Genomic DNA, 57,671 nt, shown 5'->3' with positions numbered 1-57,671 from the left:
CAACAGTCCGGCTCGGCGACGGCCTGATGGTCAGTCCCCTGGGGTTCGGCGGTATGGCCCTGACCCCTGTCTACGGCGAGGTGGACCCGGCCGAGGCCCTGCGGACCCTGCATCACGCGGTGGACGCCGGCGTCAGCTTCATCGACACGGCGGACATTTACGGCGGCGGCAGCAACGAGGAGCTGATCGCGCGGCTGCTCAAGGAACGCCGCGGCGAAGTCCAGCTGGCCACCAAGTTCGGCCTCGTGGGCACACCGTCGGCCAGCTACACGGACATCCGCGGCGACGCCGCCTACGTGCGGCAGGCCGTGGACCGCAGCCTGCAACGGCTGGGCACCGACACCATTGACCTGTACTACCTGCACCGCCGTGACCTCCGCGTTCCGATAGTGGAAACCGTGGAGGCCATGGCGGGGCTGGTACAGGCCGGCAAGGTGCGGCATCTGGGCCTGTCAGAGGTGACGGCCGAGGAGCTGCGCGAGGCCAGCCGCATCCACCCGATCGCCGCGGTCCAGAGCGAATGGTCCATCTGGAGCCGCGACGTGGAACGCAACGTGGTGCCTGCCGCCGCCGAACTCGGGGTGGGATTTGTGCCGTATTCGCCGCTGGGCCGGGGATTCCTCACCGGCACCGTGGACGCCTCGACGCTGGGCAGCAACGACTTCCGCCGCAACATCCCGCGTTTCGCGGCGGACGCTGCCAGCGCCAACAAGGGCGTGGTGGCGGCCGTGCAGGCGGTCGCTGCGGAACTGAGCGTTGCCGGGCAGGCTGCAACTCCTGCCCAGGTGGCGCTGGCCTGGCTGCTTGCGCGGGGCCGCCAGCTGGGACTGCCCGTGGTCCCCATTCCCGGCACCCGCAAGGCGGACCGGATCGACGAAAACCTGGGCGCCCTGGCCCTCGACTTCACCGCAGCGCAACTGAGGACGCTCGGGTCCGCCGCGGACGCCGTCGTCGGTTCCCGCGCCGCGGACCCCAACTGGGTGTCCCAGGGCCGTGAATAGCGGCTCCGTAGACTGATGCCCATGGACTCGCTCATTCACTCTTTACGTGACATCACCATCCGCCGGATTTCGGTCGGCGAGATGGACAACAATGTTTACCTGCTCACGGCCAAGGCCTCCGGCGCGCAGCTCCTGATCGATGCGGCCGATGATCTGGCCGCCATCCAGGGGCTGCTCGCGGACGCCGCCGCGGATACTTCCGCGACGCCGAAGCTGGCGCTGGTTGCCACCACCCACCAGCACTGGGACCATGTCCGGGCGCTGCCGTCCCTGGTGGAAGCCACCGGTGTGAAAACGGCGGCCGGGACAGAGGATGCCCCGGAGCTGCCGGTGCCGGTGGATGTACTGCTGGATCACGGGGACGTCGGCAACTTCGACGGCTTCGATGTGACGGCTGTACATCTGCGCGGCCACACACCGGGTTCGATCGCCCTTGTGTACCAGGACCCCGAAGGCCCGGCTCACATCTTTTCCGGCGACTCGCTGTTCCCCGGCGGGGTAGGCAACACACAGAAGGATCCGGCGCGCTTTGCCCAGCTGATCACCGATGTGAGCGAGCGGCTGTTCGACGTGTATCCGGATGACACCGTGGTGCACCCGGGACACGGCCAGCCCACCACCCTCGGCGCGGAACGGCCCCACCTGGAAGAGTGGCGCGCCCGCGGCTGGTAGCTTCAGCTTTTCGCGGCGTTCTTGGACAACCGCTGCGCTTTCGGACGGCCGCTACGGGGATTCCCGTAGCGGCCGTCCGTTTGCGCAGCGCCAGCTATTTTGCGTAGCTGAGAACCGGAACCTTAGCGGCCGCGGCGTTCGTTCGAGGCCGGAGCCGACGCGCGGCGGGGGCCCGAGCCGCGGGCCGGACGTCCTTCACCGGAACGGCCGTTGCCGCCGCCGGCGTAGGATCCGCCCGAGGTGCCACCGGTGTTGGAGGACCAGACCGCCGCGCTGCCTCCGGATTTGCTGCTGGCGGACTTGGCGCCGGCAGCCGCACGCTGGCCGGTTGCCGGGCGTCCGCTGCGCTGGCCGCCGGTCGAAGCGCCGGTGCGGGGAGCGCCACCTGTGCGGGGTGCTCCGCTGCGGGGAGCCGAAGCGCCCCGGGCGTCGCTGCGTCCGTCTGCGGCGCGTCCGTCCGAACCGCGGCCGGCTGCGGCACGGCCGCCGGCGGCCGGAACATCGTTGTGGTGCGCGTAGGCGGTGGTGCGGCCGCGGCCACGCGCATTCCGGCGTTCGGCGCGCTCGGCATCTGCGCGGTCCTGGTTCTGCTCGGCGACACGGTCGGCGGCGTTGCGGGCAGCAGCCTTGCCTTCGTAGGCGACGGCGCGGCGCTCGGCGCGCGGCAGGTCGGTCCGCGGTGCCTCGGCGGACACCCGTCCGCGTCCGCCACGGCCACCACGACCACCCGCGGTGGGTGCAGCCTGGGTGGTGCGGCGGGCGCGCTTGCGCTCGGCGTTGGCACCGGTGGAGGTGCCGCCGCCGTGCTGGGCGGCTTTGGCTGCCAGCAGGGCGGCACGGGTGCGGGGATCGATCTTGTCGGCCATTTCGCCGACCAGTTCAGCAACCAGCGGGGAGTTGGCGGTGACGCGCTCGAAGTTGACCTCGACGCCGGCAGCCTTCATCAGCTTCTTGACGTCGGACTGCTGCTCGGGCAGGGTCAGCGTGACCACGGTGCCGTCGGAACCGGCGCGGGCCGTACGGCCTGAGCGGTGCAGGTACGCCTTGTGCTCCGTGGGCGGATCCACGTGGATGACCAGTTCGACGTCGTCGACGTGGACGCCGCGGGCCGCGACGTCGGTGGCCACCAGGACGCGGACATCGCCGGAGGAGAACTCGGCCAGGTTGCGGTCACGGGCGTTCTGCGAGAGGTTGCCGTGCAGATCGACGGCGGGGATGCCGGCGTCGGTCAGGGTCTTGGCCAGCTTGCGGGCGTGGTGCTTGGTGCGCATGAAGAGCACGCGGCGGCCGGCGCCGGAGGCGAGCTCGACGATCAGCTGCTTCTTGACGGTCTGGTCATTGACCACCAGCACGTGGTGTTCCATGGTGGTCACCGCGGCCTGCGGGTCGTCCACGGAGTGGGTCAGCGGGTTGGACAGGTAGCGCTGGACGATCTTGTCCACGCCGTTGTCCAAGGTGGCGGAGAACAGCAGGCGCTGGCCCTGGGTGGGGGTCATGTCCATGAGCTTCTTGACCACCGGGAGGAAGCCAAGGTCGGCCATGTGGTCGGCCTCGTCCAGGACGGTGATCTCGACTGCTTCGAGGGTCAGGATGCGCTGGCGGATCAGGTCCTCCAGGCGGCCCGGGCAGGCGATGACGATGTCGACGCCGGCGCGCAGGGCCTTTTCCTGGCGGGCCTGGGAGATGCCGCCGTAGATCACGGTGGTGGTCAGGCCCATGGCCTTGGCCATCGGCTCGATGGTCGCGTTGATCTGCGTGGCCAGCTCGCGGGTGGGAGCCAGGACCAGGCCCATCGGGCGGCCGGGCTTGCGGAAGTGCTTGGCTTCGCGCTCGGCGAGTCGTGCCACCAGCGGGATGGCGAATGCGATGGTCTTGCCGGAGCCGGTGCGGCCGCGGCCCAGGACGTCGCGTCCGGACAGGGTGTCGGGAAGGGTCTTGACCTGGATCGGGAAGGGCTCCACGATCCCCTGTGCGGTCAGGGTGTCGGCAAGTGCTTTGGGCGTGCCGAGGGCAGCAAATGTAGTCATGTGTTTCAAAGTCTTTCAGGCGGTATCCGTGCGGATATCGGCCCCCGATGCCGGTTGGCTCAAGGGTTCGCCGAAGAAAAGTCAGGTGATCAACCGGGCTGTTGCCAAACTTCAGCAAGCGGCCGCCGGGACCAAATGGAACGCGTTCATCGACGCAGGATGTGCCTCTCACATGAAAAAATCCCACTGCCTGCGTGCGGATTCCCGAAGGAATCCGGCAGGGATCCGGCTGATGGACCGAAGCCGGTCAACCAAATCAAAAGTGGGCATCACTGCACATCAAGTTCCACTAGCCTACCACCCGGCAGGCCCGGGTCCCGTATCCGTGACGGCCGGCCCCTAAGGTGTGTCTCCTAAAGCTGTCAGCCAGATGCCGATTGCCCGGAGAACGACTCCGCCGCGATAGGTGAGTGCGAGCTCCTGGTTGTACCGCTCCCCTGTGTCATTGTGGAACGCGTGGTCCACGCCCGGATAAACCTTCAGTTCGTGCGGCACGGTGGTCTTGGCCAGCGCATCCCGGAGTGCCGGCCTGGCACCGGTAATCCGCTGGTCAAGCTCGGCGTAGACGCCGAAACGGCCGCCATGATGGCCGGCACCTTGTCCAGGTCAGGTGAAGGTCCATAGAACGCCGAAGTGGCCTTCAGCCCCGGGATTGCCGTCGCCGCCTGCCAGGTGATCCCGCCGCCAAAGCAGAAGCCGTTCATGGCGATCCGTCCCTGGTCAACAAAGTCCTGGACGTTCAGGTAATCGAAGGCGGCAGCGAAGTCGGAGACGTGGCGCTGGACGCCCGCCTGGGTCAACGCCCCCGGCACGGCATCCGGGTCCATGCCGGCTGTCCCGCCCTCCCGGCACAGCAGGTCCAGGGCCAGCGCCGCGTACCCGGCCCTGGCGTAACGGCGTGCCACGTCCTGGATGTGCGGCGTCAGGCCGCGGTTCTCGTGGCAGATCAACACCGCGGGGGCGGCAGCGCCGTTCCCGGGCCGGGCAAGGTACCCGCTGATATCGGTGCCGCCCGCAGGGAACCGCACCGTCGCCGTCGTGAGTCCCGCCGCCCCCTCGGGGACGGACAGCGGACTCTTTGCCCCCGGCACCGACCCCGCCGGCGAGGTACCTGCTGCGGGGAACTTCTTCGGGCGTGCAGCCCACGAGCGTCATAGCGGCGGCCGCCGCCGCCATGCTGCCCGTAATGAATGCCACCCAGAGGGTGAACGCGCGGTGGCTCATGGCGCCGGCGCGATAATCGTCGAAGAATTCCTCAATCAGGTACTTCTCAAACTTGCCGAGCTGGGTCATGGCGGACCTCCCGTGGATGTGCCGATCATCCTCCTCTGAAGGCCGTTATCCGGCAAGCAGCAAAGGGCCGCGCGCACCCGATCCACGTGCGCCCTTTGCCATCCGACGATGGCTTCCCCTACCCGGTGACTTTCTTGGCAGCGGCATGCCACGTCAGCCGTCCATGCTGAAAATCCGTTGCCCGGCCGACGGATACCGTGTACGAGTCCCTCGTGGGGTAACCCAGCCGACTCGTCTCCCAGCCGAGCGACGCCCACTTCGAACGGATCGCACCATACACCGAGTGCGCCCCGGTACCGTTCGACCAGTAGATCGATGCCCCACCGGCTCCGGAGAAATGGTTGTACCGCCCCCGCCCGTCGGGCGCGCGCTTCTCATCCGTGATCGGATAACCCAGCGGACCTGTCTCCCAGCCCAGCGCCGCCCACTTGGCTCGTATTGAACCCATGACGGAGTGCGCGCCGGTCATAGGTGACCAGAAGATCGAGCTTCCATCTTGGCCTGAGAAGTGGTTGTACTTCCCTACCTTGTCGGCCGAAGTCGTCGTGTCGGTGGTCGGATAGCCCAGGCCCGTCTCCCAGCCCAGCGACGCCCACTTGGTTCGGACCGCCCCTGTCACCGAGTGCGCCTTCGTAGTTGGCGTCCAGTAGATCGATGCCCCGCCGGCACCGGAAAAGTGGTTGTACCGTCCCCTCCCGTCGGGCGCGCGCTTCTCATCCGTGATTGGATACCCCAGCGGCCCGGTCTCCGCACCCAGTGCCATCCATTTGGACCGGATCGAGCCCAGGACAAAATGCGCTCCGGTGGTCGGGGAGTAGTAAATCGAAGATCCGCCCGAGCCGGCGAAGTCACTGTAGCGACCCACTTTGTCCGGTGAAGCTTTCTGGTCGGAAATAGGGAAGCCCAGGATGCCGGCCGGGCCGCCGGCGGCCCTGTAGCGTTTGCTGATCTCACCGAGCACCGCATGGGCCCCGGTCTTGGCTGACCAGCAGATCATGCCCCCGTTGTAGTCCTGGCACTTCCCTCCCGCCACGGCGTACTCGGAGGTCAGCATCCGGCCCAGGATCGTCCCCGGGCGGCCGGCATTGATCTTCCACCCGTAGGCGGCGATGGGGTCGTCGGTGCCCCTCCCTGTGAGCATGACCTTCTGGGCGGCTTGGCCGTCATCGGCGGTGACCAGGTAAAAGGTCTCAGTCGTCCCGGCTTGCCCAACGGCCGACGGCGCAAAGGTCACTGTCTGGTAGGCAGTCTCACCGGCAGGGATCTTTAAGCCCTCGGAAATGGGAGTTGCCGTGGAGAAGACCCCCTGCGGCGCTTTCGCCTTCGTTATGGTCATCGGGATGTTTCCGGTGTTCTTGATCGGAAAAACCCGGGTAACCGACGTACCGGCGGGGACGTCACCAAAGTCCAGAGTGCGCGGCAACTCCAGGTGCGCTGTTCCGGAGATGGCCGTCGCGGTAATCTTGACGGTCACCCCACCGCGGTCGCTGACGACCGACAGCGAGTCGGTCACCGGCTTAGCCGTGGTGGGGCTGAAGGTCAGGGACACCGGCACTGACCCGAGGGGTTGGATCGTCTGGCCCACGACCGGCGCCGTGCCTGCATCCACTTTCAGCGCCGCGTTGACTGGTGGGGTGACGCGGGTGAGCTTGACGGCGGTTGTGCCGGTGTTGACGATGTTGATCGTCTGCCGGCTAGTTGTCTTCGTTGGCACATCGGTGTACTGGATCAGGGCCGGGGTCGCGCCCAGTCCGTCCTTCGTACCTACGGCGTGGACGCCGAGGAGGACGGTCTCGCCGTCCGTGGTCTTGACGGTCAGCGTTCCGTCAACCTGGCCGGCAGCCGCGGGCGAGAACGTCACGGGGACCGCGAGATTTCCGCCTTTAGACACCTTCCGAGGCAGCGTCAGCGAGGTTCCAATCTTGAACGGTGCACCTGTGGTGATGGAACTAATCGTCACGGTCCGGGATGCGGTGACGGTAATGCTTCCGGCGGCAGCGGTACCCACCTTGGCGTTGCCCAGATCGGTGTTCTTAGCTCCTACTGCCGCCGTTGTTGGGGCGCCGAACCCGAGCACGTGCCCGTCGCGGGTGCCGACGTACACACGGCCTTTATCGGTTGCCACCGAGGAGAACTTGGCGCCGATCCCCAGGGGGGCGCTGAAAACCTCTTTGAGCTGACCAGTGCCGTCCGGAAGTGCCTTGTAGGCCCGCAATTCCGCACCCGCGCCGGTTCCTCCGCTGACATAGACCACCCAGACAAGGGCGGAGGACCCGTCATTGCCGGATGACGTCACCGCAGGCGAACCGGAGCTGAACCCGAATGTTCCGGCGGAGGTCCCGACGGCGGCGAGGCTGACGCCACCCGCAGCGCTAGTCACCAACTTGAACGCGCGAAGGTATCCGTTGCTCTCTACGACGTAGATATAGCCACCGCTACTGCTCCCAAAGAACGCAGGCTTGCCCCACACCCCGTTGTACGGACCGGCTATGTCGAGAACGGCATCGGTTCCGCCAGGCCCCTGCGCCATGCCGCCCAGGTTGTCCCGGTCCAACAGGTAGACCCGGCCGTCTTTCCCGACTTGCGCCATCAGATGGGGGTGCTTCGCTGTGCCGTAGCCGTCGGGAATCGCGAGGGGGGCTCCGGCTCCCAGGTCGGCGTCGTTGCGGTTCAGCCTGGCGTTGTCGGCCGGACTGAAGAAGTCCGTTGGCTTCAGGTTGCCGTCGGTGCCCACCCGGAGCCGGACCACAGCCTCGGCCAGGGTGGTGGGAGGCTTCGAGCCCGGGCCGGGACTCGGGGAGATACCGTTGCCGGTCGCCAGCAGGATCTGGCCGGGGCCGTCGGAGACGAGTCCCCCGCCGGACTGCCAAATGCCGCCCTCCGCGTTGGCGTTCCCTGACTCTGTCGCCCACATCGTCGTCTGCTTGCCGACTGTCGATACGCCGACGACATAGCCGACGAAGGGGGTGTAGTCGCAGTGGCTGGCGAACCCTGCATAAACCACGCCGTCCAGGAGCAGCAACCCCGGGCGCTGCATCGCCGTCATCGGGTTGAACGGATGGCCGGGGTCATTTGTCGGGGAGCCTTGGATTGTGACGGGGAACCCGGGCCTCTCCGCGCCGGTCGCCACATCCAGTTTGTGCATGTACCAGTGCGGGAACTGCTTACTGGCCCCGTCATTCGTCTTCGCCAGCAGGAAGATGCTCTTCGATGCCGGGTCATAGACGGGGGTGGAAGTAACTCCGATATTGGGCGTAAGGTCACCGCAGTTCACGGTCGACGCAGGCCACGCCGGCCCGAGCTTGCGCGTCCACTTGGCCGCACCTGTCTCGCTGTCCAGCCCGTAAACCGCGTTGTTCTCAGTCGCGGCAACCACTGTGCCGCCGACCACCAACGGCTGAGCGTAAACCTGCCCGTCCACGGTGGCGGCGAATAGCCGACCGAAGTTCGAGGATGCCACAGATGACGGCGAGAGACCGGGCTCGTCGCGATCCCAGCCCGTCCGCAGGGAGTCGTTGGCGATCGTGCCCACATCGGCTGCGGCAATCCCGCTGGTGGACAGCCCTGCGAATGCGAGGGACATTGTTATTAAGGCTGCCCAGGCGCACCGCGACTGCAGGCGTTGCGGGGACGAAGTTATGGGGATGTTGGCAGACCGGTGGTGCCGGAGGCGAGCCGCCCCAGCCATACGTAGACGGCGCCGACGGCCCAGAAAATGGGCGTAGAAACCCCGTGGTTTTGTTTGATCACGCATGGCTGAGACCCGTTTCTGATCAGTACATTGATTTGATTAACCCAGTACTCAGGAGCGTAAGAGCGGGGGTCCAGGGGCACCCGAGTGGTGCCTACTCGACTTTGAGGGGGCTGCCTGTGCTTGGTCCGTGGCACCACTTGACCGCTACGTGGGCGCGCGCGAGTGCCTACTTGGTACCGCGGACTCGTGGGCGGTAGGGACGACGTCGCCGCCTCCGACGCTGGCGAGGATCAGGCCTGACTGTGGACCGCCCCGATGGGCGGCGCCCGTCAGGAGGACAGCGGCCAGCTGGCCTTATCCGGCGTCGGGCGCACTCTTCTCCGAACTGTGTGACCTGAGGACATAGGCGACACATGTGCCGGGACGTCGGCGACGCTCTTCGGCGTGTCCCGCGACATCGGCGACAGCCGGGCCGTCAACGATGGGCCATGTCGAAGAACAAGGTCATCGTGCCGCTCCCGCACCAACCCGCAGGCCACGGCCGGGCCCGCGCTGGCCCGCATCCTTGCCCTCCGCACCGAGCTGACTGCAGAAGACCTCGACGCCGGCGTCGAGACCATCGCCGCCCACCTCGAATGGGAAGGCCTCGCCTCGCCGTACCCCGGAATAGGCGGATTAGTTTCTGTTACTCTTTGGCGGTGCACCTTGAACCCAGTGATGTCGACCTTGTGACCGTGACGTTCGAGGGCGATGCGCGGCTTGCTGTCCTTCAGATTCTTTCGGTGGACCGTCTTCTGGACTACGAGAATATTGGCCGGTACATCGTAGTCTTAAACGGCCAGGACAACGCTGCGGTCGAAACGTTCTTAAGATCGAACGTTGAGACCAAGATCTCACCGCAGCTTGCGGCGAAGATCGAGTATGTGGCAGCAGTCAACCTTCTGCCCAATAACGACCCTCAGGGCTGGCGCGGTCAGCAACTCCTGAAGCTGGTAGTGGCGGCCAATCTGGCCTCCCGTTATTACCTTGTGCTGGACGCTAAAAACCACTTCCTACACCGCACCCTAGTCAGTGATTTCTTTACCGAAACCGCGATCAAGACTTTCCGACGCCCCGCTCCCAAGCTTCAACGTGCCTGGATAGAAGGTTCTTTCGCATTGTTCGGGGCAGCGGATCGTGCTTCGGAGCTCTCAGAGGCCGCGATGCCTACCGTCACTCCTTACCTCATGGACACGGGCACCGTTCGGAAGATGATGTCGGACCTCGAGTCCAGGCACGCTGGTAAGGCTTTTGGGGATATTTTTGAGGTTGAGCTGTCTACGGCTACCGAGTTCTTCCTTTACTGGGCCTATTTATTTGCAACGGGCCAGGAGGGGCTGTACGAGCATAGCGACAAGATGGCGGTGACACTGTTCACTAAGTACCCGCGCCGGTCCAGCGATTTTTTGGCGCTGCTTGAGTCTGCGCGGGTCGATAGGGTTGCGATGTTTGGGCTTCACCGTCGGCGTCTTCCGCAGTTGAGTGATGTGCAGCGGGACCTCATCGTTGAGTTGTGGGGAACCGAACTCTTGGCGGCCGATGAGGATGCCGCGTGGTTCATGGAATACGAGAACCCGATGTCGGCGTGACACCTACGACCCAAGAGCCCACCCATGCCTAGAGGACTTGATGGGCTCTTGTGTTGTTCGGCGGTTATTGCCGGTCATCTCCCGGTAAGCCTTCAATATCCGCACTGAAGACGCTGCCGCGGTCCATTGCAGGGCGTCTGGGTGCATGACGGCGCCGAACGGCAGAGTTCCAAGGATCCGTGGATTTAAGCCATGCCCGTTGGAATCCTCTCTGGCAAGTATCCGTTTTAGTCGTGCCTCTGATCACGCGGTTTAGGTTGTCTTGGGCCACCTGATAGACCGGGAGGCACCCGATCCCATCAGAATGGTTCTGGATGCATCCCGACGGCCACGGCAAGGTCACTCTCCGCCACGCCGGACGCCTCAGGCATCTCGGCATCGGCCGCGCCCACGAGCACAAACGCATCGTCCTGCTCATCCGGGACGCCGACGGCGCCGCCGTCGAGTATGGCACCGGCGAAATCCTCGCCTAGGGCGTGTCTCCTAAAGCTGTCAGCCAGATGCTGATTGCCCGGAGAACGGCTCCGCCGCGATAGGTGAGTGCGAGTTTGTCGTACCGGGTTGCCAGGGCCCGCCACTGTTTGAAGATGTTGAAGTTCCGTTCGACGACGTTGCGGCCTTTGTAGTCTTCTTTGTCGAAGGCCGGAGGCCTGCCGCCGGTGGATCCGCGTCGTTTCCGGTGGCCGATCTGGTCGGATGGCTGCGGGATGACAGCGACGATGCCGCGGTCGCGCAGGTGAGTCCGGATCGCCCGGGATGAGTAGGCCTTGTCGCCGCGGACACGGTCCGGGCGGGTGCGAGGGCTGACCGGACCAGGGCGGTTGATCTTCACCCTGAGAGTCCGCGACCGTCAGCAGGCCAGCGAGGATCCTGTCCCAAGTACCGTCACGGCTGTAGCGGCGGTGACGCTTCCGAACGTCTGCTACGGACCGAACTCGGCCGGCACATCCCGCCAGGCGATCCCGCACCGGTACCGGTAAAAGATGCCCTCCACCACGCGCCGGTCATCCCGGAACGGACGACCCCGGCGGCCATCAAAAGCCGGCAGCAACGGCTGAATGCGAGCCCACTAACCATCAGTCAAAACAGAAGTACGAGGCATCCCGAACAACCAGCCCAGTTTTTAGGAGACGGCCCCTAGCCCGCCATGCTGGGGGCTTGGAACAGCGGCATGTGGGACAACTGGGCGGATGCATGAGCGGATGTGTTGACGGCCGCCCGTGACGGCGTTTTGGCCGGTCCCCGGTCGGCTGGCCGCAGGATCACGAGCGCCTCGGCGTCGATGAGGCGGCGGGTCCCCGTCCGGGCATCGAGGATCCAGAACAGGTCCACGCCTGTGACGGTCTGGGTCACCGGGCCCCGGTGGAAGAGCTTCCCGTTGTGCCACGCCTCGATCTCGTCCCCCACGTTCAACTCGGCCGAGCTGCGGATCTGCCGTGCTTCGTCAACGTCCATGGTCATTGCCCTTCCCCAGCGTTCAATGTCTTGTGCCCAGCATTCATGACGCAGGTTTCAGGTTGGTTTCCGGAGCGTGATTTCCACGTGTCCGTCCGCCTGCGCGGCGCCCGGACGGAAGCCCGGACGGCGTATTGACCGCCCTTACGTCCGGGAGGACCATGGTGGGCGGGAAGGGCCGCACGAGGGGCGGCCCGTGAGGGGAGTCGGACGCAATGCCGGGAATAGTCTCCGCTGGCCTGTTTCGGGTCATCCAGCTGGCGTTGTTTCCCTTGAGTGCGGCCGGCTACATCACGTCCGTCCCCGGGATGCTCGCCTACAGCCGGCGCACCGGCACGTCGGCCACGCTGCTCGCATCCCTCTACACGCGCTGGATGCAGCACCGCCTGGGGACACGGCCGGATGTCCCCGCGGCCCGGCTCATGGCCGCTCTGCCGAACGTGTCCGCGACTGGCATCCAGATGGAGACCGCCCCCACGCTCGCCGCCCACCTGATCACGGGCTACGTGCCCAGGCTCTACCGCTATCCGTACCCGGGGCCGGCACCGATGCGCCACCAGCCGACAGCACGGACCAGCCTCTATGACGCGGCCGTTCAACGGCATCGCGGGGGCATCGACCAGCTCGTGATCCTCGGGGCGGGATTCGACACCCGGGCGTTCCGGCTGGCGCCCGGGGACCGCGTGCGTTGCTTTGAACTCGACCTGCCCCGGACCCAGGCTTTCAAACTCGCGATGCTCGAAAAAGCGGGCCTCTCCACGCGCCTGGCCACGTACGTACCCGCCGATTTCGAGACCGAGGACTGGATGGAGAAGCTGCTCGCAGCCGGTTTCGACCCGAACCGGCCCGCACTGTTCCTCTGGGAAGCGGTGACCATGTACCTGGACCGCGCCTCCGTCGAAGCGACGCTGCGCAGGATCGCCGGCACCGCCCCGGGCAGCATCGTGGCCTTCGACTACTTTTCCAGGGAAACGATCACCTCGGGATCGCCCTACATGCGGTATGCGCGGGCTGCCGCGAGATTCGTCGGCGAGCCCCTGACCTTTGGGATCGACAACACTCCCCCGGCCAGGAAGAGCGCCGCGGACTTTGTTGGGTGCTTCGGACTGGTCCTTGAGGAGCACAGGAATTTCGGCAGGGAGACCCGACGGCGGTCCGCGCCGGGAGGGTTCGTCACCGCCGTCGTGCCTGAAAACAAACAGCGAAACCCGGCGAACCGCCATGATGAGGGGAAACCATGACAAAACGCAGCCACAGCCACGGGCATGTCGCCGCCGAACACGCGGCGGTCGAGGATGCGGCGCCCGGTTCCGCAGCCCGGCTGTGGGATGAAAAGTACAGCAGCCGGTCCAGGATGTGGAGCGGGGAGCCGAATCCGCAACTCGTCGCCGAGGTGGCGGACCTTCCTGCCGGCGAGGCCCTGGACCTGGGGTGCGGCGAGGGCGCGGACGCGATATGGCTCGCTGCCCGCGGTTGGAGCGTGACGGGCCTGGACGTTTCCGCCGTCGCCCTGGAGCGTGCGGCCGCCCACGCCCGGGAACGGGGCCAGGACGCCACCATCGAGTGGGTGCAGCAGGATCTTGCCACATGGGTCCCGGACCGGTTGTTCGACCTCGTCACGGCCCAGTTCCTGCATTCCACCCAGATGCCGTGGCAGCAGGCGTTGCAGTTCGCCGCCGCCGCGGTGCGGACCGGCGGAACGCTGCTGATCGTCGGCCATCACCCCGACGGGCTGCCTCCGTGGGGCGCGCACCATACTCCGGAGAAGTTCTTCACGGCCGAGGACCTTGCCCGGGAACTCCGGATCGAGGAGCCGATGTGGCGTGCCGAGGTCCTGGACAGCCGGCGTCGCAGCGCCGTCGGGCCCGACGGCGAGGCAGTGTCCCTTACGGATGCCGTGCTGCGGGCCACGCGCCTGGCCGCCCAGTAGACAGCCCAACGGCCTGTCGGGCCGTTGTCTGGATGGCCCGCGGGGCCGCTGCCTCAGGCGGCCCCGGGATTTCCAGGACCCCATGTGATGCAGCTCACCCCGATTCGACCGTGAGGAATTCCGTTCCCGGCCCGTCTTACCTATGACGGCGCCACAGAGCGTCTTCCTCAACCGATCAGGAGTGATTGCCTTGACCACCCAAACGCAGACCACCCAGACGCACACCCCGGCAGACGTCCAGGGACAGGCCGGCCCGGCAACCGCAGCGAAGGCACCCGCAGCGAAGGCGCCCGCCGCGAAGTCCCCCACGCTGGGCGCGCCCGCACCGGCCCCAGGCATCGACGGCCGCGGCGCGACCACTGTCGCAGACGGCGTCGTGGCAAAGATCGCCGGCATCGCGATCCAGGAAATCGAAGGAGTGCACGCCCTCGGCGGCGGAGCAGCCCGTGCGCTGGGAACCCTGCGTGAAAAGGTCGGCCAAAAGGACCTCACCCAGGGCGTCAGCGTGGAAGTCGGACAAACCCAGGTAGCCGTCGACATCACCCTGGTGGTCGAGTACCCGCACCCGCTCCAGCTTGTCGCGGACAAGGCCCGCGACGCTGTCTATACGGCCATCGAGGACCTCGTCGGCATGGAGGTGACGGAAGTCAACATCACCATCACGGACATCCATGTGCCCTCCGATGACGAGGACACCGAGGACGCACGGACCGAGCCGAGGGTGGCTTGAGCCCCACGCTGGCCGGCCTGGCCATCGGAGCCGTCCTGGCCGCAGCGTCCCTGGCGTTCGGATTCTGGGGTTTCCTGCTCACCGCGCTCTTCATGGGGGCAGGGGCCGTGCTGGGCCGCGCGGCCGAGGGGCGGCTGGATCTTGGCGGAGTGCTGGACGCCCTGCGCGGCAAGCGCTCCTCCTCGTGATGCGGGCGGGGCACACCCGGATCACCCCGGCAGCCCTCAGGCACACCATCGAGACGATCGCGGCCCACGCCTTCAGCGTTCCGAGATCCGACGTCGCCGCGGTGCTGGATGACGATTCGGGCCGGCTCGCCGCGAGAGTCTCCGTGAAGCTGGCGCTCCCGCCGCTCCTCGGCCCGCGCCGGGGGCCCGACGGCGGCACCGTCTTCGACCGCTCCCGGGCGGCCCGGACAGCCATCATTGCCCGCGGCCTGGACCTCACCGGCCGGACGCTAAGCAGCGTAGATATCCGGATCAGCGGGGCCGCACAGCACTCCGGCACTGCCAGGGTCGACGCGCCATCCGGAGCGCCACGCCGGAACCACAAGGACCGGAACCACAAGGAAAGGAAAATCGCATGAGCCAGGATCGAGCCATTCGGCGCCTCGTTCGCAGGGAGACCCACTCCTCCCGGGCCACGGCGTCCATCCTGACCGCTAGCGTCCTTGCCGCCGTCTTCCTCTGGCTTGCCCTCGAGACCGTCCTGGCCCTCCTCCAGGAGAGCCCGCTCCTTGGCAGCCCCGACCGGCTGGGCCGATGGCTCACCGGCGTGCCGGCCACCACGCTCCCGGCCGGGTTGGTGGCCGCCGGCGCCGGCCTGGCGGTTGTCGGTCTGGCGCTGCTCGCAGCCGCAACCATGCCCGGCCGCCGGTCCCGGCACGCCGTGCACAGCGGCCGGAGCGCCGTGGTGGTCGATGACGAGGTGATCGCCTCGGCAGTATCCCGGCGGGCGCGCCTCACCGCGAGACTGGCCCCCGGGCAGATCATCACCACGGTGGGCAGGCGGGCTGTCCGCGTCCAGGTCCGTCCGACGTCGGGCGTTTCCGTGGACCGGGACGCGATCAGCGCCGCGGTCGACGACGAGCTGGCCGGGTACTCCCTTGGCCGCCGGATCGCACCGACAATCCACATCATGAGGGAAGGGGCGCTGGGGCAATGAGTCGGACCAACAGGGCATTGAACCGGATCCTGCTGGCCCTGGCCGGGCTCGTGCTGCTCGCGGCCGGCGCTGCAACGACTGCCGCCGGGATCCTGCCGGACGTTGCAGCCGCATGGGCGGCCACAGGATTTTCCCTCCTGGACCAGGCCGGAACACTCCTCGCCTCGGCACCGCTCCCGGGCCCCGCCCGCAGCTGGTGGGCCATGGCCGGGCTCGCCGCGCTGGCCACGGCCGCCGGGCTCAGTATCGCCTGGATCGCATCGCAGGGTGGCGGCCGGACACCTCGCGTGGGCCGGGAATCTGACGGCGGCCGCGGCACCACCATCGTCGAAACCGGGTTTGTCTCGGCGGCCGTCAAACAGGCCCTCGCCGGCAACCGCCTGGTACTCGGCACCTCGGTATCGGCATGGGACAACGGGACTCCGGCTGCGGCTCCAGGCGCGGCAGGGCGCATCTCCAAGGGAGATCGCGGACACCGCCGACGTCCTGGTCCAGGGGATCGACACATTGCTCGGCCATCCGCTCCCGGTTCTGGTCCGAATCACCAGCGGCACCAAAACCTGGGCGGCCGCACCGGATCGCGCCCGCTAGCCGGCCGGAAGATACGTCCCGCAACACCGCACCACGCCGTAATGACAGCAGAGGAAACATCATGGGAATCGACGACAAAGTCAACTACACAGTCATCCACCACATCGGTGCGGCCAAAGAAGGCGTCGGCAGCATGACAGGCGACCAGGGCCTCAAGCGGGAAGGCCAGCACGAGCAGGCCCAGGCAAAACTGCAGGAGGCCGGCGACCGGGTCAAGGACGCCGCGCGGAAGCTCAAGGAAGGCTTCAGCAAGGAGTAGCCCGCACCCCGATATGCCCGCGATGAAAGCAGAGATAAGCGCGTGACTGGTTCACCTTCGGCGCCGCATCAACTGGACCTCGTACCGGACGCCCTGCTGGTGGGTCGGGCCACCGACGGCGACACCGCCGCTTTCGAGGCGCTGGCCCGACGGCATGGCCCCGTTATGCGGGCCTGCGCCCGCCGCCTGACCGGCTCCCTCGCCGATGCCGACGACGTAGTGCAGGAATCGCTGATGCAGGCCTGGAAGCAGCTCGACACCCTGCGCGATGGGGACGCCGTGAAGGGCTGGCTGCTGCGTATTACCGGCAGCCGCAGCATCGACCACCTGCGCCGGCGAAGAAACCATTCGGACCTCGGCGATCTCCACCACGGGCTGGAGGCTGGTGCGGGCACCGCACACAGGGACCACCCCGAACACGCCGCCCTGAGCGGTTCCCGGATGGACGCGCTCAAGACCGCGCTGGCCGCCCTGCCCGAGGAACAACGCCGCTGCTGGGTGCTGAAGGCGTTCAATGACCAGAGCTATGAGGAAATTGCGCAAACCTTGAACATCAGCACTGCCAGCGGGCCTCGCTGCGCAGGCTCGCGGCCCTCGGCAATGAACTGCTCGACGCCGACACCGCTGCGGCCGGCAGCGGCAGCGACGACTGGATGAAGACCATTCTGGACAACCTGCACCTGGAACTGCGGCCGGGCAGGAACATTCCCCTGCGCGCCGACACACCCGGCGACCTCCTCACCGAGACAGAGGGCGCAATATCGGCGCTGATCCGCTCTGTTGCGGATTCCCTGCCCGGCACCGCTGCCGGAAAATGCCGCCTGTACGGGGACGTCACCGAGCCGGGGGCCCCCATCACCATCGGCGTCGACCTCGCCGTCGTCTACGGGCATCCCTTGGAACAGCGCGCCACCGCGCTTCGCTGGAAGTTGGCCACGACCCTGGCCCTGCAGACAGAACTGAACATCACGGCGATCGATGTCACGATCACCGACGTTTTGGAGCCCGGCAATCCAGACCCAGAGGAGACGCCATGACCCAACCCTTGCCTCCCGGGCACGGCGCGCCGACGGCGCGCTGCCCGACGCCGCGCTGCCGGCCGAGCTGCGGGCGGTCATCGAGGCCGTTCACGGCGTGACGGCGGTGTATCCGGCGCGACCGCTCTGGCAAACGATCGCGGGCGCGGCCCGGTCGGCCGTGACCGGAGAAGCGCCGCCGGCTGTTGACGTCATCGATTCCGGTGCCGGCGCGACACCTTCGACCGTGAGGACGCGCATCGGCGTGAGCGGGGCGTACCCGGCCCCGGAGGTGGCCCGGGCCGTGGCCGTGGCGGTGCGGCGGCACTTCAGCCCGCACCCTGTGAACGTCCACGTTGGCATCGTCCAGATCGGCATCGACCAGGTTTCAGAAGCCCCGCCGCGCAAAATATGACAAAAGACAGCGGACGACAACTGAAGCTAAGATGATCGACAGCTGTCGAACCCGCCCACGGGCGGGTGATCTGCGCCAATGCGATTCGGAGCCCCGCAGCGGGCGGGCGTGCCCGCGTCGCAATTTTCCCTAGGGCCCGGCGAAAGATGAGGGTCCCGGACCGGCTCCCGCGCCTTCCGGGAGCTTCGTCCCGCCGGGAGCGCGGCGGCACTCCACCGACCAGACGGTCCACCAACGCGGACCGACGTGACAACAGGGACCACGAAATACCGGCCCTAACCTTGATCTACCCGCCAAAACTGTTACCTCCGTCACACTCTGACGGATCCGTGCGGCCCGCACTGTGGAACCCCCGCCGGCGACCGCCTGTGACAAGGAAGAAGCCTCATGTCTGAACGCACCACCACGGCCGCTCCGGCCACTGCAGAATCTGACATTGCCCAAACTGGAACTGCCGCCTCCGCCAATGGTGACTCCGGGAACCGCGAACCGCACCTCGCCCGGGCCCTCGGCAACCGCCACATCCAGCTGCTCGCCATCGGCGGCGCGATTGGCACCGGCCTGTTCATGGGATCCGGGAAGACCATCTCGCTCGCCGGCCCCTCCGTCATCTTCGTCTACATGATCATCGGCTTCATGCTGTTCTTCGTGATGCGTGCCATGGGCGAAATCCTGCTCTCCAACCTGAACTACAAGTCCTTCAGCGACTTCGCCGGTGACCTCCTGGGGCCGTGGGCCGGCTTCTTCACCGGATGGTCCTACTGGTTCTTCTGGGTGGTCACCGGGGTGGCGGACATCGTCGCCATTTCCGGCTACGTGGACAAGCTCGCTCCCGGCACGCCCCTGTGGATCCCCGCGCTGCTCACGCCCGTGGTCTTGATCCTCCTGAACCTCCCCACCGTGAAGGCGTTCGGTGAAGCGGAGTTCTGGTTTGCCATCATCAAGGTGGTCGCCATCGTGGCCCTGATCGTCACCGGCGCGGTCATGATCGCAACCCACTTCACATCCCCGAACGGCGCAGAAGCCAACCTCGCCAACATGTGGAACGACGGCGGCATGTTCCCGCACGGCATGTTCGGCTTCGTCCTCGGCTTCCAGATCGCCATCTTCGCTTTCGCCGGGATCGAACTGGTGGGCACCGCCGCCGCCGAAACCAAGGACCCGGAGAAGAACCTGCCGCGCGCCATCAACTCCATCCCGGTCCGCGTCCTCCTCTTCTACGTGGGCGCCCTGGTGGTCATCATGGCCGTCAATCCGTGGCGCACCATCGACCCCGCCAGCAGCCCGTTCATCGGCATGTTCACCCTCGCCGGGCTGGGGATCGCCGCGGTGGTCATCAACCTTGTGGTCCTGACCTCCGCCGCCTCCAGCGCCAACTCCGGAATCTACTCAACCTCCCGGATGGTCTACGGCCTCGCCCAGGACGGGAACGCGCCCAAAGCGTTCGGAAAGCTCAGCGTCCGCAAAGTACCGCAGAACGCGCTGCTGTTCTCCTGCATCTTCCTGCTGGCCGGCCTGGTCCTGCTCTATTCCGGCGACTCCGTGATCGGCGCGTTCACGGTGGTCACTTCCGTGGCGTCCGTGCTGACGATGTTTGTGTGGTCCATGATCCTGGTCAGCTACATCGTCTTCCGCCGCCGCCGGCCGGCCCTGCACGAGGCTTCATCCTTCAAGATGCCCGGCTCCGCCTTCATGCCGTACGTCGTGCTCGCGTTCTTCGTGTTCATGCTGGTGGCCCTGGGGCAGGCCGACGACACCCGGCTGGCACTCTTCGTGGCGCCCGTGTGGTTCCTGCTGCTGGGCGCGGCCTGGCACTTCAACCGCAAGTCCCCGCTGCAGCAGGCCCGGATTGTGGAATGGAAGGCCGTCCGCTCGCAGGAGGAAGCCCGCGCGGCTGCCTGATCCCCGCGCGGAAACAAGCGAGCGCTGAAACAAAGGAGCGCTGACGCACAGGAGCCCCGGCCGGATCATCCGGCCGGGGCTCCTGTGCAGTGCTTGTTATGGTGCAGTGCCGCTACGCGCGTTTGGTGACGGCGGCCGGGGCTACGGCGACGCGCGGCGCGACGGCCACGGCGGCGGTCCCGATCACCGCCGTCAGCGCGAACACTCCGGCAAACGACGCCGACGGCGCCGCCGTCGCGAACGCTGCGAACACGATCCCGGTGCCGGCGAGGGCCAGGGCGCCGCCGAGGGAATCCGAAATGGACATCGCCGAACTGTTGAAACCCTCGGTGTCTTTGGTGGAGAGTGCCAGGGTCATGACGCTCAGCCGCGGATACATCAGGCCCATGCCGCCCCCGGCGAAGATCCATCCTGCGATCGCGACCGCGGCCGGCCAGGCCAGCACCGTGGTCACGAGGGCCAGGACGACGGCGCCAAGGACCAGGGCCGATCCGATCCGTACCGCCCTCCTGTGCTCCAGCCGGGTCCCCAGCCGGCCCTGGATGGCCGACGCAGCAGCCCAGGCGATGGCGCCGCCGGTGAGCGTGAGGCCAGCAAACGTCGGGGCGAAGGCGTAGCGTTCCACGAGCAGGTACGGCAGGTAGACCTCGGCGCCGAAAAACGCCGCGGATGCCAGGCCGCGGGTAAGGATCACGCTCGGCAGGCCGCGCCGGGCGGTCAGCGTTCCGCGCGGCATGAGGGGACGGACGGCCAGGAGCGCGACGGCGACGGCGGCCGCCGCCAGCACCCCGCCGGCGACCGGTACCGCGGCGGACAGGTTCAGGCCCAGCACGGCGAGCGCTGCCAGCGCCGCCAGCGCCAACTTGGCAAGGCCTCCCGGCCGGCCGCGGGACCCTGGCTCAGCGGCCGGGGAATCTCCGTCGGCGCCCGTGCTGCCGTTCAGGCCGCGCAGGGCCGGGGCCGTCAGGAGCAGGGCCGGCACCACGAGTCCGACCACACCGAGAAAGACCCACTGCCAGCCGGCCAGTTGGGCCACGGCGCCGGCCGCGAACGGTCCCACGAGGGACGGGATGACCCAGGCCGCGGAGAAGGCTGCGAAAATTTTCGGATGCAGGACCGGCGGGTAGACCCGGGCAATCACCACGTAGAGGGCCACGGTAAGCCCGCCCCCGCCGAGTCCCTGCACCAGCCGTCCGGACACGAGGACCGGCATGGTTCCGGCGGTACCGGCGATGAGCAGGCCGAGCACGAACATGCCCACTGCGGCCAGGAGCGGCGCCACCGGCCCCTTGCGGTCCGACCAGCTGCCCGCGGCCACCATGCCGATCACCCCGGTGGCAAGCGGCCCGGCGAAGGCCAAGGCGTAGAGTCCCGCACCGTCCAGTTCCCGGCTGACGAGCGGCATGATGGTGGTCACCGCCAGTGACTCGAAGGCCGCCAGGAACACGAGCGCGCAGGCGCCGAGGGTCACCAGCAGGTAGCTGCGGTGGAAGATGCCGGCCGATTCCGGGACGGCTTTCGGACGGGATTCCTGGTGAGGGGGCGGGTCGGTCTGGGGCACGTGCCACAGCTTACAACCGGACCCTCACAGCCCGCCCGCCTGTGGGCTTATCAGCTGGCCGGTGGGCCCATCAGCTGCCGGTCCGCCGCCGTCAGCCCGCCTCGTCGAACCCCTGGGCAGGAACCACGACGGCGCCACTGGCCCTGGAGTCCGGGTTCAGCATCCAGCCCACACGCTTGACGGTGCTCAGCATGACGACGCTTTCCACGAGCTCGATCCCGGGCACTTTTTGCTGCAGCGCCACCTCGATGTTCATGACGTCCGCTAGGGACTGCAGCCACATGATGATCACGAAATTCGTGGGCCCCGTGGTGGAGGCGCTGAGCCGGACGTTTCGCATGGTCCTCAGCTCGGCGGCGGCGGCCTCGTGCCGCCCGGCGGGGACGTTGACGAACCATTGGCAGGTCACGGGGAAAGCGGAGAGTTTCTGGGCCACCTCGCACCGGAATGACAGGATGCCGCTGGCGAGCACACGGTTGAGCTGGCGCTGGACGGTGGCCGGGTGCCTGCCGAGGCCGCGGGCAATGTCCGCCGCCGTGGCCCGCCCGTCCCTGGCCAGGAACGGCAGGAGCGCCAGGTGGCTTTCCGGCAGCGCCTCCCGGGCGGCAGCCTGGGCAACCCCGGTGGCCTCGGGGCCGGCCAACGCCCGCACGGCGGCCTGCTGCGCGCGGCTCAACACGTTCAGCCGCCAGGAGCCGCCGCTCGCGTGCAGCCTGGTGCACAGGGCGGTCTGATATTTGAGGAGGCCGTCAATCTCCTTCAGCCGGGAGATGACTTTCAGGCTGAAATCGTCCAGGGAGGGCGTAATGACGGTCAGCATGAGGTCCCGGTGGCTGGCTGCCTCCTCCACCGTGACGATTTCCGGCATCTCGGCGAGCCTGGCGGTGACTTCCTCGCGCCGGTGCATTTCGCAATCCACGGCGACGAATGCCAGGCACATTTGCTGGGGGTCACCGATCAGGTGGGCGGTGATCCAGGACACGCCAGAGTCCAGCAGCCGCTCCCACCGGGCGGCCAGGGTGGTGGCGTGCACGCCCAGCACCTGGGCCGCATCCGCCCAGCTCAGCCGCGGGGCAATCTGCAGGACGTTGATCAGGGCGAGATCGTCCTCGCTGAGTTCCATCATTTTTCCCTTCATCCATGCACGAAACCTGTGGCAACAGTCTATTCGTGCATTTTTTCTGGCCTTCGGGCGGGTGTGAACTGTGTCACTTGAGAATAGACGCAGGACGTCCCCACCGGACGTGAACCAAGGAACTTCGAAAACAAGCCAGTCGCCAACCAGGCGATTTTCGATAAACGACAAACGACAAACGACAAACAAGGAGAACACGTGCCGATCACCGCAGATGCCCGGGAAATGCAGACGGACCTTGCCCGGCTCCGCCACGAACTGCACCGGGAACCCGAGATCGGCCTGGCGCTGCCCCGCACCCAGGAGAAGGTGCTCAAGGCCTTGGACGGGCTTCCCTACGAGATCACCCTGGGCCAGGAGACGACGTCGGTCACCGCAGTACTGCGGGGCCAGGGGCCCGGGACCGAAGGGGGCTCCCGCCCGGCGGTGCTGCTGCGCGCTGACATGGACGGCCTGCCGGTGCAGGAGAAGACGGGCGTGGACTACACGTCCAGGATCGACGGCGCCATGCACGCCTGCGGCCACGACCTGCACACCTCCATGCTGGCAGGGGCCGCCACCCTCCTGGCCGAACGCCGGCACCAGCTGGCCGGCGACGTCGTCCTGATGTTCCAGCCCGGCGAGGAAGGCTTCGACGGCGCGAGCCACATGATCCGCGAAGGCGTGCTGGATGCAGCCGGCCGGCGCGTGGACGCCGCCTACGGCATGCACGTGTTTTCCGCCCTCGAACCGCACGGCACGTTCTGCACCAAGCCCGGCGTCATGCTGAGTTCCTCCGACGGCCTGATGGTCACCGTGCTCGGCGCCGGCGGTCACGGGTCGGCCCCGCACTCGGCCAAGGACCCCGTCACGGCGGCCGCCGAGATGGTCACTGCCCTCCAGGTCATGATCACCCGCCAGTTCAACATGTTCGACCCAGTAGTCCTCTCCGTGGGGGTCCTCCAGGCCGGCACCAAGCGCAACATCATCCCGGAAACCGCACGCATCGAGGCCACCATCAGGACCTTCTCCGAGGAAGCCCGGCAGAAAATGATGGATGCCGTGCCGCGGCTGCTGAAGGGAATCGCGGCGGCACACGGCCTGGACGTCGACGTCGACTACCAGCAGGAGTATCCGCTGACCATCACGGACGAGGACGAAACGCACACCGCGGAGAACGTCATTGCGGGCCTGTTCGGCGACTCCCGGCTCTCCCGCTGGGCCACCCCGCTGAGCGGCTCCGAAGACTTCTCGAGGGTTCTGGCCGAGGTCCCCGGCACGTTCATCGGGCTGAGCGCCGTCCCCCGGGACACCGACCATGCCACCTCCGCGTTCAACCACTCCCCGTACGCCACGTTCGACGACGGCGTGCTGGCTGACGGCGCCGCACTCTACGCCGAGCTCGCCATCTCAAGGCTGGCCGCACTCGCGGCCGCCGACGCTCCTGCCGCGGCCAACACGGTTGCCGCCGCCTCCGCCCTTTCCTAGCCCGCACCCCGAGGGAGAAGACCATGACTGCAGCCACGATCACGCCGGCGGCAACCCGAACATCCACCCGCAAGACGCTCGTCGGCACCGGCATCGGCAATGCCGTCGAATGGTATGACTGGGCCATCTACGCCACGTTCACGCCGTTCATCGCCAGCCAGCTTTTCAGCAAGTCGGATCCTGCGTCCGCGGTGCTGTCCACGCTGGCGATTTTCGCCGTCGGCTTCGTTGCCCGCCCTTTCGGCGGCTTCCTGTTCGGTTGGATCGGTGACCGGATCGGCCGGAAGGCTTCCATGACCCTGGCCGTGGGGCTGGCGTCGGTGGGCAGCCTGATGATCGGCATCGCGCCGACGTTCGCGGCGGTCGGCGTCTGGGCATCGCTCACGCTCCTGGTGGCGCGCCTGATCCAGGGCCTGGCCCACGGCGGCGAGCTGCCGTCGTCGCAGACGTACCTGTCCGAAATGGCGCCGAAGGAACACCGCGGCTTCTGGGCCACGCTGATCTACACCTCCGGCACCGTGGGTATCCTGTTCGGAACCCTGCTCGGTGCCGTGCTGAACATGACGCTGAGCACCGAACTCATGAACGCGTGGGGCTGGCGCATCCCGTTCCTGATCGGCGCGGCCATGGGTCTCTACGCGCTGATCATGCGGTCCCGGCTGCACGAAACGGACGTCTTCGAGGGTGAGGCCGCGACGGAGAAGCGCGCTCCGATCTGGCCGCAGATTGTCCGCCACCGCAAGCAGGCCCTCCAGGTGATCGGCCTGACGGTCGGCCTGACCGTGATCTACTACATCTGGGGTGTCGTCGCCCCCAGCTACGCCACCACCGCCCTGAAGATCGACCGGGGCGAGGCCCTGTGGGCCGGCGTGATCGGCAACATCGTGTTCATCGCGGCGCTGCCCTTCTGGGGCAAGCTGGCGGACCGGATCGGACGCAAGAAAGTGCTGTGGGCCGGTGCGATCGGCGCAGGAATCATGCACTTCCCGATGACCGCCCTGCTCAAGGATTCCGCCTGGCAGCTGGCCGTCAGCATGTCCGTCATGCTGATCTTCATCGCCGCCAGCGCGGCGATCGTCCCGGCCGTCTACGCCGAGCTGTTCCCCACCAGCATCCGCACCGTGGGCGTCGGAGTGCCCTACTCGATCTGTGTGGCCGTGTTCGGCGGAACCGCGCCCTATCTGCAGCAGTGGCTCGGCACCACCGTGCAGATGCCGCAGCTGTTCAATGTGTACGCCGTGCTGCTGCTTGCCATCTCCGCGGCCTGCGTCTTCACCATCCCGGAAACCAAGGGCATGGACCTCACGCTCTGATCCGGTCCCGCCCGGTTGAGCTATCAGCTGTGGCTGTTCTGGAGGGTCCAGGACAGCCACAGCTGATAGCTCATCGCATTTAAAACATCAGTCGCCGATGTAGCGGTCGCGCCCGGCCCGGTACCCGAACACCGCTGCTAGAGAGCCCACCAGCATGAACAGCACACCCGCCGCGGCAAAGGATCCGGTGGACTGGTGCAGCTGGCCGACCAGGAGCGTGCCGCTGGAGCCAATCCCGTAGCCCACGCCCTGCATCATCCCGGAAAGGTGGGCCGCGGTGTGCCCGTCCCGGGTGCGGACCATGATCAGCGTCAGCGCGGCGGCGGTCAGGCTTCCCTGCCCCAAGCCGAGCAGCCCGGTCCACAGCCACAGGAGTTCCACAGGCCCGAAGATGCTCAGCGCGAAGCCACCGCCGGTCATGAGCGCCACCACCGTGTTGAGGGCACGCTGGTCCCGGAACCTGGTGGCCAGCGCCGGCGCGAACAGCGAGCCCAGCATCTGCAGCGCAATCGAGGCCGAGACGGTCAGGCCGGCCGTGCCGCCGTCCACCCCCCGTTCGCGCAGGATCGGCGCCAGCCAGGCGAAGACGCTGAAGGACATCATGGCCTGCAGGACCATGAACCCGGTCACCTGCCAGGCCACGGCGGAACGCCAGACGTTGACGCCTCCGGCCGGCCGCGCCGCCCCGCCGGGACGGGCCCGGAGCGCCGGCGGCAGGAACAGCAGAAGGACGACGCCGGCCGGCAACGCCCAGAACCAGAGCGCCGCCGTCCATTCCCCGCTCGCGCGGAAGACCGGGAACGTGAAGCCGGCACCGAGCGCGGCCGAGGCACAGATCGCCGTGGTGTAGAGGCCGCCCATGAGGCCCAGGCGATGCGGAAAGTCACGCTTGACCACGCCCGGCAGCAGCACGTTGCACAGTGAAATCGCGGCCCCGCACGCGGCGGTCCCGGCGAGCAGAGCCGGAAGGTGGCCGGCCGCCGGCAGCTCCAGGGGCCGCAGCAGCAGCCCGGCGGTGAGCACCGCCATGGCACCGAGCAGCACCCGTTCGGCCCCGAACCGGCGTGCCAGCCCAGGGGCGAGCGGAGCGAACACCCCGAGCAGCGTCACCGGGACGGTGGTGAGCACCATGACCGCCCAGGCCGGAAGCCCGGCGTCGGCCGTCACCTCCGGCAGTACCGCAGCGAAGCTCGAAAACACTGTGCGGAGGTTCAGCCCGATCAGGACCAGGCAGATCCCCAAATACGCGAGCTGCCGGCGGCCGGCAGCGCGCGGCGGCCCGACGGGGCCGTCCCGGAGAACGGCGCCGGCCGAATGGTCCAACTCGTCAGTTTTCCCAGCTGAGGTCACCCGCCCCATTCTTGCAGGCCCGCGTCTTCACCCCTTCCCTTCAATCCTTCCTCCGCGGCCGGCCCGCCGGGGCGGCCGCGGGATCCCCGGGCGGCCCGGCCCGGCGAACTCAACTATTCTGGAAGGGATGAGCGAATCCCCAGAATCCCCCGGCCTGCAGGCAAACCCGGAGTCCGGCTTCCCGGACCAGAGCCAGTTGCCGCGCCCCGTGACCCCCGGCAGCCAGGCCTCGTTCGGCACCTATGGGGGCCGCCCGGTGAGCTTTGTACGCCGCGGCACGCGCCTTCAGGGCCGACGCCAGGCGGCCTGGGAGGAACACGCAGACCGTTGGGCGGTTGAGGTCCCCCGCCATGTCGCCAACACCTCCGTCCACCCGGACTATGTGTTCGACGCAGAGGCCGAATTCGGCCGCACGGCTCCGCTGGTTGTCGAGATCGGCTCCGGGCTGGGCGACGCCGTTTGCCACGCCGCGGAGCAAAACCCGGACAAGGACTTCCTGGCCGTGGAGGTTTACACCCCCGGCTTGGCCAACACCTTGATCAAAATCAACAGCCGCGGACTGAGCAACGTGCGGGTGGTCGAGGCGAACGCCCCTGAGGTGCTCGCAACCATGCTCCCGGCTGGCTCCGTCACGGAACTATGGGTGTTCTTCCCGGATCCATGGCACAAGTCCCGGCATCACAAGCGCCGCCTCATTCAACCGGCGTTCGCTGATCTCGCCGCCCGGGCCATCAGGCCCGGCGGCATCTTCCGGATCGCGACCGACTGGTCCAACTACGCCGTTCACGTCCGCGAGGTCATGGCGGGCTCGGCGGAGTTCGAGAACCTGCACGAGGGCGAGCGCGCCGGCGCGGACAGCCCCCTGACCCAGGTGTGGGAATCCGGCGTCGAGTCCCGCGTGGGCGGAGCACCGGTCAAGGAAGGCCGGGCGCCGGTCAGCACCGAGCACACCGGACCCAACGAGGGCGTCGACGGGACCGGCGGGTGGGCGCCGCGGTTTGAGGGCCGTATTCTGACCAGTTTCGAAAACAAGGCGCACGAAGCCGGCCGCCTGATCTTCGACCTCAGCTACCGCCGGATTTAGGCACCACGGCGCGCGGGTACCTTTTGTTGAGCGGCTTCGCGTGGCACGATTACGGAACGAACCACGCTGGGTAGTACTAAGGAAACGATCATCAAACGAGAATTGAACGACGCTGCTGACGTCGCCGAGGACGTCACCAATTCGAAGCCCCTCGAAATCGCAGCGCGGGCCGGGTTCGCCGTGTCGGGGTTGCTGCACTTCCTCATCGGGCTGGTCGCGATCCGGCTTGCCATGGGCGGCCAGGGCCAGGCCGATGTCAGCGGCGCGGTGGAAGAGCTCGCCGGGCAGCCGGCGGGGCCGTTGCTGCTCTGGACGTCGTTTGCCGCCTGCGTGGCGCTGGCCATCTGGCAGGCGTCCGACGCCATTTTCGATTTCGGGCACCTGCCGACCAAGAAAAAGGTCGGCAAGAAACTCAAGGCGGCCCTGCAGGCCGTGGTGTACACCGCGTTCGCCCTGACGCTCGCGTCGGTCGCCACCGGGGCCGGCTCCGACAACCGCGAGTCGACGTCCGATATGACCGTAAACCTCATGAAGGCACCGGGAGGCGTCGCACTCCTGGTGATCATCGGCGCCGCGGTAGCCGTCACCGGGATCGTCTACGCGATCCGCGGCTTCAAGAAGTCCTTCATCAAGTACCTGCGGATGCCGTCCCAGCCGCAGGCGCGCACCGCAGTGACGGTGATCGGCATGGTGGGCTACGTTGCCAAAGGCTTTGCCCTGCTGCTGGTGGGCCTGCTCATCATCATCGCCACGGTGAAGGCACACCCCGAAGAGTCAACCGGGCTCGACGGCAGCCTGAAGGCCCTGCGGGAGCAGCCGTTCGGCGTGTACCTGCTGGCCGCAGTGGGCGTAGGCCTGATCTGCTACGGCATCTACATGGCGATGCGGGCCAAGCTCGCGAAGATGTAGGCCCGCGTCGGTTTCCATGTCCCGGACCGGAAGCATGTCCCGGACCGGACGGACCGCAGCGCCCCACGAGTGGGCTACCCCTGGGGCACGGCGATGACAGCAACGGTCTGCTGCTGCTCATCGCGCATCTCGACACTGGCGATCCTGGCCAGCTGCACCGGCGTCGCCCCGGTGATCCGGACTCTGCCGGTGGGCGTCGCCGTCCACGCGCAGGCGCGGTCCACGCCGCCGTCACGGTCCTTTACCCAGAGTGAGAGGGTCCCGGCGACGGGCAGGCTGCGGCCGTCCACCGCCAGTTCGGTGCCCCAGGTTTTCTTGACGAGCCCCACCGTGACCTCCAACCCGCTGCTGGCCGCAACGGAATAGCTCGCGTCCGGTTTGGCGGGTTGGCTCAGCAGCGGACCAGCCAGGATCCCCAGCCCCAGGCATGCGGCGGCCGCCGCGGCCACCGCCGACGTCCACCGGCGCCGCACCTTCCGGCGTCGGGCGGCGAGCTCGTCCAGGAGCCGGCTTGGGACAGGTTCGGGTTCCGGCGGGACCAGCGCGCGGTCCCGGGCGGCCGCCGCCGCGGCGGTTAGCGCGACGGCGTCGGACACCGGGATCGCGTCCAGCAGCGCGGGGAGGCTGGCAAGTTCGTCCAGCTCCTGGCGGCAGTGGGCGCACACGGCAAGATGCTGCTCGAAGGCCGCGGCTTCGGCCTGCTCCAGCCCGCCGAGCAGGTACGCGCCGAGGAAGTGATGCAACTCGGTCCCGTTCACTGCTGCACCCCCATTTCGTCGAGGATCGTCCGTAGGGCCCGGACGGCGTAGAACGCCCGGGACTTCACCGTGCCGCTGGGGATCTTCAATTGGGCGGATGCCTCCTGGACTGTGTAGCGGCGGTAGTGGAGCGCAACAAGGACTTCGCGGTGTTCCGCGCTGAGCCGCAGCAACGCCTCCTCCATCAGCACCTTGTTGAGCAGTTCGTCGATGCGCCCGGCGCCGACGCCGCCTTCCGGGAGGGCCTGGACATCGCGGTCGCCGGCTTCCTGCGGCCGCCTTTGGGCCTTGCGGTAATTGTCGATCATGATGTTGCGGGCCGTCCGGAACAGGTAGCTGCGCAGGCTGCCAGTGATCTGCGGCGCCTGCTGCCAGACCCGCAGCACCGTCTCCTGGACGACGTCGTCGGCGAGCTGAGGATCCCGGGAGACGCTGAGGACAAAGCGTTTCAGGGCCGTTCCGTGGTCGCGGTAAATCGCAGCCACGACGTCTTCGTCCAGCGGCATTGCCCACCTCCCGGAAATTCGTGCTCTGCCCCTCTACGACGTACGGGCAGGCCCAATAGTTCAGTGTGCCCCAGGACAGCCCGACACGAACATGTCGGTTCCGTCATGAACCATTCCGCTCTCCATGGCGTCGTATCTCGTAGCGCCGGCCTCCGAGTTGGGCTGGCTCGAGTCTAGGAGCAGCAAATGAAGAAGCATCTCAGCATTGGCTTGTCCGCGTTCGCTCTGGCCGCCCTCCTGTCCGGCTGCGGCGGCGGAACGACCACGACGCCGACGTCGGCGGCACCGGCCACGTCGGCTCCCGCAGGGTCCAGCGCGCCGGCGAGTTCCGCGCCGTCGTCCATGACCGCGGCGGAGCTCTCGGTGGGCGAGTCCAAGGCGGGCCAGATCGTGGTGGCCGACCAGGGACTGAGCGTCTATTTCTTCACCAAGAACACGAAGGATTCCGGGAACAGCGTCTGCACCGGCGCGTGCCTGACGTCGTGGCCCGCTGTCACGTCGACGACGGCGACTCCCACAGTTAACGGCGTCACCGGCAAGGTCGGAACCATTCCCACGGCTGACGGAAAGATGCAGGTGACCATCAACGGGATGCCGATCTACTACTACTCCAAGGACCAGGCCGCGGGGGACATCAACGGCCAGGGCGTCGGCGGGGTCTGGTTCCTCGTGTCACCCTCCGGGGAAATGATCACCGCACCGCCGGCCGGGTAGGCTCACCGGCCGCGGATCCGCGGCCGGTCCGCCGGGCAGGAAAACTAAACCCGGCACGGCCGGGCCAGAGTTAGTCGGCACGGGTTGCTCAACACGGCACGGCCGGCGCCTGCATTTGGGGGCAGACGCCGGCCGTACCGGAAAACTGTCGCGGAAGGCCGCCTACGGGCGGGCCTTTTCGAACTCCGTTGACCCTGCGAACTCAACAGCCCCTTCGAAGTCAACAGCCTCTTCGAACTCCACAGCCGCGAGGATTTCCTGGGTCCGCGGATTGAGCATGAAGGCCTCGTCGTCGTCCTCCAGCATGAGGAATTCGCCCTGTTCCGTGGTGAAGTGCCAGGCCAGGGTGGTCTCCCCGTTGTGCTCATAATTCGGATCGCCCATGGTGATCCGCACCAGGCTGTGGCCCGCGAGGCCGCACAGCTCGCGGATGATCTGCTCGAACTCCGGCGCGTCCAGGAGCGCCTCCTCGGCGGCTGCCGCCTGGCGCTCCGCGAGGTCGGAAAGCCGGGCCACCCGCCCGGCAATGTGGGCGTCGAGGTCGTCGTCGGAAAGGACCAGCAAGTCCTCCTGACCGCGCAGCCACGCGGCATTCAGCGCAGCGATGTCCTCTGTTGCGAGGATCGACTCGAATTCCCCGTCCAGTTCTTCGATGCGCCGAACGGCGTCGGAGACCCCGTCGCCCGGTTCGTCTTCCTCTGTGCTTCCGGCGGCCCAGCCGCTGCCGCCGTCGAGGTAGCTGTCGACGTCGGTGTCGGTCAGGGCGCCGAAGGCGGCCACCGTGCGGTTGAAGAGCTCCAGGTGCGCGGCGGCACCCATGGCCTCCAGGCCTTCCCGGACGTAGGGGTCGACTTCCTCGCGTTCGGGCGCGGTGAACACGTACTGCGCGAAACCGCCGGCCAGCGCCTGCGTGAGGTAGAAGTCCACGTAGTAACTGCGCAGCGCGGCCGGGGAGATCTCTTCCGTGTCCAGCAACTCCTCGAACATGGCGTTGACCACGTTGACGTTCGCGTCGACAACGTCCTCGTTTCCGCCTTTGAGGCTTTCGGTGGTCAGCACGGTGGGGTAGCTGTGGGCGGACTGGATGGTGGGCTCACTGTGGGTCATGCGGAATCCTTACTGCTGGCGCTGCTGATACTCCGGACCTCTCCACGGTAGGGCCGTCGTCACGGCCGGCGGCCGAGCCCCGGTTGAACGTCAGGCGAAGTTTGAGCGGCGCTTGTGCTGGCGGCGGCGAAGTTCCAGGGTCCCGGCCGGCTCGGTAAGATGGATCAGATGACCACCTGCCGAAAGTAGCGCGCACATGCCATCCCATCCGGACGAGAGTGCGGCACTGGCAATACAGACTCCCGCGATCAACGACCGCTCCCTCGCGGCCGGGCTCGCCTACGCCATGGGGAGCCGCGTTTCCGGGATCTCCTTCGACGCCGCCACAGGCCTGCTGCTGGGCAAGGTGCGGGGCGGTTCCGACGTGCCCTATTCCACGACGGCGAAGCTGGTCCGGAAGGCAGGCGGCTGGAGCTGCACGGTGGGCGTCTGCAGCTGCCCGGTCCGCAAGGACTGCAAGCACGTGGCGGCCCTGCTCTTCGCGGCCGAAGACAACCCCGCCACCAGGATGCAGCTGCTGGCCCCCGCCGAGGGCACGCGGCTGTCCCGCCAAAGCGCGCCACCGGAAATGGCCGACTGGGAGCAGGCCCTTAGCCCCCTGATCGCCCACCCGGGGATCACGCCGTCCGCCAACGGCACCCCGCTGGCGCTCCAGTTCGACGTCGAGGAACCCGCCCCGCACTTTTCCTACACGGGCCGCCGCGACCCGCTCCGCAGCGTCCGCCAGCTCAAGGCACGCCCCGTCATCATGGGCGCCAAGGGCAAGTGGATCCGCGGCGACGTCTCCTGGAGCACGCTGAGCTACCTGAACTACCGGCGCGAATGCAACGAGGCGCACGTCGAGTGGATGCAGGAATTCCTCGCCTCGCACACCGCTGTGGCAAACCGCCAGCACTCCGGCACCGGACTGTGGCTGGGACTGAACACCTATGCCGGCAAGAACCTCTGGAGCCTGCTGTCCCAGGCCCAGAAAATCGGCGTCGCCCTGGTGCACAGCCGCGGCACGGAGCCGGTGCGCCTGGTCGAGCAGCCTGCCGCCGTCGGGCTGAACCTGGCGCGCATCGGCACCGGCGGGGACGACGGCGGTCTGGAGCTCGCGCCGACCATCACGGTCGAAGGTGAGGTGGTGGATCCGGCGTCGGTCGGGACCATCGGGCGCCCGGCCCACGGAATCTTCCTGGCGTCCGGCGGCGGCGCCCTGCCCGGTACCGCCCCCGCCGACCCCGTCATCACCCTCGCCCCGCTGGAAAGCGGTCTCAGCGAGGAACTGCTGACCTTCGTCACGGGCGGGACCACCCTGCACATCCCCGCACGGGACGAAAGCCGCTTCCTGACCGGGTTCTACCCCAAGCTCAAGCAAACCGCCCGGGTTACCGCCTCCGACGAGTCGGTGGAACTGCCCACGCTCGCCGTCCCCACACTGTCCCTGCTGGCCAATTACGGGGCCGACCACCGGGTCCGGCTGCATTGGGAATGGCACTACACGTCCGGAAACCTCGTCACGGCGCAGCCGCTGTGGCGGCACCCGGGCGATCACGGCTACCGGGACGACCCGGCCGAGGCTCGCATCCTCGAGGCGGTCGGGCAGCCCTGGGACGTCGTGCCTGCCCTGGGCGAATCCGCGACCGGCGGCTGGGGCACGCCGCGCCTGGCGGCCACGGCAGAGCTGGCCGGACTGGACACCCTCGCCTTCACCGAGGACGTGCTCCCCCGGCTCCGCGACCTCCCCGACGTCTCCGTGGATACCTCCGGCGAGATTGCGGACTACCGCGAAGCCGACGAGGCCCCGGTGGTGGCGATCTCCACGAAGGCGACGGACAGCCGCGACTGGTTCGATCTGGGCATCGTCATCACCCTGGAGGGCCAGCCGGTTTCCTTCGCGGCACTGTTTTCCGCCCTCGCCGCCGGCCAGACCCGCATGCTGCTCCCCAGCGGGGCGTACTTCGCGCTGGACCTGCCGGAGCTGCACCAGCTGCGGGCCCTGATCGACGAGGCCCGCTCCCTGCAGGACAACCCCGGCGACAAGGACGCCCCGCTGCAGATCAGCCGCTTCCAGGCCGGGCTGTGGGACGAGCTCGCACACCTGGGCATCGTGGATGAACAGGCCGCGGCGTGGCGCGAGTCCGTGGGCGGTCTCCTCGAAGGTGGCATCAAGGGCCTTCCGCTGCCCGGGTCGCTGAACGCCGAGCTGCGCCCGTACCAGTTGGAGGGCTTCAACTGGCTGAGCTTCCTGTACCGCCACGGCCTCGGCGGCGTGCTGGCCGACGACATGGGCCTGGGCAAGACCGTCCAGGCCCTCGCACTGATCTGCGCCGCAAAAGACGCCGCCGCAGGCGATGAAGCCGGGCCCGGGTCCGGGGCCGCCCCGTTCCTCGTCGTCGCCCCCACTTCCGTGGTGGGCAACTGGGAGGCGGAAACGGCACGGTTCGCGCCCGGGCTCAGCGTGCGCGCCATCGGCGAAACCTTCGCCAAGAGCGGCTCGCACCCGGCCGAGGCGATGGCCGGAGCGGACATCATCATCACCTCCTACGCCCTGTTCCGGATCGACTACGAGGCCTACGCCTCCCAGACCTGGGCCGGGCTGGTCCTGGACGAGGCGCAGTTCGTCAAGAACCACCAGTCCAAGGCCTACCAGTGCGCCCGCAAACTGCCCGCCGCCTTCAAACTCGCCATCACCGGCACGCCGCTGGAGAACAACCTGATGGAGTTCTGGGCACTGACCTCGATCGTGGCTCCCGGGCTCTTTTCCAGCCCCAAACGGTTCGCCGAGTATTACCAGAAGCCGGTGGAGAAGAACGGTGACAAGGGGCAGCTGGACAAGCTCCGGCGGCGCGTCCGGCCGCTCATGATGCGGCGCACCAAGGAACAGGTCATCAGTGACCTGCCGCCCAAGCAGGAACAGATCCTGGAAGTCGTGCTGAACCCGCGGCACCAGAAGGTCTACCAGACCCACCTGCAGCGGGAGCGCCAAAAGATCCTGGGCCTGATTGAGGACGTCAACAAGAACCGGTTCACCATCTTCCAGTCGCTGACCCTGCTCCGGCAGCTGAGCCTGGATCCCTCGCTGATCGATCCCTCCCTGTCCGGGGTGCGCTCCAGCAAGCTCGATGTCCTGTTCGAGCAGCTCGCGGACCTGGTGGCCGAAGGACACCGGGCCCTGATCTTCAGCCAGTTCACCGGTTTCCTGGGCAAGGTCCGGGAGCGCCTGGTCGAGGAGAACATCGAGTTCTGCTACCTGGACGGCGGCACACGCAACCGCACCGACGTCGTGAACGAGTTCAAGAACGGCGCCGCGCCGGTGTTCCTCATCAGCCTCAAGGCCGGCGGCTTCGGCCTGAACCTCACCGAGGCCGACTACGTGTTCCTGCTGGACCCGTGGTGGAACCCGGCATCGGAGGCCCAGGCCGTGGACCGGACCCACCGGATCGGCCAGGCCCGGAACGTCATGGTCTACCGGCTGGTCGCCAAGGACACGATCGAGGAGAAGGTCATGGCGCTCAAGGCGAAAAAATCCCAGCTCTTCGCCGACGTCATGGAAGGCGACGCACTCACCGGCGGCGCCCTGACGGCGGAGGACCTGGCGGGGCTGTTCAACGACTGACGCTGACCAACCCGGAAGCAGCGCTTCAGCTGCGCTTCAACCAAGATACGGCCGACCGGGGTCCGCCCGCAGCCGGGCCAGCAGCGTCGCGGCGATTAGCGCCGTCGTCATTTCCAGCGCGATGACTGCCAGCAGCGCCCCGGAGCCCGACGGCGCCGCGCCGGCCCCTGCGGCCACTGCGGCGGTTCCATGGTGACTGTGGCCCGTGCCGCCGGCTCCCGTGCCGAGGAGCAGGACCGCGTGCACCGCGGTCATGGCCAGCGCCGCGGCCATCACCTGGCGAAGGGCCCTGAGCCTGCCGTGGCGCCAGATGTGCACGGCGCACGGCAGGCACACTGCCACCATGGCGAGCATGAGCACGTTCAGCCAGGTCCCGTGCTGGTTCCCGGCGGCCAGCCACAGATGCGCGAGGCACGACGCCGCGGTCACGGCGGCGCAGATCCGGGAATGGAAGACGACGCCGGCGGGGCCGGCCCGGCGGCCCAAGCTGGCTGCGACACTCACGGCGTCGGCCTAGCTGTGGCAGTGTGCGCCGGCGTCGCCATCGCCATGGCAGCCAGAGGACTGTTGAGCGTTGGCCGGCACGTCCAGCACGGGGCTCCGGTCGAAGAAGCCCTCGGGCCGGAGCTTGAAGCCGACCGTGTCCACCGGCATGATGGGCCAGTCCTCCGGACGCGGGAAGTGGGTCAGGCCGAAGGTGTGCCACACCACGATGTCCTGGCCGTCGATGTCGCGGTCCTGGGCAATGTAGGCCGGCAGGCCTGCTCCCCCGGCGTGCTGGTTGACGAAGTCGCCCGTGGGGTACCGCTCCTCCTCCGCGAACCGCGTGACCCACAGGTCCTTCGTGGCAAAGGCGGCGCGCCGGGCGATGGAGGACTCCGGGTCTGCCAGGAGAGTGGGCTGGCCCTGGGCATGCAGCTTGTAGCCCACGGGATCGCCCAAGCGGTTGCGTGATTCCGGGTTGGAAATGATCCAGGTCCGGCCGCTGCGCGCGTCGGCTTCCCGGACGGCTTCCGACTCGCGCGCCAGGACAGTCCGCTTCCGGGAGAACGCGTTGCCGCGTTCGTTGCCCTCGCCCATTCCCTGGCGGACCACATCCTCTTCCTCGACCCGGTTGGTGAGGCCGTCGACCGCCATGTCCAGCCGCGCGCTGAACAGGTGCTGGTGGTACGGGGCGCCCAGGCCCGGAGCCAGCTGGGAGATGTTGGCCGAGCCGCCTTCGGGGTAGGCGGAGGTGAAAACCACGCCGGTGGCCTTGGCCTCGAACTCGATGGTGCCGTCGAGGTAGAGGTACCAGTAGAAGCCATAGTCGTAGTTGCCGATGGTGGTGAAGAACGAGATCACCAGGCGGCGGTTGCGGCGGGTGTAGTTGATGCCCGTCCAGAGGTCGCTGTGCTTGGCCAGGATCCCCCAGTCTTCCTCGTGCATGCAGATGCCGTTGCGGATCTCGCGGGGGTTGCCGAAGGCGTCGCTGATGACGGGGCTGAGGTAGGTGATCTCGCCGAGGCAGTCGCAGCCCAGTTCCAGGGAGTTGGCGTACTGGCCCACGAGGTATTCGCCGGTGTCGAAGTAGTTCTGCCACGACCGGATCGGCGACGGGTCCCCGTACGGGACCACCATTTCGGCGATCGATGCGCGGTTGATGATGGGCCGCAGGCGGTCGCCGTCCTGGAAGGCAAGGTTGTGCAGCACCACCCCCTCGCGGACGTCGAAGCCGACGTCGAGGCTCCATTTTTCCCATTCGACGTGGTTGCCGCCGGTGACCGTGAAGCTGGGCCCGTCCGGCTGCGTGATGTTGATGGGCTTCTGCGTGGTGCGCAGCGGGCCGGTGAGCTCCGGATCGGTGTAGTTGCCGTGCTCCGCGGGAATCGGGACGGCGCCGGTGTCCAGCACCTGCGTCACTTCCTGGCTCACGACGTCGACATAGGCCACGAGCCCGTCCACCGGGTGCGCCCAGGCGCTGTCCTCGGGGAAGTCCTGCACGAAGGCCAGGCCACGCAGGATCCGGCGGCCCCTTTCCTCCGGGTACTCGAAGACGCCGGCGGACAGCGGGGCAACGCGGACCTTGCTGACGTCCAGACCGCGACTGGCGAGGGCCTTGAGCCAGCGCTCGTCCGTGGCCAGGAGCTGTTCGACGACTTCGAATTCCTCCTCGAGCACCGGGAGCTCGCCGGTCGCCGCCGTGTCCAGCTCGACGGCGGAAACCACCGTGCCGCTGGAGACCGAAACGGTCACATCGGCCGGCCTTCCCCCTGCGGCATCGTGCAGGAAGACCCGGAACCGGCGGTCCTCACTTTCGGCCGGGGCGTTCCGGGCGGGGTCCAGCAGACCGAGGTACGCGATGCGCCGGGTCCCGCCCAGCAGTCCCGCGGCACGCAGGATGCCCTGGACCGCGGTGATTTCGGCGCCCGTGGCCAGGCTGTAGGGGCTGTAAGGGGTGCGGGTGTCAGTTTGTGCGGTCATCATGACGGCCTTCGTTCGGTGACCCTGGCGGGTCAGAACTTTATTTTCTATAGTTGTAGAGAATACGGAAATGTAAGCTGTGCCACAAGAGTCCGACGCAAAATATTTGGGGAGCTGTCCGGTGCCAAAGATTGTCGACCACGACCAGCGGCGGCTTGAACTCGTCGACGCCACGTGGCGGATCATCGCCCGGCTCGGGATTGAAAGTGCCACCATGCGGGAAATTGCCCTCGAGGCAGGTTTCGCGAACGGCGCCCTCAAGCCCTACTTCCCCACCAAGGATGACCTGCTGACCTTCGCGTTCGGGCACGTCTTCAACCGCACCAACGAGCGCATCGCTGGAGTCACCGCCGGGCAGGCCGGACTGGCGGCCCTGCGGTCGTTTTGCGTCGAGGTGCTGCCGCTGGATGAGGAGCGGATCAACGAGGCCCGGATTGTCATCCCGTTCTGGCAGAAGGCCATCAATGACCCCGGCAAGGCCAGGATCCACCGGGATTCGATGGAGCAGTGGCTTGCGGCGATGCGGCGGTACCTTGCCGAGGCGCGGCAGGCCGGCGCCGTCACCACCGCCGTCGACGACGCCGCCCTGGCCGGGCAGCTGCTCAATCTCCTCCTCGGCGCGCAGATTACGGCGGCACTCACCCCGGAAGGCCAGGTGGAACTCGGGCTGAACGAGCAGCTGGAGGGCTTCCTGACCCTGCTGGCCTGCTAGGCCCCAGGCAATCTTTATTCGCCGAGCGTCGAAAAAAGATGACATCGGCGGGCCGCGCCGCTACCCTGAAAGGACTGTGTCCCATGACACATTCCAAGAATTATGACGGCGTCAGGATCTTCGATGACTGCAGTTGCAACCCGCCCAGTGGCCAGCCCCGCCGGACAGGATGTCCTCACCAGCACAGCAGAATCTTTCGACCACTGGAGGCACCTGGTCGCGGAGTCCTTCGTTCCCCTGGCCGCCTCGAGCGCCGATGCGGACAACTTCCGCGGCCGCATGCGGGCCCGCAGGCTGGACCGGGTGGCACTCGTCGAGGTCTCCTCCTCGAGCCATGAGGTCCACCGCACGCCGGCGCTGATTGCGCAGTCCAACCAGCGCTATTTCAAGCTCAATCTCCAGCTGCAGGGCACCGGGCTCCTCATCCAGGACAACCGCGAGGCGGTCCTGCATCCGGGCGATCTCTCCATCTATGACACCAGCCGCCCGTACACGCTTGCCTTCGAGGGCGACGCCCGGCTCATGGTGCTGATGTTTCCCTGGGACGCGCTGTCCCTGCCGCCGGACTGCATCGCGCAGCTTTCGGCGCTGCGGATGGCCGCCGACGGGGGCCTCGCCGCGATCGTCGGTCCCTTCATCGCCCATCTCGCGGAGAACCTGGAGGCGCTGAGCGGCCCCAGCGGATCGCGGCTGGCCACCAACGCCCTTGATCTCGTCTCCACGATGCTGCATTCGGAACTGGGCATGGCCCCCGACCGTATGAGGCCCCAGGCCCTGTTGGCGGCATCCGTCCGCGAGTACATCGATGCCCACCTGGCCGATCCAATGCTGTCACCGGCGTCCATCGCGGCGGCCCATTTCATCTCCACCCGGCACCTGCACAACGTCTTCCATGAATCCGGGACCACCGTGGCGAGCTGGATCCGGACCCAGCGGCTGGAGGGGGCGCGCCGCGAACTGCGCGATCCGCTCCTGGCCGGAATGCCGGTCGGAGCCGTGGCCGCGCGCTGGGGCTTCCTGGATGCGGCCCATTTCAGCCGCTCCTTCCGTGATGCCTTCGGTGAGTCCCCCAGCGACTGGCGGCGCGGCGCCTGAGCCTGGCCTTCACCCCCTGCCGAGAGCACCTGCCGTCGTCAGCACCCGCCAGCCGGGACTCAGAGGCGCCACGTCATCAATAGCGGTCGTCAGTGCGCGATTCGTCCTCATGCCGTCCCGCCTTCGGCCGGGCGGGACCGGGTCATGCCGGTTGACGCCAGCCACAACATCTCAGTCCAGTTTTTTCCAAGGGCTATTCCGGACAATACGAGGTGCTCGGACGGCGTTCGCGGCTCCCACTATGCGAACACGTCCAAGCCAGGTTCGGTACGCAAGGCATGGCCTTACCAGGGCTGATGTCAGGGAACAGGTGACGACCAACGGGGGCGCTATGAATCGATCTGCCAAGTCAATGATTTGCGCCGTGCTGTTTACCTGTCTGGCTTTGGTGGCCTGCGGCCCGCCGGAGACGCGACTCTCTTCAGCGGAGACGGCAGCACCCGCTGGTGCAGCCGCATCCGCAAATCCATCCGCGTCCGCCGACCCGGCTGCGTCGTCCGTGGGAACCGTCGATGCGGGCGCGCAACAGCGGGTCAAGAATCTGTGCATGGATCAATTCAAGGCCCAGGCCTCCGGTGCAACCCCCGCGCCGGGCCAGCTGCGCCCCGCCCCGAAAGTCACGCTGGTGAGCGTCAAATATCTTGGAGAGATCAAACAGATCTCGCTTCCGGACAGTGCCTCCGGTTACGAACTCGGCGTCGAATTCGTCTACAAGATCGGACACGATGATTCCAAAACCGCCACGAAATTCTGCCGGGTAAATTTGACCGACTCGACCGTGGACTGGAAATGGACGGCGAGCCCCTAATCAGGGCCTGGACTATCTGTGCCAGCCCGACGTCGAGGGCTCTGAGACTGACACTAAGAGACGGGAGAGGCTCCGCCGGGGAAGCCGGGCGGAGCCTCTCTGCAGTCCAGAAACGCGATACCGCAACTCTGTGCCCAAGGCTGATCGTTAGGCAGTGACCCCTGCGCGCGCGGCCCTGCGCTCCACGGCAATTTCCACCAGCACACCGGCGGTAAACACAATGGGTACGGTCAGCAGCAGGCCCACGGCCGTTTCGGCACTGCCGCCGATCAGAGCGGTGAAGTTGACGATGACGAGGGACAGGACCCAGCCAAGCAGCAGGGTGGCGAGCACCGGTGCCACCGCGGTCTGCCAGAGCTGGCCGGACACCCTTTCCCGCCGGAAGTAGGCGACGACGGCCAGCGAGCAGAGCATGTACAGCACCAGGAGCGCGGCCACGGCCAGCCCGCTGAACCAGGAAAAGAGGGTGAGGACAGGATCCAGGGACAGCACCGCGAACGGCGCCACGAGCAGGAAGGCGACCACGGTCTGGATCCGCGCAGCGACGGCGGGCGCCTTGTGCCGGTTGGTCCGGGCCACTCCGCGGGGCATCGACCCGCGCAGGGCCAGCGAATGGAGGTAGCGGTTGATGCCGTTGTGGAAGGCGATGATGCCGGCCAGCAGGGAGGTCACGAGCAGCATGCCGGTGACCGTTCCGGCCCACGGCCCGAACAGCTCCACCATCGGCGTCAGCACGAACGCGGTGGAATCGCCCGATTCGAGGGCCGCGCCCGCGGCGTCGATGACGTGCGAGGGTCCGTAGTAGCTGACCAGCATCCAGGAAATGAAGGAGAAGAAGACCGCGATGACGACTACCGAAAGGTACGTGGCCCGGGCGACCGTGCGGTGGGCGTCCTTGGCCTCGGCCGAGTAGATGGCCGTTGATTCGAAGCCGAACATGGAGGCGACGGCGAACATGATGGCAACGCCCGGGGCGCCTGCGCCGATCGCCGCGGGAGAGAAGGACGCCGCCAGGCTGATCCCCTCCGGCCCGCCGCCCCGCAACAGCACGGTGAAGCCGAACATGAGCAGGATGGCGACCTCCAGGCCCACCAGCACCGCCAGGACCCGCGCCCCGAGTTCGATGTTGAGGGAGCCCAGCACCTGCACGCCCGCCATGGTGATGGCGGCTAGAAGCCACCAAGGGACCACGATCCCGGCAGATCCGAGGAGGCCCGAGAACGCCGCGCCGTACAGCCCATACATCGCGGCCTGGACCGTGCTGTACGCGAGGAGCGCGAGCCACGCCGCTCCCGCGCCAACCTTCCGTCCGAAGGCGGCGGTGACATAGGCGTAGAAGGCGCCGTTGGCCTGGATCTTCCGGCTCATGGCCACGAAGCCGACCGCGAAGATCACGATGACGATGCCCACCACCAGATACGCGCCGGGCGCGCCGGCGCCGTTGCCGAGCGCTGCGGCCAGGGGTGATGCCCCGACGATTCCGGTCAACGGCGCCTGGGCTGACAAAACAAAGAAGAGAATGCCCATGACGCCGACGCTGCCGGCACGCAGCGCGGTGGAGTGCTCCGTGCGGGGGCTGGATTCTGCGGTCCGGGAATCTGAATTTGAAATACTCATCGGATCCTTCTTAACGGTCATGAGTCTGGGAGATGGGGTGCGTTGCACCGTGAAATCCAGCATGGCAGGTGGCGCCCGTCACGCTTTTGTCGATTAGCGACCGGTTGTTGTTCCTGAGCGTAGTCAGCACCAGGCCCTGCGCCGGCCGCACGGCGGGCCGGACGCCCTCGGGTCCGCAGCCTCAGGAATAGCTTTCGGTGTTCCGTTCGCTCCCGCACAACAGCTCTTCGCGGATAGACAAGCCCCTCGGCCCCTCGCCGGAGCACGCTTGAAACAGCACTCTTAGGCCGCACCGGCCGCGTTCTCTGACCTACTCGATGTGGAGTACCCCCATGGAAACCTACGACGCCCTACTCGCCTCGATCACCCCGGTGGCCGGGGAAACCCGCACGATCTTTGACCCGGCCACCGGACAGCCGGTCGGCGAAGCACCCGTCCACACCGTTCAGGACCTCGAAGCCGCCATCGCCGCCGCAGCCGCCGCGCAGCCGGCCTGGGCTGCGCTGGGCCACGACGCCCGGTCCGCCGCGCTGCTCAGGGCCGCCGACGCCGTCGAACGCTCCGCCGAGGAACTCGCCCGCCTGCTCTCCCGCGAGCAGGGCAAACCCCTGAACGGCCCGAACGCCCGCTTTGAGGTCGGCGCCTGCGCCGCCTGGCTCCGCGTCGCCGCCGGCACGCCCCTGGACCCCGAAACCGTGGTGGACGACGGCGAAACCCGCGCCGAACTGCACTACCGGCCCATCGGCGTCGTCGGCGCGATCGGCCCCTGGAACTGGCCCATGATGATCACCGTCTGGCAGCTCGCCCCAGCCCTGCGCATGGGCAACGCCGTCGTCATCAAGCCGTCCGAATACACCCCGCTGTCCGTCCTTGCCCTCGTCGAAATCCTCAACCAGGAACTCCCCGAAGGCCTCCTCACGGCGGTCTCCGGCGGCCGCGACGTCGGCGAGGCCCTGGCCGGACACCCCGCGATCGGCAAGATCATGTTCACCGGCTCCACCGCCACCGGCAAGGCCATCATCAAATCCTCCGCCGACACGGTCAAACGCCTCACCCTGGAGCTCGGCGGCAACGACGCCGGCATCGTCCTTCCCGACGCCGACCCGAAGGCGATCGCCGAGGGCCTGTTCTGGGGCGCCTTCATCAACACCGGCCAGACCTGCGCGGCGCTCAAGCGCCTCTACGTCCACGCCGACATCTATGACGCCGTCTGCGAGGAACTCGCCACTGTGGCGCGGGCCATGCCCATGGGCAACGGACTCGACGAGGCCAACGTCCTGGGCCCGCTGCAGAACCGCCAGCAGTTCGACATCGTCGCCAGCCTCGTCGAAGCAGCCCGCGACTCCGGCGCCAGGATCCTGCTCGGCGGCAACCCGGAGAACGACCAGCCCGGGAACTTCTACCCCACCACCCTCGTCGCGGACATCGCCAACAGCAACCCGCTGGTCGCCGAGGAGCAGTTCGGCCCCGCCCTGCCGATCATCCGCTACGGCACCGTGGACGATGCCATCGCCATGGCCAACGCCGTCGACGTCGGACTCGGCGCCTCGGTCTGGTCCTCCGACCCCGCCGAAGCACGCAAGGTGGCGGCCCGGCTCGAGGCCGGCACCGTCTGGATCAACAAGCACGGGGCCGTGGACCCCCGCATCCCGTTCGGTGGCGCGAAGCAGTCCGGCTACGGACTCGAATTCGGTGTCGAAGGCCTCAAGGCCCTCGGCGTTCCGCAGGTCATCAACGGCTGACGCTGCACTTGGCAGAGGCCATCAGCGCAGCGCCTGCGGCACGGGTTCGTGCCGCAGGTAGCTGCGCCGGAACCGGCCGCTGCCGGCGGTCAGGGCCCGCAACTCCACCGCGTACCGCAACAGTTCCTGGTCCGGCACCTCGGCGCTGATCTCGGTGCCGTCGGCGCCGGCGGAGGTGGTTCCGGTCAGGCGCGCCCGCCGGGAGGACAAGTCGCTCATCACGGCGCCCACATGGTCCTCCGAAACGCTGATGGTCACGGACGAGACCGGTTCCAGGAACTGGATGCGGGTTGCCCCGGCCGCCTCCCGGAGGGCCAGCGCCCCGGCCGCCTGGAAGGCAGCATCGGAGGAATCCACGCTGTGCGTCTTGCCGCCGATCAGCGTTACCTTGATATCCACTACCGGGAACCCGGCCGAGACGCCTTTCTGCATCTGGGCCCGAACGCCCTTTTCCACCGAGGTAATGAACGGCCCGGGAATCACGCCGCCAACGGTCTTGTCGACAAACTCGAACCCGCCGCCGCGGTCAAGCGGTTCCACCTCGATGTCGCACACCGCGTACTGGCCGTGGCCGCCGGATTGTTTGACATAGCGCCCGTGCCCGGCGGCCGGCGCGGCAAACGTCTCCCGCAGCGGCGTGATGACGGGGACGCTCTGCAGGTTCACCCCTTGGTCCCGCAGCCTGCCCAGGACGACGTCGGCGTGCGCCTCGCCCATGCACCACAGGATCAGCTGGTGGGTTTCGGAGTTCCGTTCCACCCGCAGCGTCGGGTCCCCGGCAGTGACCTTCCCCAGGTTCCTGGCCAGGGCGTCCTCGTCGCCGTGCGTGGCGGCTTCGATGGCGACCGGCATGAGCGGGTCCGGCATGTCCCAGGCGGCCACCAGCAGCGGCAGCTCCTTGGCCGAAATCGTGTCGCCGGTCTCGGCGGTGCCCAGCTTGGTCAGCGCGCAGATATCCCCCGCGACGCAGAACGGCACTGGCCGCAGTCCTGATCCCAGGGGCGAGTACAGGTGGGTGACCCGCTCGTCGCTGTCGTGGTCCTCGTGGCCGCGGTCGGCCATTCCGCGGCCGCCCACATGGATGGCGGCGTCTTCCCGCACCACGCCGGAGAAAACGCGCACCAGGCAGACGCGGCCAAGGAACGGGTCGATCGTCGTACGGACCACTTCCCCGAGCAGCGGACCGTCGGGGTCGCAGCCGAGCGCGCCGGCGGGCACCCCGTCGAGGTCGGTCGCTGCGGGGACGCCGCGCTCCGCCGGCGTCGGAAACGCACGCACCAGGACCTCGAGCAGTTCCGCCAGGCCGAGCCCGGACTCCGCCGACGCCGGCAGCACCGGGTGGAAGGACCCGCGGGCCACGGCCGTCTCCAGATCGGTGATCAGGACGTCGGGGGCGATTTCCTCGCCTCCGAGATAGCGGTCCATGAGCGTCTCGTCTTCGCTCTCGGCAATGATCCCTTCGATCAGCGCGCCCCGTGCGGACTCCGCGGCGGCGAGTTCGACGCCGGTCGCGGCCCGGGTGGCCGGCGCCGGTTCCGCATCACTGTAGTCGGAGACCGTGCCGGTCAGCAGTCCCAGCAGCCCCGTGACGGGACCGTCCGCGGGGACCGGCAGGTAGAGCGGGAGGATGGAGTCGCCGAATGCCAGGCGGCAGCGGGCGATGGCGGCGTCGAAGTCCGCACGCGGATGGTCCAGGCGGCTGATGACCACGGCCCGCGGCATCCCGAGCCGCTGGCACTCGCTCCAAAGCGCCGTGGTCGCTGCGTCGACATCGTCGGTGGCCGAGACGACGAACAGCACCGCATCCGCCGCCCGGAGCCCTGCCCTCAGCTCGCCGATGAAATCCGTATAGCCCGGAGTGTCCAGCAGGTTGACCTTGATGTCCCCCACCATCACCGGCACCACCGCGAGCGCCACGGAGCGCTGCTGCGCGATGGCGGAAGGATCCGAGTCGCTCACCGTAGTGCCCTCGGCGATCGAGCCCTTGCGGGTGATGGCTCCGGTGGCGGCAAGCAGTGCCTCGGTGAGCATCGTTTTTCCGGAACCGGAATGCCCCACGAGTGCCACATTGCGGACCTTGTCCGGCTGTTCCGGCGGCGCGACGCCGTTGGCGTCTGCCCGCCGGAGGTCAGACGTACCCCGGACCGGTCCTCTTGACGGCGTCTTGGCGCCTTTCGACGGCATGAGAACCTCCCGGCGTCGCATCCACTCGTGCCCTGCAGGGCCTTGTGTTAAGGATTGGACACCCTGGGACGCCCGGACAGCAAGGTCTTTTTCAGGCCGTAGTTTTTCAGGCCGTGGCCGGAGCAACCAGGGACCCGGAGGCTGCCCGGTTCCGGAGCCAACGGCCCAGGGCCTTGCCTTTGCCCGTCCACCAGCTGTCCTCGTCGCTGCCATGGTGCCACCTGAAGATCACGGCGACCATGACGAACACTCCAGCGGCGACCTCGGGCCAAGAGCCGGAGGCGGCATCGAGGAGCACGCTGAACGCCATGACCACGATGGAAGGCAGTGCAAGTGTCCGGAACCACGTGTTGGCGACGAACCGGCTGCGGGATCGCGGCACGGAGACCGCGCGGACGAAGTCGAAGCACAGGCAGACGACCACCAGGGCCTGCCCCAGGGACATCAGGATGTGCCCCGGCAGGGAACCGGCAAACAGGACGGCCGCCTGGAGCCCCGGGCTCACGGCGTGCCCGTCAACGCAACTGGCCGCAGCCGGGACCCGCCCCGAAGGGGCGAATCAAACCTGGGCGAATCACACCTGGACGGATCAAACTCGGTTGAATCATGCATGCGATGCCCCCCGGCGTCTACGCTGCTCCTGCGCTGGCTCCGCGCCCGGGCTTCCCGTAGGAGCTGTAGGCGTGTCATGCCAGCCTTTTCTGACACTCCAATTCAACGCGCGGAATGGGCATGAAGTCACGCAAATCAGGTACCCGACTATCGGATGGTCGGGTACCTGATTGCGTTCCGGTGTACTCGGTTTGCTCCTGCCGCTACTTGCCCCGGCATTGCGACGTAACTGAAAAACGTGATGGTTGACACATTGCCCGTGGCCGTGTCATCGCCGCCCTGCTCACCAGGGAAACCTGGGGAAACCGCGAGATGAGTCCTAGCCCATGCCCCTCGGCCGCCACACCACCAGCGCCTGCGACCGCGCCTGCGGACGCTTGCCGCGGGCCAGGCTGACGACGTCGCCGGCAGTTCCTGCGGCGAAGATCCGCGAATCGGCCCCTTGGCGGCGCCGGCCCAGTTCCTCAGTCAGTTCTCCGACCCGGCGCTGCAGGGCGGCCACCTGGTTCTCCAGCTGCAGGATCCGCTTGATGCCCTCCAGCGAGACCCCCTCCTGGGAGAGCCGCTGGACCTCGCGGAGCATATTCACATCCCGCTGCGAGTAACGCCGCGACTTGCCCGGGGCACGGCTGGGCGAGACGATGCCCAGCCGGTCGTACTGGCGCAGCGTCTGCGGGTGCATGTCCGCCAGTTCCGCGGCAACGGAGATGACGAAGATCGGCTGGTCGAAGTCGATGGCCATGGCTGGATCCCGTTCCTAGAGCCGGGCCTTGGCTGCCAGGCCCGCGCGGACGTCCTCATTGGCGGTGGCCGCGGCGAAGGCCTTCACGGCCTCCTCCGCTTCCTTGTTCAGCTTCCGCGGAACAGCGACGTCGATCGTCACCAGCAGATCGCCGGTGGCTTTGGCGTGCTTGACGCCGCGGCCCTTGACGCGCAGGGTTCTGCCCGAGGGCGTCCCTGCCGGAACCCTGACCTTGACCGTGTCGCCGTCGACCGTCGGAACCTCGATGTCTGCGCCCAGGGCCGCCTCCGGGAAGGAGACCGGGACGTGGATCCGGAGGTTGTCGCCGTCGCGGACGTAGAATTCGTGCGGCTTTACCGAGACGGTGACCATGAGGTCGCCGTTGCCGGCGGGGGCGTACTGCCCCTTGCCGCGGACGCGGACCTTTTGTCCGTCCTTGATGCCGGCCGGGATGCGGACGTCGATGACCTCACCGTCCGGTTCACGCAGGCCGATCGTGGTGCCGCGGATGGACCCGCCGAATGAGATCGAGGTCGACGCGGTGCGGTCCGAGCCCTTCTGCGGAGCCCGCTGGAAGGACTGGCCCCCGCCGCCGAATCCGCCGCCGCCGAAGAGATCTGCGAACTCGGGCGGAATGCCGCCGGCCGTGCTGTAGCCGCCGGAGTGGCGGCCTCCGCCGCCGGTAAAGAGCCCGCCGAAGAGGTCCTCGAAGCCAGCTCCGCCGCCGGCCCCGCCGCTTCCGCCAGGGGCAAAGCGTGCGCCGCCGCCCATGGCCCGGATGGCGTCGTACTGCTGGCGCTCATCGGGATCCGAGAGCACGGAATAGGCCTCGGAGATGTCCTTGAACTTCTTCTCCGACGCGACGTTCCCCGCATTGGTGTCCGGGTGGTGCTGCCGGGCAAGTTTGCGGTAAGCCTTCTTGATGTCGGCGTCGGAAGCGTCCTTGGCGACACCAAGGATCTTGTAGAAGTCCTTGTCCACCCAGTCCTGGCTAGCCAATGGCGTTTCCTTTCAAAAGTCGTGCAGAGTGCGCTTCGCAGATGATGGGCCCACGGCTGCGAGGGTCCCAACACGAGCTTGCGAGCGTTGGGAGCAGCCGGGGACGGGCACCGCCCCCTATCCGGCGGAGCGCCAGAGGCAACCTACGCCGGTACCGCCACGATCACCTGGGCAGCGCGGAGGACGCGATCGCCGGACTTGTAGCCCGAGCGCAGCACCTGGCTGACGGTGTCGATTTCGATATCCGTGCCGGGCTGCTGGATGAGGGCCTCGTGGATGGTCGGATCGAACTCCACGCCGGTCTCATCGATGCGGACCAGTCCGTACGTCTTCAGGGCAGCCTCCAGTTTGGCGGCGATCGCGGCGAAAGGGCCGTCGGCGAGGTCGCCGTGCTGGCGGGCGGCGTCGACGTCGTCCAGTACCGGCAGCAGCGCGTTCAGGACGCCGATGACGGCCATCTCGCCCGCCACGGCCCGGTCGCGCTCGACCCGCTTGCGGTAGTTGACGTACTCGGCCTGCAGGCGGCGGAGGTCATTCCTGAGCTCCTCCGCCTCGGCAGCGGGCGCGCCCTGGGCCACAGATTCCGCGGCGGGCACCTCAACACTGTTGAGGATGTCCTCCGCCTGGGACAGTGCGTCTCCGGAGTCTGCCGCGGCAGCTGCGTGCTCCTGGCCGGGGTGGCGGGCCTGGCCGGTCTTCGGATCAACCTTGCGGTTGTCGTGGATCACCGGCTTCTGCGGCTCGTTCTCCTGCTGTTCCGCGTCGCGCCGGCTCTCGGAAGAACCGTGCTCTTCTTCGTTACCGTGATGCTGCATGATTACTTCTTCTCGTCTTCGTCAACGATTTCGGCGTCGACGATGTCCTCGTCGGAGCCGGCTGCCGGCTCGCCTGCGGGGGCACCCTGCGCACCGGCGTGGCCGTCGGGGGAACCGGCCTGGGCGTAGATGGCTTCGCCGAGCTTGGTCTGGGAAGCCTGCAGCTTCTCGAACGCGGTCTTCACGGCGCCGTCATCGGTGCCTTCGAGGGCCTTCTTGAGGGCGTCGACGTCGGCCTTGACCTCGGTCTTGACCTCTTCGGGCAGCTTGTCGGCGTTGTCGGCGATCAGCTTGTCCACGGAGTAGGCGAGCTGCTCGGCCGTGTTGCGGGTGTCGGTTGCCTCGCGGCGGGCCTTGTCCTCGGCTGCGTGCTCTTCGGCGTCGTGGACCATGCGGTCGATGTCTTCCTTGGACAGCGCGGTGCCGCCGGTGATGGTCATGGACTGTTCCTTGCCGGTGCCCTTGTCCTTCGCCGAAACGTGCACGATGCCGTTGGCGTCGATGTCGAAGGTGACCTCGACCTGCGGAACGCCGCGGGGGGCCGGCGCGATGCCGGTCAGTTCGAAGGTGCCCAGCGGCTTGTTGTCGCGGGTGAACTCACGCTCGCCCTGGAAGACCTGGATGGCCACGGACGGCTGGTTGTCATCCGCGGTGGTGAAGGTTTCGCTCCGCTTGGTCGGGATGGCGGTGTTGCGCTCGATCAGGTGTGTCATGATGCCGCCCTTGGTTTCGATGCCAAGGGACAACGGGGTGACGTCGATCAGGAGCACGTCCTTGCGCTCGCCCTTGAGGACACCGGCCTGCAGGGCGGCGCCGACGGCGACGACCTCATCGGGGTTGACGCCCTTGTTGGGCTCCTTGCCGCCGGCCAGTTCCTTGACCAGGTCGTAGACGGCCGGCATGCGGGTGGAGCCGCCGACGAGCACGATGTGGTCGATCTCGGAGAGCTTGATGCCGGCTTCCTTGATGACGTCCTGGAACGGCTTCTTGGTGCGGTCCAGCAGGTCCTTGGTGAGGTCCTGGAACTTGGCGCGGGTCAGCTGCTCGTCCAGGTGGACCGGGCCGTCGGGGGTGACGGACAGGTACTGGAGGGAAACGTTGGTGCTGGAGGAGGAAGAGAGTTCCTTCTTGGCCTGCTCCGCAGCTTCGCGGAGACGCTGCAGGGCAATCTTGTCCTTCGTGAGGTCGATGCCCTTGACCTTGAGCTGGTTCAGCAGGTATTCAACGACGCGCTGGTCCCAGTCGTCGCCGCCGAGGTGGTTGTCACCGGCAGTGGCGCGGACCTGGATGGTGGAGAAGTTGTCCTCATCCTTGCCGACCTCCAGGAGGGAGACGTCGAAGGTTCCGCCGCCGAGGTCGAAGACCAGGATGAGTTCGTCTTCCTTGCCCTTGTCCAGGCCGTAGGCCAGGGCGGCCGCTGTGGGCTCGTTGACGATGCGCAGGACGTTCAGGCCGGCGATTTCTCCGGCCTCCTTGGTGGCCTGGCGCTGGGCGTCGTTGAAGTAGGCCGGCACGGTGACGACGGCGTCGGTGACCTTTTCACCGAGGTAGGACTCGGCGTCGTTCTTGAGCTTCATGAGGATACGGGCGGAAATTTCCTGCGCCGTGTACTTCTTGTCGTCAATGGCGACGGTCCAGTCAGTGCCCATGTGGCGTTTGACGGACGCGATGGTGCGGTCAATGTTGTTGACGGCCTGGCGCTTGGCGATCTCGCCGACCAGGACCTCGCCGGACTTGGAGAAGGCAACAACCGACGGCGTGGTGCGACCACCCTCGGCGTTGGCAATGACGGTGGGCTCGCCACCTTCGAGAACGGAGACGACGGAGTTAGTGGTTCCGAGGTCAATACCTACTGCACGTGACATGGATTGTTTCCTTACTTCCTTGGAATCTTGCGGAGATGGCCGCGGACCCGCAGTGGCTCCAACCACAGTGGCTGTGGCTATAACCTCAATTGCTCTAACCGCAGTGGGTCCGACCGTTATTGAGCGATCTACACTCAACTTTACCCAGAGGGGGACATAAGTCAATTTAAAGTTGAGCGAACTCGACTCAACTTCGCTTTCCCGCCTCGCCCGCGGCAGCTCCTCGCCGCCTAAATTCCCCTCAATCCAGCCCTTCCGGCGCGTCCCGGGCGGCGTTTCGCCCTGCGCGAACCTGCCCGCTGGGCGCAGGGGCGCAGACCTGGGCAGGGGACCAGCCGGCGCCCGCGCCGGCTGGTCCCGCCAGCTTTGATCCCGTTAGTTATCGCCCCGAGCGGCGTCGCCGTCGGCAGGCTCTCCCGCTGCCGGCCGGGCGGATCGCTCGGGACGGGACGTACCGGCGCTCCCGTAGTCACCTTCGGGGTATTCACCTTCCTCGGCGACGCCGGCGGGCTCACCGGAGACCCCGCCCTCGCCGTAGTCGCCCTCGGGATAGTCGCCTTCCACGTCGCCGACGACGGCGGCTCCGGCCACGCCGGCCTCGCCGTAGTCCCCCGCGGCGTACTCCCCCTCGACGGCGGTGGGCGGGACTTGGCCTGCCGTGCCGGCGGAGCCGTAGTCGCCCTCAGCGTATTGCCCCTCAGGTGCCGCGGCCTCTGCCTCATCTTCCGCGGGACCGGTACCGACGTTCCGCGGCGCCGCTTTTCCGGGGACATTCTCTTCAGGCGTGTTCTCTGCAGGCCTGTTCTCTTCAGGCCTGGTCTCTTCAGACATGGATGGATCCTTCCTGGACGCATCTGGCGCGCCCGTGCGGGCGCAGGGGCAGTCTATCGAGCGCTACGGCAAGGCAACAGGGGAACCTGGTTTACCGGGCAGCGCCGGCCGCCGGCAGGCCCGCGACGTCGGCCAGCACCGCGAGGTGGTGGCCGAAGAGCTCCTCCCGGGCTGTGAACGTGTCTGCGCCATACTGGCCGAAAACCTCGAAACTGACGGCGCCGAAGAGCGAGGTCCAGGCCAGTGCGCCGCGGGCCAGGAGGTCATCCGGCACCGCCAGGCCGAACTCGGCGCGGATTTTCGCCAGGTCCCCCGCCAGCCCGGCGGCCACGGCAGGACTCCGCTGGCCGGTCGCGGCGAGCCGCCCGGCCCGGAAGGCGCCGTCGAGGATTCCCATGAGGGCCGTAATCACCCTCGTCCCGGGGCCGGTGGTCCGCTCCGCCGGGGCCTGGTAACCGGGCACCGGACTGCCGAAGAGCAGGGCGTAGCGGGAGGGCTCGCGCAGCGCCCAGTCCCGCACCGCACGGCCCAGCGCCGCGAAGCGCCCGCCGAAGTCATCCTCCGGCACTGCCCCGACGGCGGCATCCACCGCATCGCCAAGTTCGTTGTACGCATCAATCAGCAGAAGGGTCAGCAGCTCCTCGCGGCTCTCCACGTAGCGGTAGACCGCCGAAGAGACAACCCCGAGATCACGGGCCACGGCGCGGAGGGACAGCGCGGCGGCCCCGTGCAGCGCCAGATGCTCCCGGCCCAGCCGGACGATATCGGCCACCGTCTGGGCGCGGGCACGCTCGCGCGGGGTGCGCAGCCGCGCCGCCGCCGGGGCCGCTCCGGCCGCTCCGGCCGGGCCTGCCGCAACGCCGACGTCTATCGCGCCCGCAATCCTGTCCTCTGGCATGAGTCCAGCATTCCACATCCAAGAGCACTGTCAACAAATGTGAGCACCGCTCTTGACTTGCCGGCCACGGCGGCGCATCCTGAATGGGAGAGCACTGCTCTCGTTATTTCAAAAGGAGATCGGAATGTCCCAACCTGCAGCCTCCGGACACCAACCGTCCAGGCTCTATGTCGTCACAGGGGCCGGCCCGGTGGGCTGGACCGTCGCCGAACAGTTGGCAGCGGCGGGCCACCGGGTGCGCCTCCTGACGAGGTCCGGCAGCGGACCCGCCCACCCGCTGGTGGAACGAGTGTCGATCGACGTGTCCGAGCCCGCCCGGCTCGGCGAGGCCGTCCAGGGCGCCGCGGCCGTTTTTCACTGCATCCACGGCTCGCGGTACAACGCCGAGGTGTGGGCCAGGGAACTGCCGGCCGCCGAGCTGAATGTGCTCGCCGCGGCGGGCGCGGCGGGCGCCGTCGTGGTCTTCCCGGAAAGCCTGTACTCCTACAGCACCCCGGAAAACATCATGACCGAGGACAGCCCCCGGCAGGCACAGGGCGGCAAGCGCGGAGTCCGGACCGCACTGCTCGCGGCCCGGGCGGCCTCCCCCACCGCCACCGTGAGCATGGTGGCCGGCGATTTCTTCGGGCCGCGGGTCCGCAACTCGCACGCCGGCGAGCGCATGGTCCGGCCCGTCGCGGCCGGCAAGCCAATGCAGGTGATCGGGCGGGCGGACCAGCCGCATTCCTTCACGTATGTCCCGGACCTCGCGGCCGCCATGATTGCGGCGGCTGACAGGCCTCAGGTGTGGAACCGGGTATGGCATGCGCCCACTGGACCTGCACTGACCCAGCGCGAGATCGCGGGGGCATTCGCCAAGGCGGCCGGCGCCCGGGCACCGCGTGTCACCGGCGTTCCCGGGTGGGCGGTGAGGGCAATGGGAGTGTTTTCCACGGATATGCGGGACCTGGCCGAGACCCTGTACCAGTTCGAGCACCCCTTCGTCATGGATTCCACGGCGAGCCAGGCCGCGCTGGGGCTGACACCGACCCCGCTGCACGAGGCAGCCGCCGCCACCGTTGCCTGGTGGAGGGACCAGGGACAGTGACGGCGGCTGCGGTCTTCGGTTCCGCCTAGCGGACCCCGGCCTCCTCGTTTTCAGCCGGATCTGCCTTCGGATTTTCGGCGGACAGCGTGGCCCGGGCGCCGTCGCGGGCCACAGCCCCGCTCCCTGGCCGGCCGAGCTTGCCGGGCCACCAAAGCCGCGGGCCGATGTCGTAGGCCAGCGCGGGCACCAGCAGGGAGCGGACCAGCACCGTGTCCAGCAGGACGCCGAACGCGACGATGAAGGCGAGCTGGACCAGGAACATGATCGGGATGACGCCGAGGGCCGCGAAGGTGGCCGCCAGGACCACCCCGGCAGAGGTGATGACCCCGCCTGTCACTACGAGGCCGCGCAGGATGCCGGCCCGGGTGCCGTGCTTGAGGGATTCCTCCCGGACCCGGCTCATCAGGAAGATGTTGTAGTCGACGCCCAGTGCCACGAGGAAGACGAAGCCGAACAGGGGCACCGTCGCATCCGCGCCCGTGAAGCTGAAGACATTGTTGAACACGAAGGCGGAGACGCCCATCGCCGCGGCATAGGACAGGACCACGGAGGCGACCAGCAGGACCGGCGCGAGCACCGAGCGCAGCAGCAGCATGAGGATGACCAGGATGACGCCCAGGACCACCGGGATGATGGTGACGAGGTCGCGCTGGGCAGTGGTGTTGGTATCCAGCGCCGTGGCCGTCACACCGCCGACCAGCACACCGCTGTCTATCTTCTTCAGGTCCTGGCGGAGCGACACCACGGCGTTTTCGGCCTCGGCGGAGTCCGCGGCGTGGTTCAGCGTCGCGTTGATCAGGACCTTCCCGTCCCTGATTGCGGGGGCAGCCGGCGCGCCCGGGGCGCCGGTGATGACCGGGGCGCCGCCTTCGGCCAGCAGATAAGCGTCTCCGACGCCGTCGCTGGTCTGCAGCTTCGCCAGAACGTCCTGGGCGTTTGCCTCGTCGGCCACGATCACCGCGGGGCTGCCGGACCCGGCGTCGAAGTGCCGGCCCAGGGCATCCTGCCCGTCGACGGCATTGGAGGAGGTGAGGATGACGTCGGTCTGGGCGACGCCGTTGGCTTTAAGCTGCAGGAGGCCGGTAGCGGCTACCAGGAGCAGCAGCACCGAGGCGACCCAGACCGTGCGCGGCCGGCGGGATACGAGCGAACCGGTGGCCCGCCAGAGTCCCTTCTGGCCCTCGAGGCCGGTGACCAGTTCCGGTTCCCGATCGGTTTCCGGTAGCAGTTTGGGCCGGAACGGCCAGAACGCTGCCCGGCCCAGCAGTGCCATCAGGGCCGGCAGCAGGGTCAGGGCGGCGAAGAGCGCGCAGAGGATGCCCGCCGCCGCCACCGGGCCGAGGGCCTTGTTGGAGTTGAGGTCGGAGAACAGCAGGCAGAGCAGCGCGATGATTACGGTGGCGCCGGAGGCCAGGATCGGTTCCCAGGCCGCCTTCCATGCGGTGACGGCGGCGGCCGTCCGGTTGGTGGTGTGGGTCAGGGCTTCGCGGAACCGGGCCACATACAGCAGGGCGTAGTCGGTGGCTGCGCCGATCACCAGGATGGACAGGATGCCCTGGCTCTGGCCGTTCAATTGGATCCAGCCGGCCTTAGCCATGCCAAACACCAGCAGGATCGCGGCGCACAGCGCGAAGACCGACGTGAACAGCACCATGACGGGCAGCAGCAGGGAACGGTAGACAATCAGCAGGATCAGGAACACGGCGCCCAGGGCCACGAGCAGCAGGATGCCGTCAATGCCGGCAAAGGCACTCACAAGGTCCGCGGTGAGGCCGGCCGGTCCGGTGACGAATGTCTGCATTCCGGCCGGCGCGGACGCCCGGACCTCGTTGCGCAGTTCCTTGACGACTGTTTTCACTTCCGCCGAGGAAGCAATGGGCACCACGAACTGGACTGCCTTGGCGTCCTCGGAAGGGATGGGACCGATAACCGTGCTCCCGGCCTGCAGGGCCTCTAGCTTGCCCTTGAGGGCCGCGGTCTCGCGGAGCTGGGCCGGGGTGAAGGCGGAGTCGCTCTCAACCACGATCACTGCCGGGATCTCCTTGGAGTCCCTGAACTTTGCCTGCCAGTCCGCAGCCTCGGTGGCCTCGGCCCCGGCGGGAAGGAACGATGCCTGGTCATTCGATGACACCTCGCTCAGGCGGCCGAATGTAGGGCCGCCGACGCCGGCGATCGCCAGCCAGGCCAGGACGAGCACTGCGGGGACCAGCCAGCGCAGCCAGAACGGGACACGGGTCGCCGCGGACGAAGTCGTTTTCATGTTTCCTTCCAGGGTGCGCCTCGGAGTGGGAGCAGAGATCAACTCCATAGTAGACTATCTCCATAATGGAGATAACCCATTTGCCAGGGGCACCGGAGGAGAATGGAAAGACAGCCGGCGTCAGGCCTCTCCGCAGACCCTGCAGTAGACTCCCGAAGGCGCCGTCGACAGCGCCGACCTGCCGCGGTCAGACCACCGGGGCAGGATCAAGGGACGAAGGAGGTCCGCCGTGTCAGCCGAATCCCCGGGCCTATCCGAAGACGCGGTCTCGCCCAAGAACACAGTCCCGCCCGAAGCCGCCGGTCCGCCGCCCCTCGTCCGGCTCCTGCAGGAATTCACCCTCGAAGCCAACCGCTACGTGGACTCCGCCGGCGGCCGCAACGACATGCACCGCACGGACCTCAACGCCCTCGCCGTCATCATGCGGCACGCGGCGCGGGACCAGATTGTCACTCCAGGGGTGCTGAGGAAAGAGCTGAACCTCAGCTCCCCGGCCACCACCGCACTGATCGACCGGCTCCACAGTTCCGGCCACGTGGTCCGTGAGCGCGAGGGCGCGGACCGCCGCCAGGTGCAGCTGCGCATGACGCCCAAGGCCTACCGGGACGGCGGCGCAATGTTCCTGCCGCTGGCCCGCCACATGGGTGCAGCCATGGCGACCTTCACGCCCGAAGAACTGGAGATCGCCACCCGCTTCATGAACTCCATGATCGATGCCACTGTCCGGGCCGGTGAGGAAGCGGCCCGCGGCCCCGGGCCGGAGCAAGCGCCGGGGCAGCGCCCCGGCTGACTCGCGGCCCCGGCTGATCCGAAGCGCGCCGTCACGGGTGCGCCGCAGCCTGCGACTGGGTAACAAGCACGGCTTCCGCCAGCACCGTTTCCGGCACCACCTGAGCTGCGGGTGCACTGGGCCAGGAGACTGGCAGGATGCTGAATTGGTGACGTCGACGAATGATGTCGATGCCATCTAATTCGCGCTGGGGGCGGATTTACCACCGCGCCGCACTCTGCGCAGGCGCTTCACCGTGCGAGAAAGCACTCGGGTTCCGACGAGGAAGCCAAGAAAATGTACAGGTTGGATACCTAGCCTTGCGACGTGGCACAGCAACGCAGCCAACGTCACGCCACAACGTCATTTTCCCCCCCAAGAATAGCGAGGCTCGACCCCGGCAAAGCGAGTTCTCCGCACCCACCTAACCAACATGCCGCGACTCAAGCGACTTGACAGCTTCCTTTCGATGTGACGAAGCCGGTCATTTAGCAAAATTCAGCATGACAATTCGAGCACTTCATTATCTTGAGCGGACGCTCTCCACACTTTATCTAGTGCAATGCAACAGACGCACAATTCAGGGGGACAAATTGGCATCACGTGGGATCGGCGCCATGCGTCGCATTTTCAGTCCGGCACGCACTGCACTCACAGCACTCCTGGCGGTGCTTCTTTCACTTCTGACAGCTGCGCCCTCCCTAGCTGCGACGGCAGAAACTGAACCCAACAACACCATGGCGGCCGCGACGGTGGTGCCCCTGGGGACCACGGTTTCCGGTTCGGCACTCAGCGGAGGCATCGATGACACCGATTACTACGCGATCGACCTGCCCAAGGCAGGCCGGGTCGGCCTGAACTTCAAGTTCCCCGCCGGGCTCGGAACCGGA

General features: G+C 67.5%; 50 protein-coding genes and 2 pseudogenes (1 of these 52 running past the window's edge). 29 read left to right on the top strand and 23 right to left on the bottom strand.

All coding sequences use genetic code 11. The features are described from left to right. Nucleotides 1–1,001, top strand: partial view of an aldo/keto reductase gene (locus AC1DFR_RS13920; RefSeq protein ID WP_476873659.1) — the 3' portion only. Its footprint begins 10 nt before the window's first position; 1,001 of the gene's 1,011 nt are visible here — the last part of the coding sequence; its start codon lies beyond the left edge, outside the window; its stop codon occupies nt 999–1,001. 21 nt (nt 1,002–1,022) lie between these two features. Then, a complete protein-coding gene (locus AC1DFR_RS13915; RefSeq protein WP_476873658.1) occupies nt 1,023–1,673 on the top strand; it encodes an MBL fold metallo-hydrolase in 651 nt (216 codons plus the stop codon). 122 nt (nt 1,674–1,795) lie between these two features. On the opposite strand, the gene AC1DFR_RS13910 is transcribed toward AC1DFR_RS13915, so the two are convergent. The 3 genes and pseudogenes from AC1DFR_RS13910 to AC1DFR_RS13900 form a co-directional block, all read right to left on the bottom strand. Beyond that, nucleotides 1,796–3,700, bottom strand: coding sequence for a DEAD/DEAH box helicase (locus tag AC1DFR_RS13910; protein WP_476849799.1), 1,905 nt, complete (start codon nt 3,698–3,700; stop codon nt 1,796–1,798). 339 nt (nt 3,701–4,039) lie between these two features. After that, a pseudogene (locus tag AC1DFR_RS13905) lies at nt 4,040–4,653 on the bottom strand (dienelactone hydrolase family protein). Nucleotides 4,654–5,111: 458 nt separating this feature from the next. Continuing rightward, nucleotides 5,112–8,576, bottom strand: coding sequence for an Ig-like domain-containing protein (locus tag AC1DFR_RS13900; protein WP_476873657.1), 3,465 nt, complete (start codon nt 8,574–8,576; stop codon nt 5,112–5,114). 555 nt (nt 8,577–9,131) lie between these two features. Between AC1DFR_RS13900 and AC1DFR_RS13895 the strand changes: the two genes are divergently transcribed. The 3 genes from AC1DFR_RS13895 to AC1DFR_RS13885 all read left to right on the top strand — a co-directional run bounded on the left by AC1DFR_RS13895 (nt 9,132) and on the right by AC1DFR_RS13885 (nt 10,788). Further along, nucleotides 9,132–9,419, top strand: a complete 288-nt coding sequence (locus AC1DFR_RS13895) for a hypothetical protein (RefSeq protein ID WP_476873656.1) — start codon at nt 9,132–9,134, stop codon at nt 9,417–9,419. Further along, nucleotides 9,386–10,315: a DUF6492 family protein gene (locus AC1DFR_RS13890; protein ID WP_476873655.1), complete on the top strand. Its 930-nt coding sequence runs from the start codon at nt 9,386–9,388 to the stop codon at nt 10,313–10,315. The genes AC1DFR_RS13895 and AC1DFR_RS13890 overlap by 34 nt, the downstream gene beginning before the upstream one ends. 314 nt (nt 10,316–10,629) lie before the next feature. Then, the gene (locus AC1DFR_RS13885) at nt 10,630–10,788 is read left to right on the top strand and encodes a hypothetical protein (RefSeq protein WP_476873654.1); all 159 of its coding nucleotides are present in this window, start codon (nt 10,630–10,632) and stop codon (nt 10,786–10,788) included. Here the strand turns inward: AC1DFR_RS13885 and AC1DFR_RS13880 are convergent. Further along, a pseudogene (locus AC1DFR_RS13880) lies at nt 10,785–11,375 on the bottom strand (transposase). The gene AC1DFR_RS13885 and the pseudogene AC1DFR_RS13880 sit on opposite strands and share 4 nt — an antisense overlap. Before the next feature lie 77 nt (nt 11,376–11,452). Further along, nucleotides 11,453–11,770: a hypothetical protein gene (locus AC1DFR_RS13875; protein ID WP_476857000.1), complete on the bottom strand. Its 318-nt coding sequence runs from the start codon at nt 11,768–11,770 to the stop codon at nt 11,453–11,455. A gap of 215 nt (nt 11,771–11,985) precedes the next feature. On the opposite strand from AC1DFR_RS13875, the gene AC1DFR_RS13870 reads away from it, so the two are divergent. The 11 genes from AC1DFR_RS13870 to cycA all read left to right on the top strand — a co-directional run bounded on the left by AC1DFR_RS13870 (nt 11,986) and on the right by cycA (nt 19,777). Next, nucleotides 11,986–13,011, top strand: coding sequence for a class I SAM-dependent methyltransferase (locus AC1DFR_RS13870; RefSeq protein ID WP_476873653.1), 1,026 nt, complete (start codon nt 11,986–11,988; stop codon nt 13,009–13,011). Then, nucleotides 13,008–13,700, top strand: a complete 693-nt coding sequence (locus AC1DFR_RS13865; protein WP_476873652.1) for an SAM-dependent methyltransferase — start codon at nt 13,008–13,010, stop codon at nt 13,698–13,700. Before AC1DFR_RS13870 ends, AC1DFR_RS13865 begins: the two co-directional genes overlap by 4 nt. Before the next feature lie 310 nt (nt 13,701–14,010). Beyond that, the gene (locus AC1DFR_RS13860; protein WP_476873701.1) at nt 14,011–14,430 is read left to right on the top strand and encodes an Asp23/Gls24 family envelope stress response protein; all 420 of its coding nucleotides are present in this window, start codon (nt 14,011–14,013) and stop codon (nt 14,428–14,430) included. Further along, complete coding sequence (locus AC1DFR_RS13855; protein WP_223917174.1) at nt 14,427–14,618, top strand: hypothetical protein; 192 nt, start codon at nt 14,427–14,429, stop codon at nt 14,616–14,618. The genes AC1DFR_RS13860 and AC1DFR_RS13855 overlap by 4 nt, the downstream gene beginning before the upstream one ends. Then, complete coding sequence (locus AC1DFR_RS13850) at nt 14,618–15,016, top strand: hypothetical protein (protein WP_476849816.1); 399 nt, start codon at nt 14,618–14,620, stop codon at nt 15,014–15,016. Before AC1DFR_RS13855 ends, AC1DFR_RS13850 begins: the two co-directional genes overlap by 1 nt. Then, nucleotides 15,013–15,594: a hypothetical protein gene (locus AC1DFR_RS13845; protein ID WP_476873651.1), complete on the top strand. Its 582-nt coding sequence runs from the start codon at nt 15,013–15,015 to the stop codon at nt 15,592–15,594. The genes AC1DFR_RS13850 and AC1DFR_RS13845 overlap by 4 nt, the downstream gene beginning before the upstream one ends. A gap of 652 nt (nt 15,595–16,246) precedes the next feature. Further along, the gene (locus AC1DFR_RS13840; protein WP_476873650.1) at nt 16,247–16,444 is read left to right on the top strand and encodes a CsbD family protein; all 198 of its coding nucleotides are present in this window, start codon (nt 16,247–16,249) and stop codon (nt 16,442–16,444) included. 42 nt (nt 16,445–16,486) lie between these two features. Continuing rightward, nucleotides 16,487–17,101, top strand: a complete 615-nt coding sequence (locus AC1DFR_RS13835) for an RNA polymerase sigma factor (RefSeq protein ID WP_476873649.1) — start codon at nt 16,487–16,489, stop codon at nt 17,099–17,101. Next, nucleotides 17,098–17,481, top strand: coding sequence for an Asp23/Gls24 family envelope stress response protein (locus AC1DFR_RS13830; RefSeq protein WP_476873648.1), 384 nt, complete (start codon nt 17,098–17,100; stop codon nt 17,479–17,481). The genes AC1DFR_RS13835 and AC1DFR_RS13830 overlap by 4 nt, the downstream gene beginning before the upstream one ends. After that, nucleotides 17,423–17,875, top strand: a complete 453-nt coding sequence (locus AC1DFR_RS13825) for a hypothetical protein (RefSeq protein ID WP_476873647.1) — start codon at nt 17,423–17,425, stop codon at nt 17,873–17,875. Before AC1DFR_RS13830 ends, AC1DFR_RS13825 begins: the two co-directional genes overlap by 59 nt. A gap of 387 nt (nt 17,876–18,262) precedes the next feature. After that, nucleotides 18,263–19,777: a D-serine/D-alanine/glycine transporter gene (cycA, locus tag AC1DFR_RS13820; RefSeq protein ID WP_476857008.1), complete on the top strand. Its 1,515-nt coding sequence runs from the start codon at nt 18,263–18,265 to the stop codon at nt 19,775–19,777. Nucleotides 19,778–19,889: 112 nt separating this feature from the next. On the opposite strand, the gene AC1DFR_RS13815 is transcribed toward cycA, so the two are convergent. Then, nucleotides 19,890–21,338, bottom strand: a complete 1,449-nt coding sequence (locus AC1DFR_RS13815; protein ID WP_476873646.1) for an MFS transporter — start codon at nt 21,336–21,338, stop codon at nt 19,890–19,892. A 91-nt stretch (nt 21,339–21,429) separates the two neighbouring features. Further along, the gene (locus AC1DFR_RS13810) at nt 21,430–22,461 is read right to left on the bottom strand and encodes an Lrp/AsnC family transcriptional regulator (protein WP_476849817.1); all 1,032 of its coding nucleotides are present in this window, start codon (nt 22,459–22,461) and stop codon (nt 21,430–21,432) included. 210 nt (nt 22,462–22,671) lie between these two features. Here AC1DFR_RS13810 and AC1DFR_RS13805 point away from each other — a divergent pair, with 210 nt between their 5' ends. After that, nucleotides 22,672–23,940: a M20 metallopeptidase family protein gene (locus AC1DFR_RS13805; RefSeq protein WP_476873645.1), complete on the top strand. Its 1,269-nt coding sequence runs from the start codon at nt 22,672–22,674 to the stop codon at nt 23,938–23,940. Between the two features lie 23 nt (nt 23,941–23,963). Then, the gene (locus AC1DFR_RS13800; RefSeq protein ID WP_476873644.1) at nt 23,964–25,253 is read left to right on the top strand and encodes an MFS transporter; all 1,290 of its coding nucleotides are present in this window, start codon (nt 23,964–23,966) and stop codon (nt 25,251–25,253) included. A gap of 87 nt (nt 25,254–25,340) precedes the next feature. Here the strand turns inward: AC1DFR_RS13800 and AC1DFR_RS13795 are convergent, their stop codons facing one another. Next, a complete protein-coding gene (locus tag AC1DFR_RS13795; RefSeq protein WP_476873700.1) occupies nt 25,341–26,576 on the bottom strand; it encodes an MFS transporter in 1,236 nt (411 codons plus the stop codon). A 154-nt stretch (nt 26,577–26,730) separates the two neighbouring features. On the opposite strand from AC1DFR_RS13795, the gene trmB reads away from it, so the two are divergent. Beyond that, nucleotides 26,731–27,687, top strand: coding sequence for a tRNA (guanosine(46)-N7)-methyltransferase TrmB (gene trmB / locus AC1DFR_RS13790; protein ID WP_476860221.1), 957 nt, complete (start codon nt 26,731–26,733; stop codon nt 27,685–27,687). Between the two features lie 102 nt (nt 27,688–27,789). Further along, entirely contained in the window at nt 27,790–28,596 is an 807-nt protein-coding gene (locus AC1DFR_RS13785) for a DUF1206 domain-containing protein (protein ID WP_230007768.1), read from the top strand. 74 nt (nt 28,597–28,670) lie between these two features. Here the strand turns inward: AC1DFR_RS13785 and AC1DFR_RS13780 are convergent, their stop codons facing one another. Together AC1DFR_RS13780 and AC1DFR_RS13775 are read right to left on the bottom strand one after the other, a co-directional pair. Next, complete coding sequence (locus AC1DFR_RS13780) at nt 28,671–29,354, bottom strand: anti-sigma factor family protein (protein WP_476860222.1); 684 nt, start codon at nt 29,352–29,354, stop codon at nt 28,671–28,673. Next, a complete protein-coding gene (locus AC1DFR_RS13775) occupies nt 29,351–29,860 on the bottom strand; it encodes a sigma-70 family RNA polymerase sigma factor (RefSeq protein WP_026538160.1) in 510 nt (169 codons plus the stop codon). Before AC1DFR_RS13775 ends, AC1DFR_RS13780 begins: the two co-directional genes overlap by 4 nt. 186 nt (nt 29,861–30,046) lie before the next feature. On the opposite strand from AC1DFR_RS13775, the gene AC1DFR_RS13770 reads away from it, so the two are divergent. Next, a complete protein-coding gene (locus AC1DFR_RS13770) occupies nt 30,047–30,574 on the top strand; it encodes a COG4315 family predicted lipoprotein (protein ID WP_230010865.1) in 528 nt (175 codons plus the stop codon). 162 nt (nt 30,575–30,736) lie between these two features. On the opposite strand, the gene AC1DFR_RS13765 is transcribed toward AC1DFR_RS13770, so the two are convergent. Further along, nucleotides 30,737–31,681: a DMP19 family protein gene (locus tag AC1DFR_RS13765; protein ID WP_476873643.1), complete on the bottom strand. Its 945-nt coding sequence runs from the start codon at nt 31,679–31,681 to the stop codon at nt 30,737–30,739. 196 nt (nt 31,682–31,877) lie between these two features. On the opposite strand from AC1DFR_RS13765, the gene AC1DFR_RS13760 reads away from it, so the two are divergent. Further along, complete coding sequence (locus tag AC1DFR_RS13760) at nt 31,878–35,282, top strand: DEAD/DEAH box helicase (protein WP_476873642.1); 3,405 nt, start codon at nt 31,878–31,880, stop codon at nt 35,280–35,282. A 36-nt stretch (nt 35,283–35,318) separates the two neighbouring features. Here AC1DFR_RS13760 and AC1DFR_RS13755 read toward each other — a convergent pair whose 3' ends face one another. Beyond that, a complete protein-coding gene (locus AC1DFR_RS13755; RefSeq protein WP_230008238.1) occupies nt 35,319–35,786 on the bottom strand; it encodes a hypothetical protein in 468 nt (155 codons plus the stop codon). Nucleotides 35,787–35,795: 9 nt separating this feature from the next. Next, nucleotides 35,796–37,748 (bottom strand): primary-amine oxidase, encoded by a 1,953-nt coding sequence (locus AC1DFR_RS13750; RefSeq protein WP_476857020.1) that lies wholly within the window; start codon nt 37,746–37,748, stop codon nt 35,796–35,798. A gap of 118 nt (nt 37,749–37,866) precedes the next feature. On the opposite strand from AC1DFR_RS13750, the gene AC1DFR_RS13745 reads away from it, so the two are divergent. The 3 genes from AC1DFR_RS13745 (at nt 37,867) to AC1DFR_RS13735 (ending at nt 40,360) form a co-directional block, all read left to right on the top strand. Next, nucleotides 37,867–38,457 (top strand): TetR/AcrR family transcriptional regulator, encoded by a 591-nt coding sequence (locus tag AC1DFR_RS13745; RefSeq protein WP_223917200.1) that lies wholly within the window; start codon nt 37,867–37,869, stop codon nt 38,455–38,457. Nucleotides 38,458–38,580: 123 nt separating this feature from the next. Beyond that, nucleotides 38,581–39,552 carry an AraC-like ligand-binding domain-containing protein gene (locus tag AC1DFR_RS13740; protein ID WP_476873641.1) on the top strand — a complete coding sequence of 324 codons (972 nt, stop codon included), beginning with the start codon at nt 38,581–38,583 and terminating at the stop codon, nt 39,550–39,552. 547 nt (nt 39,553–40,099) lie between these two features. Then, nucleotides 40,100–40,360: a hypothetical protein gene (locus tag AC1DFR_RS13735; RefSeq protein ID WP_476873640.1), complete on the top strand. Its 261-nt coding sequence runs from the start codon at nt 40,100–40,102 to the stop codon at nt 40,358–40,360. 147 nt (nt 40,361–40,507) lie between these two features. Here the strand turns inward: AC1DFR_RS13735 and AC1DFR_RS13730 are convergent, their stop codons facing one another. Next, nucleotides 40,508–41,977 (bottom strand): APC family permease, encoded by a 1,470-nt coding sequence (locus tag AC1DFR_RS13730; protein WP_476873639.1) that lies wholly within the window; start codon nt 41,975–41,977, stop codon nt 40,508–40,510. Between the two features lie 332 nt (nt 41,978–42,309). Between AC1DFR_RS13730 and AC1DFR_RS13725 the strand changes: the two genes are divergently transcribed. Continuing rightward, a complete protein-coding gene (locus AC1DFR_RS13725) occupies nt 42,310–43,719 on the top strand; it encodes an aldehyde dehydrogenase family protein (RefSeq protein ID WP_476873638.1) in 1,410 nt (469 codons plus the stop codon). A 21-nt stretch (nt 43,720–43,740) separates the two neighbouring features. On the opposite strand, the gene AC1DFR_RS13720 is transcribed toward AC1DFR_RS13725, so the two are convergent. From AC1DFR_RS13720 to AC1DFR_RS13685, 8 genes are all read right to left on the bottom strand, one after another. Next, nucleotides 43,741–45,903 (bottom strand): elongation factor G-like protein EF-G2, encoded by a 2,163-nt coding sequence (locus AC1DFR_RS13720; RefSeq protein ID WP_476850741.1) that lies wholly within the window; start codon nt 45,901–45,903, stop codon nt 43,741–43,743. Nucleotides 45,904–46,009: 106 nt separating this feature from the next. Then, entirely contained in the window at nt 46,010–46,408 is a 399-nt protein-coding gene (locus AC1DFR_RS13715) for a hypothetical protein (RefSeq protein ID WP_476850742.1), read from the bottom strand. 426 nt (nt 46,409–46,834) lie between these two features. Continuing rightward, nucleotides 46,835–47,257 carry a heat shock protein transcriptional repressor HspR gene (locus AC1DFR_RS13710; RefSeq protein WP_028275425.1) on the bottom strand — a complete coding sequence of 141 codons (423 nt, stop codon included), beginning with the start codon at nt 47,255–47,257 and terminating at the stop codon, nt 46,835–46,837. A gap of 15 nt (nt 47,258–47,272) precedes the next feature. Continuing rightward, nucleotides 47,273–48,256 carry a DnaJ C-terminal domain-containing protein gene (locus AC1DFR_RS13705; RefSeq protein WP_476873637.1) on the bottom strand — a complete coding sequence of 328 codons (984 nt, stop codon included), beginning with the start codon at nt 48,254–48,256 and terminating at the stop codon, nt 47,273–47,275. A gap of 143 nt (nt 48,257–48,399) precedes the next feature. Then, nucleotides 48,400–49,071, bottom strand: coding sequence for a nucleotide exchange factor GrpE (locus AC1DFR_RS13700; protein WP_476873636.1), 672 nt, complete (start codon nt 49,069–49,071; stop codon nt 48,400–48,402). Between the two features lie 2 nt (nt 49,072–49,073). After that, a complete protein-coding gene (gene dnaK / locus AC1DFR_RS13695) occupies nt 49,074–50,936 on the bottom strand; it encodes a molecular chaperone DnaK (RefSeq protein WP_476873635.1) in 1,863 nt (620 codons plus the stop codon). Between the two features lie 375 nt (nt 50,937–51,311). Continuing rightward, nucleotides 51,312–51,767 carry a hypothetical protein gene (locus tag AC1DFR_RS13690; RefSeq protein WP_476873634.1) on the bottom strand — a complete coding sequence of 152 codons (456 nt, stop codon included), beginning with the start codon at nt 51,765–51,767 and terminating at the stop codon, nt 51,312–51,314. A gap of 91 nt (nt 51,768–51,858) precedes the next feature. Beyond that, nucleotides 51,859–52,665, bottom strand: coding sequence for a TetR/AcrR family transcriptional regulator (locus AC1DFR_RS13685; protein WP_230008315.1), 807 nt, complete (start codon nt 52,663–52,665; stop codon nt 51,859–51,861). 124 nt (nt 52,666–52,789) lie between these two features. On the opposite strand from AC1DFR_RS13685, the gene AC1DFR_RS13680 reads away from it, so the two are divergent. After that, nucleotides 52,790–53,752, top strand: coding sequence for an NAD-dependent epimerase/dehydratase family protein (locus tag AC1DFR_RS13680; protein WP_230008316.1), 963 nt, complete (start codon nt 52,790–52,792; stop codon nt 53,750–53,752). Nucleotides 53,753–53,777: 25 nt separating this feature from the next. On the opposite strand, the gene AC1DFR_RS13675 is transcribed toward AC1DFR_RS13680, so the two are convergent. Further along, nucleotides 53,778–56,012 (bottom strand): MMPL family transporter, encoded by a 2,235-nt coding sequence (locus tag AC1DFR_RS13675; RefSeq protein WP_476873633.1) that lies wholly within the window; start codon nt 56,010–56,012, stop codon nt 53,778–53,780. A gap of 229 nt (nt 56,013–56,241) precedes the next feature. Here AC1DFR_RS13675 and AC1DFR_RS13670 point away from each other — a divergent pair, with 229 nt between their 5' ends. Together AC1DFR_RS13670 and AC1DFR_RS13665 are read left to right on the top strand one after the other, a co-directional pair. Beyond that, a complete protein-coding gene (locus AC1DFR_RS13670; protein ID WP_230010948.1) occupies nt 56,242–56,802 on the top strand; it encodes a MarR family winged helix-turn-helix transcriptional regulator in 561 nt (186 codons plus the stop codon). 647 nt (nt 56,803–57,449) lie between these two features. Then, nucleotides 57,450–57,671 (top strand): hypothetical protein (locus AC1DFR_RS13665; RefSeq protein WP_476871786.1); only part of this gene is annotated, 222 nt, incomplete at its 3' end.

The organism is Arthrobacter sp. 05T410 (genome assembly GCF_056396505.1).
The sequence above is the reverse complement of the archived record's forward strand: the minus strand, read 5'-3'. Positions and strand labels throughout refer to the sequence as shown.

Bases quoted from the DNA above. Each gene is read 5' to 3' on its own strand.
- AC1DFR_RS13915 (WP_476873658.1), top strand. From the start codon at position 1,023: ATGGACTCGCTCATTCACTCTTTACGTGACATCACCATCCGCCGGATT.
- AC1DFR_RS13910 (WP_476849799.1), bottom strand. From the start codon at position 3,700: ATGACTACATTTGCTGCCCTCGGCACGCCCAAAGCACTTGCCGACACC.
- AC1DFR_RS13900 (WP_476873657.1), bottom strand. From the start codon at position 8,576: ATGTCCCTCGCATTCGCAGGGCTGTCCACCAGCGGGATTGCCGCAGCC.
- AC1DFR_RS13885 (WP_476873654.1), top strand. From the start codon at position 10,630: ATGCATCCCGACGGCCACGGCAAGGTCACTCTCCGCCACGCCGGACGC.
- AC1DFR_RS13875 (WP_476857000.1), bottom strand. From the start codon at position 11,770: ATGGACGTTGACGAAGCACGGCAGATCCGCAGCTCGGCCGAGTTGAAC.
- AC1DFR_RS13870 (WP_476873653.1), top strand. From the start codon at position 11,986: ATGCCGGGAATAGTCTCCGCTGGCCTGTTTCGGGTCATCCAGCTGGCG.
- AC1DFR_RS13865 (WP_476873652.1), top strand. From the start codon at position 13,008: ATGACAAAACGCAGCCACAGCCACGGGCATGTCGCCGCCGAACACGCG.
- AC1DFR_RS13850 (WP_476849816.1), top strand. From the start codon at position 14,618: ATGCGGGCGGGGCACACCCGGATCACCCCGGCAGCCCTCAGGCACACC.
- AC1DFR_RS13845 (WP_476873651.1), top strand. From the start codon at position 15,013: ATGAGCCAGGATCGAGCCATTCGGCGCCTCGTTCGCAGGGAGACCCAC.
- AC1DFR_RS13840 (WP_476873650.1), top strand. From the start codon at position 16,247: ATGGGAATCGACGACAAAGTCAACTACACAGTCATCCACCACATCGGT.
- AC1DFR_RS13830 (WP_476873648.1), top strand. From the start codon at position 17,098: ATGAAGACCATTCTGGACAACCTGCACCTGGAACTGCGGCCGGGCAGG.
- AC1DFR_RS13825 (WP_476873647.1), top strand. From the start codon at position 17,423: ATGTCACGATCACCGACGTTTTGGAGCCCGGCAATCCAGACCCAGAGG.
- cycA (WP_476857008.1), top strand. From the start codon at position 18,263: ATGTCTGAACGCACCACCACGGCCGCTCCGGCCACTGCAGAATCTGAC.
- AC1DFR_RS13810 (WP_476849817.1), bottom strand. From the start codon at position 22,461: ATGGAACTCAGCGAGGACGATCTCGCCCTGATCAACGTCCTGCAGATT.
- AC1DFR_RS13800 (WP_476873644.1), top strand. From the start codon at position 23,964: ATGACTGCAGCCACGATCACGCCGGCGGCAACCCGAACATCCACCCGC.
- trmB (WP_476860221.1), top strand. From the start codon at position 26,731: ATGAGCGAATCCCCAGAATCCCCCGGCCTGCAGGCAAACCCGGAGTCC.
- AC1DFR_RS13775 (WP_026538160.1), bottom strand. From the start codon at position 29,860: ATGCCGCTGGACGAAGACGTCGTGGCTGCGATTTACCGCGACCACGGA.
- AC1DFR_RS13770 (WP_230010865.1), top strand. From the start codon at position 30,047: ATGAAGAAGCATCTCAGCATTGGCTTGTCCGCGTTCGCTCTGGCCGCC.
- AC1DFR_RS13765 (WP_476873643.1), bottom strand. From the start codon at position 31,681: ATGACCCACAGTGAGCCCACCATCCAGTCCGCCCACAGCTACCCCACC.
- AC1DFR_RS13760 (WP_476873642.1), top strand. From the start codon at position 31,878: ATGCCATCCCATCCGGACGAGAGTGCGGCACTGGCAATACAGACTCCC.
- AC1DFR_RS13750 (WP_476857020.1), bottom strand. From the start codon at position 37,748: ATGATGACCGCACAAACTGACACCCGCACCCCTTACAGCCCCTACAGC.
- AC1DFR_RS13740 (WP_476873641.1), top strand. From the start codon at position 38,581: ATGACTGCAGTTGCAACCCGCCCAGTGGCCAGCCCCGCCGGACAGGAT.
- AC1DFR_RS13735 (WP_476873640.1), top strand. From the start codon at position 40,100: ATGGATCAATTCAAGGCCCAGGCCTCCGGTGCAACCCCCGCGCCGGGC.
- AC1DFR_RS13730 (WP_476873639.1), bottom strand. From the start codon at position 41,977: ATGAGTATTTCAAATTCAGATTCCCGGACCGCAGAATCCAGCCCCCGC.
- AC1DFR_RS13725 (WP_476873638.1), top strand. From the start codon at position 42,310: ATGGAAACCTACGACGCCCTACTCGCCTCGATCACCCCGGTGGCCGGG.
- AC1DFR_RS13720 (WP_476850741.1), bottom strand. From the start codon at position 45,903: ATGCCGTCGAAAGGCGCCAAGACGCCGTCAAGAGGACCGGTCCGGGGT.
- AC1DFR_RS13710 (WP_028275425.1), bottom strand. From the start codon at position 47,257: ATGGCCATCGACTTCGACCAGCCGATCTTCGTCATCTCCGTTGCCGCG.
- AC1DFR_RS13700 (WP_476873636.1), bottom strand. From the start codon at position 49,071: ATGCAGCATCACGGTAACGAAGAAGAGCACGGTTCTTCCGAGAGCCGG.
- dnaK (WP_476873635.1), bottom strand. From the start codon at position 50,936: ATGTCACGTGCAGTAGGTATTGACCTCGGAACCACTAACTCCGTCGTC.
- AC1DFR_RS13690 (WP_476873634.1), bottom strand. From the start codon at position 51,767: ATGTCTGAAGAGACCAGGCCTGAAGAGAACAGGCCTGCAGAGAACACG.
- AC1DFR_RS13685 (WP_230008315.1), bottom strand. From the start codon at position 52,665: ATGCCAGAGGACAGGATTGCGGGCGCGATAGACGTCGGCGTTGCGGCA.
- AC1DFR_RS13680 (WP_230008316.1), top strand. From the start codon at position 52,790: ATGTCCCAACCTGCAGCCTCCGGACACCAACCGTCCAGGCTCTATGTC.
- AC1DFR_RS13675 (WP_476873633.1), bottom strand. From the start codon at position 56,012: ATGAAAACGACTTCGTCCGCGGCGACCCGTGTCCCGTTCTGGCTGCGC.